Genomic DNA, 57,671 nt, shown 5'->3' on the forward strand with positions numbered 1-57,671 from the left:
AGAAGGTGATTTGATCCATGGCAGCACTGAATCCTATGCAGTTGACGATAGCCGTATTATCGCTGATAGCAGTGACTTTTTCAGAGCTTCCCTAGATGAAATACAAGTTTGCATGATGGATTTGTTCCAAGAGGAAAGTGCTGCGACTTTGAACCGAGAATCATTGAGGTTTATGGAAAGCTTCCTTGGTGACATACCAGATTTAATACTTGAACAAAGAAGAATTGAAGACGAACGTGAAAAAAATGCTCATGATTTAGATCGAATGGAAATAAGAAATAAAAAATATGAAAGTGAGATAGAGAACTTAGAGCCAAGTGACACCCTTGCAAGAATTAATAAAGCTTTTAAGGGAATTGAGATTCTTGGGCAGATTGTGCGCAATCGATCTGCGTCACTTCCTAAAGGAATGCTTGTTGATTTAGTTAAAGAGGGGTTTGATACTGGATTAAGGTTTTTGTCTTATTTTTTAAGTATTTCTGATGCTTCAAAAGGTGAAGTCATAAAGATTATCGAGCATGTTTTGCAAGAAAATCCAAGAGTAAGTGATAAGGACTTAGAAAAAGAAGCCAAACATACCTATATGCTACTAACCTATGGAGTTATTTTTGGTGTTTTGAGGAAAATATCAAGTTCAATGGGAGGTGTGGAGGTAGAAGAAGTGTGTAGAATTGTTGAGGAGGAAAGCGGCACGCCAGCTGTTAAACTCATAAATCAATCGATTCATTTGCATTTTCATAAAAGATTGGATTTCAAGCGAATAACAGAGCTTCAAAAAGAATTTCGTTCTAATCCAACATGTAAGAGAATATTAAGAGAGAATGTGATACAACATACTTATATGTTTCCGGTAGAGTATAAAGATAAGCAAAAAATTGCTCAATCTTTAAATGTTAGTATGCAAAGTCAGCGACGAATTGAGAGCGCTAAGGGTGGGAAAATACTTAGTAAAAAGTAATCATTGCTATAATGAGAAATGAACACTATGACGAATATTTCGTAAAGCGTTTCCATTAAAAGTTGATAACCCCTCTTAGCGAAAAACCAACACTATTAGAACCAATAGTGTTGGTTTTAATTAACTCCCGACCCCACTAACCCTCATCACTTCCCTAACCACCGCCTCATTCAACACCCCGCGTTTGGCTTCCACCACCGTGAGCCATTCGCGGGCGCGGGTGATGCCGGTGTATACCAGCTCGCGGGTCAGAATGGGGTTTAGGGTGGGCGTTAGCAGTAGGGCGGTGTGCAAAAACTCGGAGCCTTGGGATTTGTGAACCGTCATCGCAAACACGGTTTCTACCGCGTGCAGGCGGGAAGGCAGCACCCAGCGGATGGGCTTGTCGGGGTCGCTAGTGGGGAAGGCGACTCTTAATAACTTCTGCTGCGGATTGCGCGGGTCGGGCACGGCCAGGGTGATGCCGATATCGCCGTTCATTAGTTTCAGGCCGTAGTCGTTTTGAGTAACCAGCACGGGGCGGCCTTCGTACCAGCCTTTCTCTAGCGTGTAGTCACTGCCGAACAGCAACTTTTCGCTACGCAGCGTGCTGGCGATGCGCTGGTTTAACCCTTCTACCCCCCAGGGGCCTTTGCGCAGCGCGCACAGCAGTTGGAAGTGGCTGTAGGCGCTGAGCACCTCGCTGGCCCAGGCGTCAAAAGCGGTTTGGTTCTTCTCGAACGACTCCCCCCGTGGGCGTTTTGTGTGCAGCACGTTTAGGTAGTGGCGGTAGCCGGTGGACGGGGCGATGGGCTGGCCTTTGCGGTCGGTGCGGCCTTCGCCGTTGCCTGCAAATCCGTTAGGGCTGCCGTGAATCACCAGCTTATCCAGCGCGGCGTCGTCACTCATCACCAAATGGTGCACATCCGGGTAGCCGTGGCGCAGCACGGCGCTTACCGCCTGCTGTTTTTCCCGTTCGCTTTGCGCATGGCCCGGCTGGTTAATGGCTTTTGCCAACTGGCCGATGCCGCTGTGTTCATTGAAGCGGTGGCTAACCCGCAGCATGGTAATGGCTTGGTCGAGCGGTTGGCCTGCGGGGTCGATGAACTCGGCTGGCAGCGGTTGGCCGGTGGCTTGGGCCAGCCAGTCGGCGGTGGCTGGGGTGTAGTGGGCGGCGTCGGCGCGGCGGCACAGGTCGCCGAGTACCGAGCCTGCCTCTACCGAGGCGAGCTGGTCTTTATCCCCCAGCAGTATGCACTGGGCGTGGGCGGGCAGGGCGCTGAGGGTCGCGGCCATCATTTCGATATCCACCATCGAGGCTTCGTCGATCACCAGCACATCTAGCGCCAGCGGGTTGGCAGCGCTGTGGCGGAAGTGGCGGGTGTCGGGGCGTGCGCCGAGCAGGCGGTGGAGAGTGGTGACTTCCGTGGGAATCGCGATCTCGCTGGCTGCCGCCGCAGGTGAGTGTTCACTGAGTAGCGTTGCCAACTCAGCGAGCGGTAACGCATTCACCTGCCCCGCAATAGATTCGTTCAAGCGGGCGGCGGCTTTGCCGGTGGGGGCGGCTAGGCGGATGCGCAGCGGCTGGCTGGGCTGCTGGGCCAGTTGCAGGGTTTGCAGCAGGGCGAGCAGGCGCACCACGGTGGTGGTTTTGCCGGTTCCGGGGCCGCCGGTAATGATGCCGAAGCGGCTGCGGGCAGCCAGGGCGCAGGCGGTTTTTTGCCAGTCTAGGCCGTTGCTTTGTTTGAACAGGATGTTCAGGGCTTGGGGGAGTAACCCAGGATGACTGGCGTCACCCGTCGCCCAATGAATTAGCCTCCCACTTTGGCCTTCTGTGCCTGTGCTTTCTGAGCCTGTGCCGATGGCTTCCAGGCGGGCGGCGATGTGTTGGTGCAGGCTTTGTTCATACTGCCAGTAGCGGCGCAGGTAGAGCCGGGTGCTGGGGGTGCCGCTGGCTGAGTGAGTGGTCACTACAACCAGCGGTGTGTTGCCGGGGCCTTCGCTGGTGAGCAGCGGGTGGTGCAGGGCGGCTTGCCATTCGCTGAGCGTGAGCGTGGCCAGCACGTCGCTGGGCAGCGGCGGCGGGTCGGTTAGGTCGTCCCCTTCGGGCGGTAGCGAAAGGGCGAAATCCGGCGCGTTGAGCGTGGCGTTAATATCCAGGCATACGTGGCCGCGGCCTAGCTGGTGGCTGGCTAACGCCGCCGCCAGTAGCAGCATCGTGGGGGCGTTTGGGGCTTCACTGGCTAAAAAGCGTATCAGGGCGCGGTCTAAATCCCGCAACCAGCCTCGCGCTACCCAGCGTTCGCACAGGGCCAGCAGTTCCGGGGTACTACCGAGTGCCGGGTGGGCGCTGGCGGCTTCGCCGAACATATCGAAGGTGTGGGTGTCGTGCTGGCGGCTCATGCCGTGGTCTCCTGCTGGGTGGCGTGTGGCTCGCCTGCAAACAGGCTATCCAGGGCTTCGATGAGTTCAACCGGGGCGGGTTCGCCCACCACGCCGCGCCCAGGGCTGCGGCTGCCGCGTAGAAATACCGTCATCGAACCGCCCAAATGCTGGTGCGGGTCGTAATCCGGCAGGCGCGCTTTTAAAAGCCGGTGCATGGCGAGTAAGTAGAGCGCGGCCTGCAGGTCGTAGCGTTTGGCCAGCAGCGCGTGGCGCAGGGCTTCGGGTTCGTAGGCGCTGTCGTTGGGGCCTAGGTAGTTCGATTTCCAGTCCAGCACGTAAAAGCGCCCCTGGTGCTCGAAGGCCAAGTCAATGAAACCTTTCAGCATGCCGTGCAGGGTGTCGGCATCCAGCGCGGGGCGCTCTACCCCTGGCAGTAAGTGCTTGCTTACCAGCGCATCGATGGCTTGGGTGTTCACCCGCTTGGCTGCAAACCAGAACTCTAGCTCTACCTGATAGCTTTCTAACTCATTCAGCGCCACGCTTTGCGGGGTGGGCGCGGCCAGCGGTAGCGGCGTGGTGAGCAGGGCGCTTAGCCAGCCCGCCAGCGGTTCTTGCCATGCCTGCCAGCCGCGTAGCTGCACTCGCCGCCACAGCATATCGTTGAGGGCGTCCATATCGTTGGCGGCGGTATTAAAGCCTTGCTTGCCCGCCCACTCCAGCAGCCCGTGCAGAAAGGTGCCGGGGCCAGGGCCACGGGGGAATTTGTGCAGGTGATATGCTTCCGGTTGAGATAGATCCCGAGGTTCATCCAGCACTTCGAAGGCGGTGGCTTCCTGGGCGGTGGTGGGTTCCAGCGGTGGCAGCACCGGAGCGGTGAGCGTGCCGGAAAGCCGTAGCGCGGAGTAGCTGGCAATCCACCAGTGCTCTTTGGCGGGACGCGTGGGCGTGCGGGCGTGGCCCAGCGCACTGCTTTGCTCCACTTGGGCCACGCGCTCTGCGGTGGGCGCGGGTGGTTGGTGAATCTGTATCTCGCTGCCTTCCACCAGCTCACCAAGCGCGTTATTGAGCGCCTCCGGTGAAAGGGCATTGCCGCCTTTTAGCAGGTAGCCCAGCGCGCTGTTCTCCAGGCCTTTCAGCGGGGCCAGCCCCAGCCAGGTGGCGTGGCGGGCGCGGGTAAGCGCCACGTAGAGTTTGCGCAGATCCTCCCCCAGCCGTTCGCGGTCGGCGGTGGCGAGTATCGCGTCATCCGCTTCTAGGCTGAGCTGTAGATTGCCCTCGCCGTCGTGCCAGCGCAGCGGTACGTCCTCGGCTTTGACCGGGCGGTGGTTGGCGATGAAGGGCAGGAATACCAGCGGGTACTCCAGCCCTTTGGATTTGTGGATGGTGACCACCTTGACCAAATCTGCGTCGCTCTCCAGGCGCAGTTTGTGGCTGTCGCCGTGGCTTTCCGGGTCGGCAATGGCGTCAAACAGAAAGCGAATCAGCGCGTGCTCGCCGTCCAGTTCGGCGCTGGCCTGCTGCAGCAGCTCTCCCAGGTGCAGCAGGTCGGTGAGCAAGCGCTCACCCTCTTCAAACTCCGCTAGCAGGCGGGCGGGAATATCAAAATCCACCATCATGCGGCGCACCAGCGGCAGCACACCCTGGCGCTGCCACAGGCGGTGGTAGTGGCTGAACTGCTCTACCCGCTCTTCCCAGGCCAGCTCGTTTTGCTGCAGGTGGTCCAGCTCCGCTAAGCTTAGCCCCAGCACCGGCGTGGCCAGCGCGGCGCGCAGGTGCGCTTCGGCCTGGCGGGAGCTAGCCAGCGGCTCGGCGCAGGCGCGCAGCCAGCGCTCTACCTGGGCGGCCATGGGCGAGCTAAACACCTTATCGTGATCAGAAAGATACACGCTCTTTACCCCACGGCTGGCCAGCGCTTGGCGAATGGCGCGGGCTTCCTGCAGGCCGTTCACTAGTACTGCCATATCCGAGGGCTTTAGCGGGGTGAGCGCGTCGTCGGTTTGAAAGCCGCTCTCGCCTTTCTGCCCTGCGTTGAGCAGTTCCGCCATGAACGAAGCGCAGCGTTCGGCCATCTCGGTTTGGTAGGCGGTTTTGGAGAGCGGCTCGTCGGCTTCCAGCGGCCAGAGCGTCATAGCGGGCAGCGGTTGGCCCTGGTGAATGAGCTGTTCGCTTCGGCCCTTGGCGTCTACCGGCAGAAACGGCAGCGGGTTGTCGCCGCCTTCTTCGCGGAACAGAAACGCCCCGGCCGGGTGCTCATCGGCGTAGCGGAAGCAGTGGTTCACTGCCTCTACCATGGCGCGGCTGGAGCGGTAGTTGGTGCCCAGCGTCACGTGGCGGCCTGCGGTGTCTTCGCGGGCTTTTAAGTAGGTGAAGATATCCGCGCCGCGAAAGGCGTAAATGGCCTGTTTGGGGTCACCGATCAGCAGCATGGCGGCGTCTCGGCGGGGTTTAGCGACCTCATACACCGCGTTGAAAATGCGGTACTGGATGGGGTCGGTGTCCTGGAACTCGTCGATCAGCGCCACGGGGAACTGGCGCAGTATCTGCGCGGCCAGGGCCTCTTTATTGGGGCCTTGCAGGGCGCTGTCCAAGTGGGTGAGCAGGTCGTTGGGGCCCATTTCGGCGCGGCGCTCTTGCTCCCGCTCCAGGCGCACTTTGCACCACTGCACGGCGTGAATCAGCAGGTCGTTGCGCGGCTCGGGCAGGGCGTTTAGCGCGGCGGGCAGCTCGGCCAGCGCTTCCCAGGCGGCGGGGCAAGGTGGCGCGCCCTCTTTCCATATCTCGGCCATGCCGTCTGGGGTCAGGCGTTTCCAGGCGGCGTCGGTGAGTGCGGGGCGGGTGGCGTCGCTGTCGCACCACTCCCGCAGCGCGCCTAGCCAGTTGGCGCGGCTTTTGGCGTTGAAGCTTTGGCCTTTGAAGGCTTTGCGTTTGGCGGCGTCTTCTAGTGCGGGCACTAGGTCATCCAGCCAGGCAGGCCAGGGGGCTTTTAGCTCGGCTAGGCGTGCGCTGCGCTCGGCTTGGGCGGCGCTTAGGGTTTGCTCTGGCGCGGGGCGGGGGCTGCCTAGGGCTTCGCTTTCGGCCAGCAGTTTGCGCACCTGCCCGTGGAGCTGGTCCGGCGATTTCCAGTAGCCGGTAATGCTGCCCAGCGCTTCGGCGTCCAGCGGGTAGTAGAAGGTGCGCCAGTAGTCGCGCACTACCTCCTGCTCCAACTCTTGCTGGTCGTTTTCCAAATTGAGCGAGAATAGGCTGCCGCTATCGAAGGCGTGCTCGCGCAACATGCGGTAGCACCAGCTATGAATAGTGGAAACGGCGGCTTCGTCCATCCACTCGGCGGCCAGCTCTAAGCGGCGGGCGCAGGCGGGCCACGTGGCCTCGGGGTATTGGCTGCGCAGCGCGAGCAGAAGTGAGTCTTCACCCTGATGCCGAAACACCGCCGCCGCTTCCACCAGCCGATGGCGGATACGTTCGCGCAACTCTTGCGTGGCGGCGTTGGTGAACGTGACCACCAGAATTTCCGGCGGGGTGAGCGGGCGTACGAAGGCGGTGTCGTCTTCACTGTGCTGCCCGCCCAGCACCAAGCGCACATACAGCAGCGCAATGGTGAAGGTTTTCCCCGTGCCCGCGCTGGCTTCAATCAAACGGCTGCCGTGAAGCGGTAGCGTCAGCGGGTTCAGCGGGGCGGGCTGGCTCATTCTCATTCTCCGAACATCACGGCAGGCGGAAAGCAAAGCGCCTTTGGCGGGTAGCCAAAGGCACCGGCACTATATCGCGTTGCCAAGAGCTGGGCAAAAGAGCAAAGCAGCGTTAGAGGTTGGTTTGAAAGACGGTATCGAATTCGTTGTAAACAGGTAGACACGCTCGGCTTCCATGGCCGTAAGCCACAGTAAACAGGGGTTAGGCTGTGAGGTATCGTCGCCAACTGGTAATCTAGCGGGCTAGCCGCTCTTGGCGATCTGTTGATGCTGGTGAAGGGATCTCATGCTGACCTCGCTTCTGGATAACGATTTTTACAAGATCACGATGCAGAATGCCGTGATTAAACGCTTCCCCTATGCCCATGCCCGCTACGCGTTTATCAATCGCGGCGAGCATGCGTTTCCTGAGGGCTTTGGTGAGGCGCTGCGTGGTGAAGTGGATCGCATGGCGACGCTGCGCTTGTCGGATGAAGAGAAGCGCTACCTGCAAACCACCTGCCCTTATCTAGACCCCACCTATCTCGATTTTCTGGCGGGCTTTCGTTACGACCCCAGCGAAGTGACGATCGAGCAGCAGGGCAGCGAGCTCTCGGTGGTGATGGAAGGCCCCTGGTACCGCACCATCTTGTGGGAAGTGCCGCTGATGGCGCTGATCAGCGAGCTTTGGTACCAACTGCGCGGCGTGAGCGTGTCGGAAGATGACGAAGCGCTCATCGAGCAGCGCACGCGGGAGAAGATCGAACTGTACCGCCAGCATGGGCTGAAGATTGCCGAGTTCGGCACCCGTCGGCGTTTCTCGTTTGCGGTGCACGACCGGGTCGTCAAAGCGCTGCGCCACTACGGCGGCGAGGCGTTTAGCGGCACCAGCAACGTGCTGCTGGCCATGCGCCACGGGGTGAAGCCCATCGGCACCCACGCCCACGAGTGGTTCATGTTCCACGGCGCTCGCTTTGGTTTCAAAATGGCCAACAGTTTGGCGCTGGAGCACTGGGTGGATGTTTACCGGGGGGATTTGGGCATCGCGCTGACCGATACGTTTACCACCCGCGCCTTTTTCGAGAGCTTCGATAAGAAGTTCGCCAAGCTGTTCGATGGCGTGCGGCACGATAGCGGCGACCCGATTGAATTTGCCGATGCCACCATTGCCCACTACCAGCGCCTGGGCATTAACCCGCTGAGCAAAACCATCATCTTCTCCGATGCCCTCACCCCTGAAAAAGTGGAGCGCATCCGCGCCTTCTGCCAGGGGCGGATTGGCATGGCCTTTGGCATTGGCACCAACTTCACCAACGATATTGGCGTGGCACCCATGAACATGGTGATCAAAATGGTCGAGGCTCGCCCCGAAGGGCAGGGCTGGCTGCCAGTGGTAAAGCTGTCCGATGTGCCCACTAAGAACACCGGCGACCCGGAGATGATTGCGTTGGCGAAGCGCATTTTATCGCTGGGTGGAAAGGAGGATGAAAGCCCGCTGATCTGACTCTGCCCGAATCAGCCGCATGCTAAACTGCTTTTCATATCGCTGTTTTTTGTTCTGGAGGCCGCCGTGCAGGATGCCCATCGCCGTAAGCTACCCATCGGGATTCAGACGTTCTCGGATATCCGTGAGGGCGACTATTACTACGTCGATAAAACCCCGCATATCGAGCGCTTGGTTAACCAGAACAAATACTACTTTCTCTCGCGGCCGCGCCGCTTTGGTAAAAGCCTGTTGCTGGATACGCTGCGCTGCTTGTTCGAGGGCCGCCAGGCACTGTTTGAAGGGCTCCATATTCACGATAAGTGGGACTGGCAACAGCGTTACCCGGTCATTCGTATCAGCTTTGCCGATGGCGTCATGCAGAGCCGTGAAGAGCTCGATGAGCGTATTCGTGATCAGCTTCGGGTCCAGCGCGAGCGGCTGGGCATTACCCAACACCACAAGACGGATATTCCCGGCGAATTTTCTACCCTGATTCGCAGCGCCCACCAGCAATATGGTCAGCGGGTGGTGGTGCTGATCGATGAATACGACAAGCCGATTCTGGATAACATTCTGGAACCTGAGCGTGCTCGGGAGGTGCGCGAAGGGCTGAAAAACCTCTACAGCGTGCTGAAAGACGCCGATCCTCATTTGCACTTCGTGCTGCTCACCGGGGTTTCCAAGTTCAGTAAGGTGAGCTTGTTTTCGGGGTTGAACAATCTGCGCGATATTACCCTGTCTCCCGACTATACGACCATTTGTGGCTACACCGATGAGAACATCGATACGGTGTTCGCGCCAGAGCTACCCGGCCTGGATCGTGAGGAGATTCGCCAGTGGTATAACGGCTACCGCTGGGGTGGCCGTGAGGTAGAGTCCGTCTATAACCCCTTCGATGTGCTGCTGCTGTTCCAGGAGCAAGAGTTTGGCCCTTACTGGTTTGAGTCTGCCACGCCGACGTTTCTGGTTGATATTCTCAAACAGCGGGGGGTATTTACGCCTTCGTTAGATCACTGGGAAACCGAGTATGAACTGCTCAGCCAGTTCGATGTGGATCAGATCAGTACCGAAGGTCTGCTGTTTCAAACCGGCTACCTGACCATCCAGCAGGTAGAGGAGCCGCTGCTGGGATACCGCCAGTACACGCTGGGCTTTCCTAACCGTGAAGTCGAAACCAGTCTCAACCACGCCTTGTTGCCATCGCTGGGGGTCGAAAATGCCCCGCGTGAACGCAGAACACTGTTTCGCCATTTAAGTCAGCATGATCTTGTCGGGCTAGAAGCGCACCTAAAGGCGCTTTATGCCGGACTCCCTCACGACTGGTATCGCAACAACCCGATTGCTCGCTACGAAGGCCATTACGCCAGCGTGTTCTACAGCCACTTTGCGGCCCTGGGCCTGGATGTGACGGTGGAAGATGCCAGCCACCACGGCAAGGTGGATATGAGCGTGGATTTTGGTGGGCATATCTACCTGTTCGAGTTCAAAGTGGTGGAGCAACTGCCGGAAGGTCAGGCGCTGGCGCAAATCAAACACAAAGGGTATGCGGACAAGTACCGCGCCTCTGGCAAGCCCATACACCTGATCGGCGTCGAGTTCTCCAGTGCCAAACGCCAGATTGTGGCGTTCGATGTGGAAACGCTCGACGCTATGTAACACCCACGCTGGTTTACCCTTTGACCGCCTGGTGAAGCGGCGCGTAGAGCGCTTCTGTGAGCGTGGCAAAGGTGTGCCCGTTGGCTTGCTCGAAGAACAACCGCTCGAAGCGGGGCCACTGGTGGCTTAAATACGCGCTTTGGGCTACTTGACCGGTTTGGTAGCGGCCGCCTTCATAGGCGCTTTCGGCGGCGGCGTAGGCGTCGCTTTCTCGGCCTTTTTCTTGCGCCATATCCGGCGTGCCTTGCTTACTTAGCCAAGCAAACGCGGCTTGCGGTGCGAGCGGTAGCGGGGTTTCTAGGCCCGCTTGCCACGCGGCTAGCTGGGTTTCCAAGTGCTGGCGGGCGGTCTCGGCATCCACCGGCGCTAACGTGACATGACCCGCTTTGGAGAGTAGTTGCGTCGTCATCGGGCCATCCAGGTTGCCCGCTAGGTGCGCGACCCAGGGGCGCAGCAGGTGGCTCCAGCGGTACTGGCCGCGCCCGCTGCCTTGGCTAATCAGGCTGCTACTGAGTAGCAGCAGGCGGCAGCGGTGGCCTGCTTCATCCTGACGCAGTTCGCCCAGGGGCTCTTCCAATGTGAGGCCGTGGGCTTCGAAGTGAATCATGGTGTCGGGCAGGGTATGCGGCCACGCGTCTAGCGCTTCTTCGTAGGCGTTGAAAAGCGCCTCCATGGGTTCGGCGAGTGCCGCGCGCATGCGTTCGCCGAACGCGCCCATGGCCAGCACGCCTTGGCCTTGAAAGCGTTCCAACGCCTCGTGTAATGCTTGCATGCGCGGCTGGCCGTTATCCACCGCGTGGCGCTGGGCGGCAATTAGCTGGTCTTGAAGCTGCCAGTTTTGCAGGCCATCCAGGGCGAATGGCTCGGCGTCCAGCTCGGCGATGGCTTCCTGCTCGAAATAGACCCCCAAGCGAGCATTAAAGAAGCTGCGCACCGGCTCGCGCAGAAAGCTACCTAGCTGCCCAAGCGAGAGGCTGGTGGGGGCGTTTTCCGGCGCTGGCAGCGTGCAGCTAGCGGCGGGTGGCGTGCGTGGGGCGTGCACCTCGCGCCATTCGTGGGCGTAGGTGAACAGCCGGCTTGCTGGGCTGTTGAAGTAAGCGCGGCTGAAAGGCTGCAGCGGATGCTCGGTGGTGAGTGTTTCCAGCAGCGGCGCGCCGTTTTCCGTTTGCCAGCCGGCTTCCAAGTGGTCGCGCAGTTGGCCCACCAGCACCGAGGGTGGCAGCGGCGTATTGTCGATCTGGCTGCGGCCAACCCAGCTCACGTAGAGCTGGTCGCGGGCGGAGAGCAGCGCTTCCAGAAACAGGTAGCGGTCGTCTTCCCGGCGGGAGCGGTCGCCGGGGCGATAGTCGCTGCCCATCAGGTCGAAATCCAGCGGCGGCTGGGAGCGGGGGTACTCGCCGTCGTTCATGCCCAGCAGGCACACCCGCTTGAAGGGAATGGCGCGCATGGGCATCAGCGTGGCGAAGTTGACCGCTCCGGCCAAGAAGCGTTGGGAAAGGCTGTGCTCATCAATTTGCGCCAGCCAGTGCTCCCGCACCATGGAGAGCGGCAGCGGGTCGTTGAGTTCGGCTTCCCGGCTGCTTTCGAGCATCTGCTGCAAGCCGCTTTCTAGCTTGGTGAGCATGATGCTCTCTTGGGCATCGTCGGTAAGAAAGAAAGTTTCCAGCAGCTCCCGTAGCCGCGCAACCCAAGTAGCGGCATCGGTGGGTTGGCAGAAGCTCTCCCAGGTGGCTTCGAGCTTTTCCAGCAATGTCGCCAGCGGCCCAGCCAAGCCCGCCTCCAGCCCGCCGATATCATCAAACGGTTCGATGCCTTGCCACGCGTGGCCGTCGCCCACGGTGTAGCCCAACAGCAACCGGCGCAGGCCGAATGCCCAGGTGTTTTGGCTCAGCCCGCCGGGCAGTTCCAGCCTTTGGCGCTGCTTGGCGTTTAGCCCCCAGCGGATGCCCGCGCCTTCCATCCAGCGCTCCAGCACCGGCAGGTCGCGCTCTTCTAGGCCGAAGCGCTGGCGCAGGGCGGGCACATCCAGCAGGTCGAGTAAATCGCTCACCGACAGGCGCAGCTCCGGCAGCCGTAGCAGCTTTTCCAGCGCAATCATCAGCGGCAGGCGGTGACGGCTGGCCTGGTCGGAGAGCGTGTAGGGAATGTGCCTCGGGTCGTCGGTGGGCAGCTGGCCAAACACCGCTTCGATGTGCGGCGCGTAGCGGTCGATATCCGGCACCATGACGATGATATCTCGCGGGCGCAGGTGTGGGTCGGCGCTGAAGGCGGCCAGCAGCTGGTCGTGGAGAATCTCCACTTCCCGCTGGGGGCCGTGGCCGATATGAAACACGATGGAGTCATCGGAAGCGGGCAGGGCGGGCCAGTGGCCTTGCGTTTCCGCCACGGGGCGCAGCTCGCGAATATCGTCTTGCAACTGGCTGAGCAGGCAGTGGCGATCCTCGCCGCTGAACGGCTCGAACATATCGATGCGCAGTGCTTGCTGCTCGAATAGGGTTTGGTAGTTGCCTGCGTCGTCGTGCTCATCGAGCAGGCGCAGGTAGTCGCGGCCCTGCTTGCCCCAGGCGGCTAGCAGTGGCTGGGCGTGCAGGTGCAGGGCGTCATCGGCATCACCGGTGCCCAGTACATCCAGCGCTTCGGGCATGCCGGTTTTGCGCCGCTGGCGGTAGCGCTGGGCGCGTAGCAGGTCTTTGTGCTCGATGATATCCGCCCAGTAGAACTGGCAGGGGTTGTGAACACACAGCACGATTTGGCAGCAGCGGGAGAGCGCCGCCAGTGCTTCCAGGGTTTGCTGGGGCAGCGATGAAATGCCGAAGATAATCAGCCGACGAGGCAGCCCCGGCGGGCAGTCTTGGCCTTCCAGGTGCTCGGTGGCCTTCAAGAAGCGCTGGTGAACTTGAGCGCGGCTGCTGTTCAACCCGGCATCGCCTTGGGTGGCGGCCACATCGTCACGCAGGATGCGCCAGAGTGCGGGCTGCCATCGTTGGTGCTCTTCCAAAGGGCGGTGCTCGCCTCTGGCGGTAATTAGCACATCGTGGCCGTTAGCCCAGGCGTCCAGCCAGTCGGCGCGGTAGACCTGGTACTGGTCAAACAGATCCGCCAGCCGCTCGGCCAGTTGGTAGTGCTTGCGCTGGTCGCGGTCGATTTCTAGAAACTGCGCCAGCGGCTCAAACTCCGGCTGCCCGGCCAGGGTAGGCAGCAGGCGCAGCAGCCGCCATACCAAGCGCGACTTATCGAACGGCGAGGTTTCCGGCACGGCATCGGCATTTTGCGAAACGTGAGTGAGCACCGTGCGGTAGGCTTGCCATAGAAACCGCGCGGGCAGCATCACCTCTAGCGCCGCAGCAATGCCCGCGCCGCCATTCTTAGGGTCTTCCGCCAACGCCAGTTTTAGCCACTGCCCAATACCGTTGCTCTGCACCAGAATGGTTTCGTTCTCCAACGGCCCCAACGGCTGGCGGCGCATCCACTCCACCGCCAAACCGCGTAAATCTTCCAAGCGGTTAGCATGTACCACCATAAAACCGGGGGGGAGCGAAGTGGGGGAGAACAAGGCATTGGCAGGCATACGGCGGCGTTCCTTCACGGCAATCAGCGTCACGGGTAGCGGTGACGCTATGGTGCCATAAGTTGGGGGTACTCGCGTGTATCTGGAGTAGGAACTTTTATGTACGTTGGGTTATCATAAAAGATAACTTGAGCGGGGTTATGCTATGGAGTGGCAGGTTGAGTTTTATCCAGGTGTTGAGCAAGAAATTTTAAGTATGCCGCCCAAAATACAGGCCAGAATGCTCCGGTTACTGGAGATGGTAGAGACTCATGGCGCTAACCTTGGGCCACCACACACGGAATCGATGGGCGACGGTTTGTTTGAAATTAGGGCAAAGGCAAAAGAGGGAATTGGCCGTTCTCTGTTTTGTTATGTGCATGGGAAACATATTGTCGTTCTTCATGCGTTCGTCAAAAAAAGCCAAAAAACGCCGCGTCAGGCGTTAACGTTAGCGCGGACAAGACAGCGCGAGGTGCAGTCATGATGAACTTAAAAGCACTAAAAGAGCAGGCGCTTCAAAACCCTGAAGTAGAGGCTGAGTATGAGCGTTTGGCACCGGAGTTTGCGTTGGCTTCCACACTGATTTCTATGCGCCAGCGTGCCGGGTTGACCCAAGAAGAGCTTGCCAAACGCTTGGATACACAAAAAAGTAACATTAGCCGCTTGGAGCGGGGAAGCAGTAACCCCGGCTGGAAAACATTACAGCGCTATGCACACGCCTGTGGTTTTGAGCTGACGGTACATGTTGAACAACAAAAACAGCCAGCCCACTAAGCAGTCAGAGCACTGCAATATTGGAACTCTTCTTGCGTCATCGGCTTACCGCCGCCAAGCTGTGGCCTTTGCCATGCAATTGAGAGGAGTCCGTGATGACCGAGCCGACCAACCATAATACCCGCCGCCACTCTGCCCCGGTGGTGGATGGCCCCGGTAAAGCGGCTAGCCGCGCCATGCTGCGCGCCGTGGGCTTCAACGATGACGATTTTCAAAAGCCTCAGGTGGGTATCGCGTCCACCTGGAGCATGGTGACGCCGTGTAATAGCCATATTGGTGAGCTGGCGGAGCTTGCTCGGGATGGGGCCGATGCCGCCGGTGGCAAAGGCGTGGTGTTCAATACCATCACCATTTCTGATGGCATTGCCAACGGCACCGAAGGCATGAAGTACTCGCTGGTCTCGCGGGAAGTGATTGCCGACTCCATCGAAACCGTGGCGGGCTGCGAAGGCTTTGATGGCTTGGTGGCGATTGGCGGCTGCGATAAGAACATGCCGGGCTGCGTGATGGGGCTGGCACGGCTCGATCGCCCCAGCGTGTTCGTTTACGGCGGCACCATCATGCCCGGCAAGGGCCACACCGATATTGTCTCGGTGTTCGAGGCGATGGGCGCCCACTCCCGTGGCGACATCGACCTGATCGAGCTTAAAAACATCGAAGAGACCGCGATTCCTGGCCCTGGCTCCTGCGGGGGCATGTACACCGCCAACACCATGGCTTCGGCCATTGAAGCACTGGGTATGAGCCTGCCGGGAAGCTCGGCGCAGAATGCCATCTCCCAAGAGAAGCGCGATGACTGCAAAGCCGCTGGCGAAGCCGTGCTGGCGCTGCTGGCGCAAGACATCAAGCCCTCCGATATCATGACCCGCGAGGCGTTCGAGAACGCCGTGACCGTGGTGATTGCCCTGGGTGGCTCCACCAATGCGGTGCTGCACCTGATTGGCATGGCGCGCACTATCGGTGTCGAGCTGACCCTGGCAGACTTCACCGAGATCGGTAAGCGCGTGCCGGTGCTAGCCGATCTGCGCCCCAGTGGCCACTACATGATGAGCGAGTTGGTGGCGATTGGCGGTATCCAGCCGCTGATGAGAATCCTGCTGGATGCTGGGCTGCTTAACGGCAACTGCTTAACCGTGACCGGTAAAACGCTGGCGGAGAACCTCGCTAACGTCGAGCCGTACCCGATGGATCAGCAAATCATCGCCCCGCTGGGTAACCCGATTAAAGCCGAAAGCCACCTGCGTATTCTGTTTGGCAACTTAGCGCCGGAAGGGGCGGTGGCGAAAATTACTGGTAAAGAGGGCACGCGCTTTAGCGGCTCGGCACGGGTGTTTGGCTCGGAAGAGGAAGCCCAGGCACGCATCAACGATGGCACCGTAGTGGCGGGCGATGTGGTGGTGATTCGCTACGAAGGCCCGAAAGGCGGCCCCGGCATGCGCGAAATGCTCACGCCTACCTCAGCCATTATGGGCCGTGGCTTGGGCAACGATGTGGCGCTGATTACCGATGGCCGCTTCTCCGGCGGCAGCCACGGGTTCGTGGTGGGGCATGTGTCGCCGGAAGCCTTCGACGGCGGCCCGCTGGCGCTGGTTGAAGATGGCGACCCCATCACCATTGATGCCGAAGCCGATACTATTGATGTGCATATCAGCGATGAAGAGATGATGCGCCGCCGTGCGGCCTGGCAACAGCCTGAGCCGCGCTATCGTAAAGGCGTGTTGGCGAAGTATGCCAAATTGGTCAGCTCGGCCAGTACCGGTGCGGTGACCGACCAAGAATAACCTGTGAAGAGTCACCGGCACGGTTAGGCTGTCACTAAGTCGTCAAGCGCAAGGCGTACCCTTAACGCCTTGCGCTTTTTAATGAGTAAACGGTGGGCACGATGGCGGTAGAGAATAAGATACGAGGACGAGCCAGCGAGGTTTTTTGGGCATTTTTAGCGCTGGGGCTGACCTCCTTTGGCGGGCCGGTGGCGCACCTGGGCTACTTTCGTACGGCGTTTGTGGAACGCCGCCAGTGGCTCAGCGAGCAGGCCTACGCGGATTTGGTCGCGCTGTGTCAGTTCTTGCCGGGGCCAGCCAGTAGCCAGGTAGGCTTTGCCTTAGGGTTGATGCGCGCTGGCCCCTGGGGGCGGCGATGGCGTGGCTGGCGTTTACGCTGCCCTCTGCCATCGTGCTGGTGCTGTTTGCATTGGGCGCGGCAGTGCTGGATGGCCCGGTGGCCAGCGGCATCATTCACGGCTTAAAAGTGGTCGCGGTGGCTATTGTGGCCCACGCGGTGTGGGGCATGGCGCGCAACCTCTGCCCGGACAAAACCCGCACGGGCATTGCCCTGGCAGCGGTGTTCGCGGTGGTGCTGGTCAGCGGGCCGTTGGGGCAGGTGGCGGCGATTGTGCTGGGCGGCGTGGCGGGGCTGCTGCTTTGTCGCCAAAGCGCTGCAGCATCATCTAGCGAATCGCTGCACTTCCCGGTGACACGCCGAGCGGGCACGCTAGCATTAGGTTTATTCGCCGCTTTGTTGGTGCTCTTACCGCTGTTAGCGGCGAGTGCCGGTTGGTTGAACGTGGTCGATGCGTTCTACCGTTCAGGCGCGCTGGTGTTTGGCGGTGGCCATGTGGTGCTGCCGCTGCTGGAAGCGGAAGTAGTGCAATCGGGTTGGATCACGGCAGATGAATTCTTAGCGGGTTACGGCGCGGCACAAGCGGTGCCGGGGCCGCTGTTTACGTTTGCTGCATATTTAGGGGCGCTGCTGCCAGGGATACCCAGCGTGATTGGCGCGCTTTTGGCGCTGCTGGCGATTTTTGTGCCGGGGTTTTTGCTGCTGGTTGGCGTGCTGCCGTTTTGGAATCAGTTCCGCCAGTGGAGCAGTGCTCAAGCGCTGATGCGCGGTGCCAATGCGGCGGTGGTGGGGATTCTAGGCGCGGCGCTTTATCAACCGGTGTGGACCAGTGCCATTCTTGGGCCTTACGAGTTTGTGCTGGCGTTGACAGGCTTTTTGCTGCTCACCGTGTGGAAACTGCCTGCTTGGCTGGTGGTCATTGTGGTGGCGTTAGGCGGCGTAATGATTCCGCCCCAGTAACCGGGGCGGGAAAATACTCAAGTGGTGATAGTTAGCGGGGAGGTGGCGTGGCTGCTATGGCGCCTCCAGCTCTAACGTGCGACGCAGGACATTAAGCTCGTTGATGTCCAGATGCTCTAGCCTTCCGGCGAGCAGGTCGCTGATCTTTTGAACGGGCAAGCCAGCCTGGCGGGCTATTTCGCGGCTTCCCAGATCTGATACGGCGATCAGGCGGGTGATAATACGCATGAGGCGCGTACGTTTTTCTAGTTCCCTGACATCGAGGTCAGGGCTGCTTCGCGGAGGATCTAACGATTCTGCGTGAGCAGTTGAGTATGCCGTACTCATGTGACTCCATCAGTCGGAAATGACAAACACACAATGCCGCCAACTCACGCGGTTTTCAATGCCTAATTTGATGAAAATTTCACGCAGCGAGTAACACCCGCAAATGCCCGTGGCTCTGGTAAACTATGCGCCTTCCTATTTCTGAGTGAGCTGCGCACTGTGCGCGGCTTATGGACTGCTTTCTAGCTTAAATAGGCCGTTGGCCGAGGAGTTTTGCATGTCGAACAGCGCACCCAAGGTGGGCGTGATCATGGGGTCGAAATCTGATTGGCCGGTCATGGAGCACGCGGTGGCGATGTTAGAGCGGTTGGGCGTTGCCTATGAAACCCGTGTGGTATCGGCGCATCGCACACCTGACCTGCTGTTCGAATATGCGAAAAGTGCCGCTGAGCGTGGCCTGCAGGTGATTGTGGCAGGCGCCGGTGGCGCGGCCCACCTACCCGGCATGGTGGCTTCACAAACGGCGCTGCCGGTGCTGGGTGTGCCGGTGGAGTCTAAAGCGCTAAAGGGCTTGGATTCGCTGCTCTCCATTGCCCAAATGCCGGGCGGTATTGCGGTAGGCACGCTGGCCATCGGCAAAGCCGGTGCCACCAACGCAGGCCTGCTGGCCGCACAAATTGTGGGCCTTCAGGACAGCGCCGTGCGCGAAGCTGTTGAGGCGTTCCGCGCCGAGCAGACCCAGTTGGTGTTGGATAACCCCGACCCGCGCCCTGACGTAGACTCCTCGGCCCAATAGGTAGCCATCATGAGCGCACAGAGTGCAAAACATATGATTGCAAAAAACATTGGCGTCCTCGGCGCAGGCCAACTCGGCCGTATGCTGGCGCTGGCAGGTTATCCGCTGGGCAACACGTTTACGTTTTTAGACACCACCGGTAACCCCAGCGCGGGTATCGGCGAGGTGATTGTCGACCCGGATAACCAGCATCTGGCGGCGTTTCTCGATAAGGTCGATGTAGTGACCTACGAATTCGAGCACCTCCCCGTTGAGCTGGTAAAGCAGATTGAGCAGCACAAGCCGGTTTATCCCGGCAGTCGCGCTATTGCGGTGTGCCAAAACCGTGTAGAAGAGAAAACGCTGTTTGATCGCTTGGGTATTCCCACACCGGCCTATCGCGTGGTGGAAAGCGCTGAGCAGCTCGCTGCCGCCGCCGCTGAGCTTGGTTGCCCGGTAGTGGCCAAATCGGTCACGGAAGGCTACGACGGCAAAGGGCAGGCGGTGCTGAAAGCACCGGAACAGGCTCAAGAGGCGTGGGAATCGATTGGCCATACGCAGCTGATCGTCGAGGCGTTCGTTGATTTTGTGCGCGAAGTCTCGATGATTGCGGTGCGCGGCCGCGATGGGGATGTGGTGTTCTACCCCATGGCGGAAAACCAGCACGTGGGAAGCATTCTGCGCTACTCCGTGGCGCCGCTACCGGATTTGGACGCCAGCGTTCAAGAAGCGGCCGATAACTACATTCGTGTGCTGCTGGATGAGCTAGATTACGTGGGCGTGCTGGCGCTGGAGCTGTTCCAAACCCGCGACGGCAGCCTGCTGGCCAACGAAATGGCCCCGCGAGTGCATAACTCCGGCCACTGGACGATGGATGGCGCGGTCACCAGCCAGTTTGAGAACCACCTGCGGGCTATTCAAGGCTTGCCGTTAGGCGCAACGAATGCCGTTGCACCCACTTGCATGGTGAATGTGATTGGCCTGGAAGGCGATAACGCCGCGCTGCTAGCCATTGCCGACACCCACTTGCATCGCTACGACAAAGCAGAGCGCCCAGGGCGCAAGCTGGCTCACGTTAACGTCGTGGCGTCGAGTCACGCCGAGCTGCTTGAAAAAGTGCGCACTTGTCAGGCGTTGATACCCGATGCGCCCCCCGTTGAGTGGAGTTTTGAATCTACGTTATGAACAACGAAGCCGCCTGAAAAGGCGGCTTTTTAATTTCTGGTGGTCACTACTTTTGTGACTTAAACGTGCTAAAACAGATGTATTAAAAAAAGCCTAACCAATAAGATTGGCGTTAAGCCGACTGAAGAACAGGGAGTTTGTATGTCGCCCCCCACACCCCTCGCCGCCACGGCGACGGCCTCCGGGCTGCGCAGTGGTTATCAGCGTGACCATCACATCACCATGCAGCGTTTGCGCGGTGAAAAAGTGCGCCTGCTTTACGATAACCTGTGGCAGCCGGTGCTGAGCAGCGTGCTGGCGGGTGGGCTGCTGGTAGCGGCCATGTGGCCGGTGGTCGATGCCGCGCTACTGCTAGGGTGGTTTACGGTGCTGGCGGTTATTTCAGTGTTTAGATTGCTTCTAGCCCAGCGCTTTAAGCGCCTGCCCGCGCTACAGCAGCAGCGCCAGCGCTGGCTGCGTTGGTTTGCTGTGGGGGCGATTGCTTCTGGCTGCGTGTGGGGTGCCTCTGGCGTGCTGCTGTTTAGCCACAATCACCCCGCCCAAATTGCCGCGCTCTCGATTGTGCTGGCCGGGATTGCTGCGGGGGGCGTGACTACGCTCTCTTCCGTGTGGTGGATCGCCATTGGCTTTGTGCTTCCCATTTTGCTGCCGCTTAAGCTGCAGTTTCTGTTTCAGGGCTCGCCGCTTTCTATTTTAATCGGCCTGATGCTGGTGCTTTTTTTGGGTTTGATCATCGCCACTAGCCGCCGCTTTAGCCGTACTATTCACGACAATATTGCCCTGCGAGTGAACATGGCCGCCCGGGAGGCGCAACTGCGCGAAAGCGAAAACCGCTATCGCTCTATTTTTCAGCACTCGCCGTTAGGCGTGCTGCACTTCGATGAGCAGGGGCAGATTACCGATTGCAACAGCAAACTGCTGGATATCCTGAGCGTGGAGCGCTCAAAGTTACTCGGCTACCGCATGCTGGACCGCTCTGCCGACCGAAAGGTGGCTCAGGCGGTTAGGGATGCGCTGGAAAAAGGCACGGGCTATTACGAAGGCACTTACCAACTGCCCAACGCCAGTGTGGGCACGCCTTTGCGAGCGTTTTTCAACGGGGTACATAGCGCCAGCAACCAGATGGTGGGCGGTGTGGCGATTATTGAGGATTTCACCGAACGAAAGCGCAACGAGGCGATTATCTACCGCCAGGCTTACTACGATGCGCTAACTGACTTGCCCAACCGGCGGCTGTTTATCGAGCGTTTAGAGGCGCTATGTAATGGACAGGCCAGCGACCAGCGCGGTGGCTTGGTGATGTTTATGGATATGGACCGCTTCAAGCTGATTAACGACACGTTGGGTCACGCAGCAGGGGATGACCTGTTAGTGCAGGTAGCGCGCCGCTTGGAGTCGTGCCTGCAAAACGATGATATGGCTGCCCGCCTAAGCGGTGATGAATTCGTACTGTTAGCGCTCTTTGATGTGACTGAGAGTGAGGCGCTGAACGCTGCAGCGTCTCGCTACATGGACACCGTGCAGCAGGCGCTGGCGGGTGAATATCGGCTAGAGAGCCGTTGGGTCGAGGTCACGCCCAGTATGGGCTACACCTGTTTTGACGCAGCAGACTGCGACCATACGGATATATTAAAACAGGCGGATACCGCGATGTATCAAGCCAAAACTGAGGGTCGGGCGCGCTTACGCCGCTACCAGCCCTGGATGCGTGATGAGGTGAATAAGCGGTTGGCTGAACAAGCGCCTAACCTGCCAGTTGACCGCTAAGCAGTAACCATAGGGCAATCAACGCAAAGTGCCCAGGGTACCAGGCAAGCCACAGGCGGCGCGGCATCTCAAGCGCCACGGGAGGCACGCGCTGAGCGGCACCGGCGGCCAGCATTAGCACAATGACGCAAGTAGCGACGGTAAATGATTTAGCCATATCAGACGCGTTCATCTGCCCGGCAATCCACAGCACGGGAAACGCTGCCAGCCCAGCCCAGAGGCGTGATTTTAGCGCATTGCGGGTTTCGCTGAGTGCCTGCATGGCAAACATAAACAGCGGAATCAGCAACAGACCATTGTGACCATACTCCACCCAGAACCCGAGCAAATACCACGCGGTAACGCCCACCGCGGCTCCCAGCATCAGCCAGCCCAAACCTAAGGTTTGTTGCTGGTAGTGCTGCCAGCCCTGGCGCACCAAAGCACCCAGTGCCAAGCCACTGGCCAAGGTAAAGCAGACGTTTAAGATAAACGCATCAGAGGCGCGGGGCATCAGCATATAGGGCAGCTGTGCGACGAGTCCGATAATCAAAATCCGCCGCGAGTAGCGCAGCGGATTACGCGTATTAAACAAGCCGTGCCACGCCACCATGGCGGCAAACAGCGGAAACGCAATACGCCCAATCGAAGAGCCTGCCCAACCTAAATCCCAATCCCCCGGCAGCACGTAGCGGGTCAGGTGGTCCACGGTCATGGTAAACAGCGCTAGCCACTGCCCCCATGCGGTCCAGTGGGAAGAGGGGCGAAACACTTCTGCGGTGCTTGCCTGTGGCGTTGCGTGAGCCGCCGTCGATTCATCCATGCTACCTCCTTGTATGTGGTTCAGTGATAGTAAAGACCCGGTTTGGCTAAGCAAGTTCGCTGGGAGGATGGGGGATTAGCCTGCGCTGAAAATCGGTTTACCCAGCGCCCAGACATGGTCAATGGCCCAGCGTTCTTCGCTTAGCACGATAAAATCCGCATCCGAACCGGGCGCGAGGCGGCCTTTTTGTGGCAGCTTCAAGGCATTGGCGGCGGTGGTGGATGCACAGTGCAGCGCGTGCTCCATGCTGATCTGGTGGTCGTTGACGCACTCGCCCAGCACTGCGAACAGGCTGCTGAGTTTACCGGGTTTTAGGCCAATAAACCGACGTTGATCATCAAATTCCGGCAGCGAGGCGTTGGCATCGGAGGAGAGGCTGAGCTGGCTGGGCTCAATCCGCGCTTTCAGCGCCCGCGCCACTGCTTCAGAGGCGGGTACTTCGCCACCAGCCAGCAGCTCCGGCGTGGTGCTGGTGGTGAAGTCGATGCGCCCACCTTCACGGGCAAAGCGCAGGCCATCTTCAAATAGCGCGCCGGTGCGGTTGATATGAGTGGGGTAGAACTGGGCCAGCGGGATGGCGCTGTTCTTGGCGACCTGGCGCAGCGGCTCCAGGTGGGAGTCGGCGTCGCCGGTGTGAATGAAAACAATGCCCGATTTGCCTGCCAGTAGTCCAGCGGTGCGGGCGTCGGAGGCCAGCCGAGTTAGCTCTTGAGTAGTGGGCTGGGAGCCGCGATGGTCGCTAATTGCCACTTCGCCCACGCCGATGAATTCAGGAATGTAGAGAATGTCGCTGGCCACCGAGCCGGTCAGCGTCACCGGCGGCAACTGATAAGAGCCTGTGTAGGCATAGGTGCTTAGCCCGCCTGCGGCTAGCTCCCGCGCTTTGCCAATCAGGTTGGCGGGGGTGCGGGTGAGGGCATCAGTGCCCAGCGCGCCAATCAGCGTGGTCACACCCGAAGCGCAGGCGTCTTCCAGGCTGAGTTCGGCGGTGCGGTTGCCAAAGCCGCCTTCACCGCCGCCGCCAATGTAGTGCACCAACGGGTCGACCAGGCCGGGAATCACGCGTCGGCCTTCCAGGTCTACGGTGTGTTTGATAAGCGTACCCAATTGGTACGTCTCGCTGGCATCCAGCACCGCCGCCATGCGCTGGTCGGCAATCAGCAGGTGGCACAACCCGCGAGGTTCAGGGGCAAAGAGCTGGGCGTTTTTTACAAGTGTCAGCATGAGTTTCCCAGGAGAGTAATGGGCAAACGATAAGCGCCGACCTGGGGTCGGCGCTGGTGTTGGTATCGTTACGCTATTTAAACAGATCGCTTATAAGCGTACATCGTAGTTGAAGTAACGGTTCATGATTTCATCATAAGTGCCGTTCTCTTTGAGCGCACGCAGAGCCTCGTTAAAGCGCTCGGCGAGCGCTTCATCGCGGGGGCGAAATGCCATGCCCACGCCTTGACCAAAGATCTCTTCGGGCTGCTTGATGAAGTCGCTGATGCGTTGGAAATCGCTTTCCGGGGTGTCGATATCAATGGTGGCTTCGGCGATGGGGTAGTCCATGAAGGTGAGGTCCAGACGGCCTCCCATTAGGTCGGTGACCACATCGTCCGCGCCCGTGTAGCGACGGATCTCCAACACGTCGCCATAAAGCTGAGTGACGTAGTTGTCCTGCAACGTCGCCCGCTGCACGCCGACGGTCAAGCCTTCCAGGCTGGCACGGTCTTCGATATTGATCTCTTTATCGCGGGTGGTGATCCAGGCGCTGGGGGTGGTGTAGTAGGCCTCGGAGAACAGTACGCGCTGGGCGCGCTCGTCGGTGATCGCCATGGAAGACATGATGGCGTCGTAGTTGCGTGCCAATAGGCCTGGAATGATGCCGTCCCAGTCTTGCTCAACCCAGGTGCAGCTGACTTCTAAGTAGTCGCAGGCGGCGTTGCCTAGCTCGATTTCAAAACCGGTGAGCGTGCCGTCGGCCTCGCGGTACATAAACGGCTCGTAGGGAACATCGACCCCCAGACGGACCTCGTCGTAGTCCCGTGCCAGTGCGGCAGTGGATACCAATGAGAGTGAAACACCTGCCGCAAGAATAGCGGCCACGGACAGCGTTGCATAACGCATAGTCAGTCTCCTGAAGCGATTATTAGTAGGTATGTGGGTGTTGCGTAATGCCAAGCGCCTGAAAGGGCGGCTACAGCATGGGGTGCGCTAAGCGCAGGAGTGCCGTGCGACTTTCACGCATGGCAACGTTCACGCGCAGGGGCGTGAGTTGGCATGGGCATGCCAAAAGGAGGGTAGGGCTATTCGTCGAACCATTCGCTCAGATAGAAACGGGCAATAGTGCCTCGGGTACCTGGGCAGAGCGCATGAAGCGCGGGAGGTAAGATGCGGAGTGAGGGCATGATGGCGTCTCGCTTGCGTGCCTCCCCAGGTGGGGAGGCACACGTAAGCAGCTAGCGCTTACTCTTCGCCGAAGTAACGGGCGTAGATTTCATCGTAAGTGCCGTCTTCCTGAAGCTCAGCAAGGGCTTCATTGAACTGTTCGGCCAGTGCTTCGTCACGCTGACGGAAGGCGATACCGAAACCGTCGCCGAAGTACTCTTTAGGTTCGCTGATGCGCTCGCCTACAACCACGTACTCAGCTTCTTCGCTCTCTAGCAGCGTGGACTGGCCGATCGGGAAGTCGAGGAAGACGATATCCAGGCGCTGTGCTTCCATATCCAGCACCATGTCGTCGGCGGTGGAGTAGCGGCTGATGTCAGCGACGCTGCTGAAGTTATCGGTGACGTAGTTATCCTGCAGGGTGCCACGCTGAACGCCGATGGTTTTGCCCGCCAGGGTCTCTTCATTGGCTTCGCTGATACCTAGGCTGCTGGGTGCGAACCAGGCAGACGGCATGGTGATGTAGGGGTCAGAAAACAGCACCTGCTGGCGGCGTTCGTCGTTGATGGTCATAGAGGACATGATCGCATCGTAGTTGCGTGACATCAGGCCAGGAATAATACCGTCCCACTCCTGCTCAACCCACTCACAGGTAACACCAATGCGCTCGCACAGGGCGTTGCCCAGGTCGATATCGAAACCGGTCAGCTCACCTTCAGCGGTGCGGTACTCCATCGGCTCGTAAGGAACGTCGACGCCAATACGCACGTTGTCATAATCACGTGCTTGCGCAGAAGATGCCGCCGCAACAGCTAAGCCCAGCAGAGAAACAGTCAACAGTTTTTTCATTTTATACTCCCAATGAGACAGGTTCACCGAAGGTGATCCCCTTTAACCTACCCTAGGTTGAGGTTGGCGAAAAGGGGGGACCTGCATATAAACCAACGTTTGTTTTACGCTGGCGCATGTTGGATTTGTTAGGACTAGCTATTCAGTGGCCGCAGGTGGGCCAGCAGCTTTTTCTCCAGGAAACGGAAGAAGTACAAAATCGCGAAGGTTAAGCAGAGGTAGATCGCCGCGACAAATAGAAAAGCATCGAAGGGCGCATAAAAACGGGCGTACACAAAGCGCGCCGCGCCGGTCAGGTCCATCAGCGTCACCACACTGGCAATGGCGCTGGCGTGTAGCATGAAGATCACTTCATTGCCGTAAGCGGGCAGCGCACGACGGAAAGCGCTGGGTAGAATGATCCGCCGCATCATTAGGCTTTGCGACATGCCGTAGGCTCGCGCGGCCTCAATCTCGCCTTTAGACGTGGCTTTGATCGCCCCACGGAAGATCTCGGTGGTGTAGGCCGCCGTATTGAGCGTAAAGGCGATTAGTGCGGGGTAGAACGCCTCTTTCAACACGGGCCACAGGAAGGTTTCCTGAATGCCGTCGATGAACACCACGCCGTAGTAGATGATGTAGAGCTGGATCAGCAGCGGCGTGCCGCGAAACACATAGGTATAGAGATAAACCGGTAGACTGATCCACTTGTGTTTGGAACTGCGCAGAATGGCCAGCGGCACGGCGATAATTAGTCCGGCCACCAGCGAGAGAAATACCAATTGTGTGGTGGTGACCAAACCTTCCCAATAGTAGCCCAGGGTGGTGGGCGTAAAGATCAGGTTGTCTGCCAGCAGATCGTTGAACCATGCAGAGATATCTAGCATGTCACTGCCCCCCAAAGCCGATGTCGTAACGTTTTTGTAGCCGTGCAAAAATCCACTCGGATACGCTGGCAATCAACAGGTAGGCCACCGCAACGGGGATTAAAAACACAAAGGGCTCATGGGTGGCGCGTGAAGCTTCGGCGGCAACTCGCACCATATCGGTCAAACCAATCACTGAAACCAGCGCGGTGGTTTTGAGCAGCACCATCCAGTTATTGGAAAGGCCGGGCAGGGCGTGGCGCATCATTTGGGGAAAGCGTATGCGCCGAAAGACCAGCGCGCTGCTCATCCCGTACGCCCGGCCAGCTTCAATCTGGCCGTTATCCACTGCCATAAACGCGCCGCGAAAGGTTTCGCCCATATAGGCACCAAAGATAAAACCAATGGTGAGCACGCCTGCAGCAAAGGCGTTGAAATTAATATAAATATCAATTTCATAGTTGTAGTACAGCATGTCACTGATGGCATTGACGCCGATCTGGCCGCCGAAGAATAGCAGCATCATCAGCACTAAATCTGGCACTCCACGAATCACCGTGGTGTAAACAGTTGCGGTGCGGCGTAAAAACCAGTTACGCGACATCTTGGCGCTAGCAGTGAGTAGGCCAAGAATAATCGCCAGTATCAGCGATAGAACGGCCAATTGAACGGTAACGCCCGCCCCTTCGATCAGGCGGGGGCCGTAACCTTGCAAATCGAGCATGGTGTGGGTGCCTCGCGGATCAGTATTTGGGAGCCAGGAACTGCTTCAGGCGCGGTGACTGTGGGTTACCGAGTACATCGTCGGGAGCCCCTTGTTCCTCTACCAAACCTTGATGCAGGTAAATTACCTTGCTGGAAACGTCGCGGGCAAAGCTCATTTCGTGGGTGACCACGACCATGGTGCGTCCCTCATCGGCCAGGTCACGCATGACCTTCAGCACGTCGCCCACCAGCTCCGGGTCGAGCGCTGAGGTCGGCTCGTCAAACAGCATCACTTCAGGGTTCATGGCCAGCGCCCGGGCAATCGCGCCGCGCTGCTGCTGGCCGCCGGACATTTGTGCCGGGTAGGCGTTGGCGCGAGCGCTAAGCCCTACGCGGTCCAGCAGTGCGTGGGCGTGCTCAATGGCCTCTTTTTTCGGCTTGCCGAGCACGTGAATCGGCGCTTCGATGATGTTTTCCAGCAGCGTCATGTGCGCCCATAGGTTGAAGCTCTGGAATACCATGGAGAGCTTGGCGCGCATTTGCACCACCTGTTTCCAGTCGGCGGGTTCGCGGCCGTGCTTGGTGGTTTTGAAACGGATTTGCTCGCCGTGAACGTACAGCTCGCCATCGTCGGGCTGTTCCAGCAGGTTCATGCAGCGCAAGAACGTGCTTTTACCTGACCCGGAGGCACCAATGAGGGTGATGACGTCACCTTTTTGGGCTTCCAGAGAGAGGCCTTTGAGGACTTCTGTATCGCCAAAGCGCTTTTTAATATTGCGCACTTCAAGGGGAGTAGGCGTAGCGGCCATAACTTAGGCTCCAGTACAGGGTTGCCGCAGCAGCAACAGATGAATAATCGTGCTTTAGGTGCGGCTGGCGCGAAAAAAGGGGCGATTCTATCAGGACTGTGCCACATGCGCGTACTTTATCAGGGCGACATTGGTCTTGGTACGTTGCCGTGTGTCCTGATGGCCCCTTTACGTTGTTGTTATAAAAGCGTCTTTATGGATGCTAATCGGTGCCGCTCATGGGCGGCAGGTCACGCGATGGCGTGACTGGGTACCACTAGCAGAGCTGCTCGTGCCCCGATTTCGACTTGGGCATTGGGAAATACCACGTGCAGCGGCGTCTCCTCCACCACGAAGTCTCCTGCTACCTCATCTTTAGCCAGGCAGGTGCCGGGTTCAAAGCGGCTAAAATTAGGCACATCGTCGGCAAAGCAGAGGCTAAAGTTCTCTGCCTGGCGCATGAGCTCGTGCTTCACTCGGAAAAATACCATCGACTCGACTGGCTGTTGGGGCGGCTCGTAGCCGGCGCCTAGCTTATTAAGCAGAGTTAACATTGGCGCCAGCGCTGCCATGTCATTCTCGCCAAACGGCGCGACGCGGCCAAGCTCGAAGGTAAACGCCTGTGCGTGGTGATAGTGTTTGCTGTAGTGGGAGAAGGTCCAACTATGCTGATGTTGATGCAGCACCGCCTGCATATCGGCAGCGGCCAACCACTGCCACTGCTCAGCGTCTGTGGCAGTTTCTGCATAGGGCTCTACCACAAAGCGGGTATATAAGCTGCCACGGATCGCGGTATGCAGGTCGTAATGTAGCTTAGGCAGCGCATGATGACGATTGAAAAACATATCGACCGCTTCCATTAGCTCTCGCGCTCGGTCCGGTTCGCTGCCCTTTGCGTCCAGCTCGCGCTTGAATAGCCGGTTAAGATTGGTGGTGATAAAGCGCTTCTGCTCTTTTAAGGCGGGAATGTTGCCTAAAATCACTAATACCGGCGCACCTAATTGCAGCGAGCTGGCTTCTAGAGCGCTGAGCCAGTCGCCAAGGAGTTCCACTGGAGCGGTTTCGTTACCGTGGATAGCGGCAGAGAAAACGCAAGCATGGGCGCCAGGGCGAAGAATGTTGGGCGTTAGTTCCAGAACACCTGGCCCATGAAGATGGTAAGTGCCGCTGGGAAAGCGGCCGATGCGCGGGGAAGGGCGTTCGCCGTCAAGCGTCCAGTCGAGCCATTGGCCTAGCATGAAAGTGTCCTTAAGCATGGGCATTCGCTTTTTGTTGCTCTACCTTTACCACGCTGGCCGTTGACCACAAGTGGGGGCGTCGTTCGCGTGAAAATGGTCGGTGGGAAGATGAAAGTTGTTGGTACAAAAAAACGCTTATGGCAGATCGCCACAAGCGTTTTCAGGCCCAGCGCTTTTAGAGCCAGCGTTGTTGGGCGTAACGCTGTGAACGGCCTTGATTAGTTTGATCGCTGGCGACGCATCTCTTCTTGGTACTCTTTGGCTAGCGATGACTTTTGATTCTCTTGAAGGCCTCGGCCTGCCAGTTGAAACACCTCATGCTCCTCTTCATCCAGGTGGTGCGTCACCAAATGCTGCAGCTGTTTGGCATGGGTGAGCCAGTGGCTGGCGCTATAGTCGGTGTCGTCCAGCAGTTCGATCAGCTCATCAATTTCATGGTGCTCTGCCACGCTGTGGCGCGCTTTTTCCTGAGTGAGGTCGATATCCATCATGGGAATGTACAGCGCACGCTCTTCGGCGTTGGCGTGGTACTTCAGCTCGGCACGCACCTGCTGGTACAGGGTGTCGCGCTCTTCACTGTCACCATGGGTTTCTACCAAGCGTGCCAGCAGGTCTCGCTGAATATCGTGGTCTTTGCGCAGTGCTTCGAAAATCGTCATGCCGGACTCCTTGGCGTTATACGTGAATGAAACTTGTCGTAAAAACGATACAAGAAAATTAGTGCCGAAGTGGCAAAAGTGCAAGGTCGGCACATCGATGAAATCGAAGCGCGGCGTCGAAAACATTCGCTTTTATCTACGCTTAACTGCGCTATGTTTTAGTGAGTTTTCACTGCCCGCTGTGGGCAACCTGTCTGATGCTTGAATGCATGTGCAAAGGAGTGAGTAATGACGAAGGTACTGGTACTTTATTATTCCATGTATGGACATATCGATACCTTAGCAGCCGCTGTGGCGGAGGGTGCAAAGGGAGTTGATGGCGTAGAGGTGACGGTAAAACGCGTGCCCGAAACTATGCCAGACGAGGCGTTTAAAAACGCGGGCGGCAAGCAGGATTTCACCACGCCGGAAGCCACGCCCCAAGAGCTGGCGGATTACGATGCCATCATCTTCGGCACGCCCACTCGCTTTGGCAACATGGCCGGTCAGATGCGTACTTTCCTCGACCAAACCGGTGGCTTATGGGCCAACGGCGCGCTGCGTGGCAAGGTGGCGAGCGTATTTACATCAACCGGTACCGGTGGTGGTGATGAGATGACCATTACGTCTACCTGGACCACGCTGGCCCACCACGGCATGGTCATCGTGCCGATTGGCTACGGCATTGAAGAGCAGTTTGATATTTCGAAAGTAAGCGGTGGCACGCCCTACGGTGCCGCGACGCTGGCCGGTGGCGATGGCTCCCGCCAGCCTGATGACCGCGAGCTGAAAATTGCCCGCTTCCAGGGTAAACACGTGGCTGAAATTGCCGCTAAGCTGGCGAGTTAATCGTTAGCTGCAAATTCTGGCTGAAAAAGAACAACGCCTCGCTGTTAATGCAGCGAGGCGTTGCTCGTTATGGGGCGTTGTTTTATAGGGAGATTAGCCGCCAATCCGCTCGGCAATGGCTTTGCCCAAGCTTTCCGTGGTGCCCTTGCCGCCTACATCGCGGGTAAGCACTTGGCTATCGCCTTCGCTCAGCACCGCTTCAATGGCATCGACCATGGCATCGCCCGCTTCTTTATAGCCTAGGTGCTCCAGCATCATCGCCCCAGACCAGATTTGGCCGATGGGGTTGGCGATGCCTTTACCGGCGATATCTGGCGCGCTGCCGTGTACTGGCTCGAATAGGCTGGGGAACTTGCCTTCCGGGTTGATGTTGGCGGAGGGCGCAATGCCGATGGTGCCGGTGCAGGCCGGGCCTAAGTCGGAAAGAATATCGCCAAACAGGTTGCTGCCCACCACCACGTCGAACCAGTCCGGGTGCAGCACAAAGTTGGCGGTCAAAATATCAATGTGGAACTTATCCACGGCGATCTCTGGGTACTGCTTGGCCATTTCGGCCACGCGTTCATCCCAGTAGGGCATGGTGATGGAGATACCGTTGGACTTCGTGGCCGAGGTAAGCTTTTTACGCGGGCGGGTTTGCGCTAAATCGAAGGCGTACTTCAGCACGCGGTCCACGCCGGTACGGCTCATCACCGTTTCCTGAATGACGATTTCACGCTCGGTGCCTTCATACATTTTGCCACCGACGCTGGAGTACTCGCCCTCGGTGTTCTCACGCACTACGTAAAAGTCGATATCGCCGGGCTTGCGTCCCGCCAGCGGGCTTTTAATGCCAGGCATTAACCGGCAGGGGCGCAGGTTGATGTACTGGTCGAATTGACGACGGAATTGCAGCAGCGAACCCCATAGCGAAATATGGTCCGGCACTTTTTCTGGCCAGCCCACGGCTCCGTAAAACAGCGCATCAAAGCCTTTGAGCTGCTCAAACCAGTCGTCGGGCAGCATTTTGCCGTGTTCCAGGTAGTAGTCGCAGCTACCAAACTCAAACGTGGTGAATTCCAGGTCGATATTGAAGCGCTTGGCGGTGGCTTCTAGTGCGCGGATGCCTTCGGGCATCACTTCGGTACCGATACCGTCGCCAGCGATGACTGCAATACGATGGGCCATGGGGGCTCCTTGTTTTATTAGACGTCACAAAAATAGCAGGGCGTGTTTTCGTGGTATGAGTGTAGCGCCTGTTGGCGACGAGATAATCAGGCTACTATGCAAGCTATTGTTGCCTTAAAGTGAAGAATACCATGATGCTGGATGACCTCGCCTTTTTTCAGCAGTTGGCTCGGGCAGGGAGCTTAACCGCCACCGCCCGAGAGCTGGGGCTGTCACTTTCGGCCGTCAGCAAGCGCTTAAAGCAGCTAGAAGCCCGGCTTGGCGTGACGCTGGCGGCGCGTACCACTCGCCGCTTGACGCTGACCGCTGAGGGGGAGCGCTATCTCACTCAAGGTGGGCTGATTTTAGAAGAGCTGCAAACGCTGGAGAGCGCACTCAGCGATACCGCGAGCCAAGGGCTTACTGGACGGCTGCGGGTTAACGCGACCTTTGGCTTTGGCAGGCGGCATATTGCGCCTCTGCTCTCACGCTTTTGCGCAGAGCACCCGGCGGTGGAGAGCTGGCTGGAGTTGACTAACTTTCCGCTCAATTTAAGCGATCACGGTTTTGACGTGGGGATTCGCATTGGCGAGCCGCCGGATTCGCGCCTAGTCGCCAAGCGTATTCTGCCCAACCGGCGAGTGCTGTGCGCCTCGCCAAGCTATATGGCGAAAATGCCCGCGCTGAACGTGCCGAGCGATCTTGCCCAACACAGCTGCCTGGTAATTCGTGAAAACGATAGCGACTTCCCACTATGGCGCTTTGAGCATCGCCACTCGACGCAGCGCCAGGCGGTGAAAGTTAGCGGGCAACTGGCCAGCAACGACGGCGAGGTGATTACCCGCTTAGCGCTGGATGGCCACGGCGTGATGCTGCGCTCCTGGTGGGATGTGAACGAGCACTTGGCTAGCGGCGCGCTGCACACGCTGCTGCCCGATTGGCAGGGCGTGCGCGCTGACTTTTACGCGGTGTTTGAGCACCGCCGCCATATACCGACGCGCATTAGCGCCTTCATTGATTTTTTACAGCGGGAAATGGCGGGCAGGGTGCCCGCCTTGCCCAATGGCTGACAGGCGGGGTGCGCTAGCGGCCTGGGCAGGTTTGGTCCTGCACCACGTCAATCAGCTCATCGGTGGGGAAGTCCAGCTCGGCGGCGCGCTGGCGCAGGCGCTGCTCCACGTCGCCTTCAAGGGTTGGCGTGCGGGCCAGAATCCATAGGTAGTCGCGGTTGGGGCCTGCCACCAATGCCCACTGGTAGTCGTCATCTAGCTCAAGCACGTTATAGCCGCCGTAAAACGGGCCAAAAAAGCTAACCTTGAGACGCCCAACGCTCTCATCATCAATAAAGTAGGCGCGCCCCTCAGCTTCATCCCAGGCTTGCTCTTCCAGGTTGTAGCCTCGGTTGATCACCTTGACGCCGCCATCGTCGCGCAGGCTGTAGGTAGCCGTGACGCAGTCCAACCCCTCTTCAAAGGAGTGATCCAAGCGGGCAATTTCGTACCACTCGCCCAAATAGCGCTCTAGCTCAAAACCAGTGACAGGTTCGGTGCCATCGGGAATACCGGTGCAGCCGATCAGCAGTGTGCCGGTAGCGGCAACCGCTGCCAGCGTGGCCATGCTCCTTGGCCGCCATGCGGATTTCATCATCTCGCTCCTTGGTGAACACTTGAACAATAAACGTTAAATCTATCAGTGTGGGGCACTGCGTGCCATGGTTCCCTGTTGGGTGCTACACGGCAAGCAGAGGAAATAGGCTATGGTATGTCTGTTACCGTATCCTCTTACAATGCTGATAACAAAGGAGTGACTATGTGGCATCAACAAGAGATTCACTTACCGGAAATGCCCAGGGGCTTTCACCTCATTACCGACGAGATCGCCAGAGCGCTGCCCTGCTTGGCGGATTGCCATCAGGGGCTGCTGCACTTGCAGCTCATGCACACTTCTGCCTCGTTAACGCTTAATGAGAATACCGACCCAGACGTTCGCCACGACATGGATGCTTTTATTCGCCGTTTGGTGCCGGAAGGGCTGAACTATTTTCGCCATACTTTGGAAGGCCCCGACGATATGCCAGGGCACGTTGCTTCTAGCCTGCTGGGAACTCAGCTTAGCCTAGCGGTGCGCGATGGCCGCTTAGCCCTTGGCACCTGGCAAGGGGTATGGTTAGGTGAGCATCGCGAGCATGGCGGTTCACGTCGCCTGCTGGCCACGCTGAATGGCTGTGCTGAATCTTAGCAATCGCCTTTTTCTGATGTCTTTTTGAAGTAAGTGCCCCACCATGCCCCAACGTTTTTTTCGCCTCTCCCGACAACGCTGGTTGAGGCTGTTTTTTGCTCTCAACCTTACGCTGGTGGCTGGGTTAATTGCTCATCAGGTATGGCTCTATGTCGCTGAGCCTGAGTTTGAGTCACTGCACACGGTGGAGGTTGCGGATATACGCGAGCGGCTAGAGGGGCGTGACGCCTATCGGTTTGCGGTGGTAGGCAATATCAATAACTCGGTGAACGTGTTTCAAGACGAGATTATTCCGCTGCTAAACCAAGGTGATATCGACTTTATGGTATCGGCAGGCAACGCGGTGAGCGGAGGCCAGCAGGAGAGCTATCAGGCGATCTACCATAGCCTGGAGCTGCTCAACATGCCGTACCTGCTGACCTACGGTGAAAAAGAAGATAGTGACTTCGGCAGCTACCTGTTTTACGACTACTTTGGCCCGCACTTTTACTCGTTTGTGGCGGGCAATAGCCACTTTATCTTTCTGGATGGCACCGGTAAATCATCGACCTCTTGGCAGCTAGATTGGCTGGAGCGTGAGCTGGCCGCTTCGGAAGCGCCGCACCGCTTTGTGTTCGTAGGACTGCCGCTGCATAACGTGATTCAGGACGCCCCGCTGTTTGAAGAGGATAACTACCTCAACGACCCAAAGCTTGGCGAAGGCATTATGCGCCTAGCCGAGCGCTACCGGGTTGATACGGTGTTTTCAGCGAATCTCTCACTGTACTCTCAGCAAAGCGTTAACGGGGTGAATTACGTCACTACCGGCGGTGCCGGCGGTATTTTGATGGATGCCGACGAAAGCTTTCACCACTACGTGGTGGTTGAGGTGGCAGGCGGAAGCGTAGGCATCACGCCTGTGCGATTGAACGTGGACCGCCCCGGCTGGTGGCGCATGTTAAGTAGTATCGCCTCAACGATCTACGCCTTTTTCTACGTCAGCTACCCGCGGTTTTTGCTGATTGTCGGGCTGTTAACCCTGCTCGCCATGCGCCTATACCGACTGATTTTTGAAGAGCGCCACTACTATCCCGACTTCGATATCGACCCAACACCCTATCTGGAAAAAAGCCTACGGGTGGCGATGGTATCGAATAACTATTTTCCCTTTGTCTCTGGAGTGTCGGTTTCTGTGGAGCGGTTGCGTCAGGGGCTGGGCGACCTTAACCACCGTATTCAGCTGCTGGTGCCTCGCTACCGGGAGCCGTGGCAGGATGATGACACCATTCTACGGGTTCCTACGCTAATGGCGTTTGGTGAGAAACGTGAGTTTCGCTTAACGAATCCGTTTAGCGCGCGTTTTCGCCGCTGCCTGCGTGAGTTCAAACCCGACGTGATCCACGTTCATCACCCGTTCTGGCTGGGGTCAATGGGGCTATGGATGGGGCGCAGGCTTAAGGTGCCGGTCATCTATACCTACCACACCCGGTTGGAGCACTACGCTCATTTTGTGCCGCTACCGGGTGCGCTGTTTCGAAATCTGATTTCTCACTATCTGATCAAACACTTTTCTAATCGCTGCCAAGGGGTGATTGTGCCGACCTACTCGGCAGAGGAGTACCTGCGTATGATCGGTGTAAAAACCCCCTCGCTGGTACAGCCCACTGGGATTGATACGGCGCGCTTTGCCTATGCCAATGAGGAAGCGCTTACGTCGTTACGCGAGCAGTTGGCTATCGACGCCGCAGACACAGTGCTGGTGAGCGTATCCCGCATCAGCAAAGAGAAGAACATTGGCTTTATGTTGGAAGCGCTGGCGGAGCTAAAGCGCCAGGAGCAAACATCGCTGCGCCTGTTGCTGGTAGGCGATGGGCCGGACCGGCAGGCGATTCAGCAGCAGATTGAAACGTTGGGCTTGGAAGCGCAGGTGACGTTAGTAGGCGCCGTGCCACCAGAGGAGATGGCGCTCTACTATCACTTGGGGGATATGTTTGTGTTTGCTTCCACTTCGGAAACCCAGGGCATGGTGATTTTAGAGGCCATGGCCGCTGGGCTGCCGGTGGTCGCTGTTCGCTCCAGTGGAATTGATGATGTCGTACGAGACGGCTACAACGGTTTTAAAACGCCGCAGAACCGCCAGAAGTGGGGGCAGCGTGTGGTGGAACTGGCAGAGGATGAGGCACTACGCGATACTCTAGGCAGCCAAGCAAAAACCTTCTCCGCTGACTACGATATTGCCAAGTTTGCCGGTGCCGTAGCGCATTTTTATGCGGAGGTGCTGGCCAAGTATTACTCTAATCAGGACTACTCTAGTAAAACTCAAACAAGCGTGGAGCAAACGAACTAGCGCCGATATTAGGCGTGATCGCGCTTGCCCTTGGCGGCGGTACGCGCGGTGGCCACGCGTTTGAGCAGCCAAAGCAGGCCCACGCCCGCCAATAAGCCTGCTACCGCGAGTGCCAGTTCTTGCCTTGATGCGGCAGTAAACAGCGCACCCAACTGGCTGCCTAGCAGGATGACCGCTGCCAGCCCTGGCACAATGCCCAGGGTCGAGCCAATCATGTAGTCGCGGAAATTAAGGTGAAACGCCCCGGCCAGCATATTGGTGAGCGTGAAGGGAGCCAGCGGCAGCAGGTTAATGACCGTCATGGTACGGATGCCGCGTTTGGAAAGGTAGCCGGAAAGCCCGCGCAAGTGGCGGCCTCCGTAGCGCATCAGCGCGTCTCGTCCCAGCCAGTGGCCCACCCAGTAAGAAACCACCGAGGAACCCAGCGTACCCAAGGTGGCGTAGGCTAAGCCCCACACCGGCCCAAATAGCAGGCCAGTCAGCACCACTAACAGGCTAAGTGGGAACATCACTAACAGCGAGCTGATATAAACAGCAATAACCGCTGCGAACATCCAGGGTGCTTGCTGCCACTGGCTAATGGTGGTGGTGAGTTCTTTAAGATGCGCCTGGGTCAGCAGCCCTTGCTGCTGCAGGTAGCGCCACATCACACCTAGTATCACCAGCGCGATCAGTAAGCCTAGCCCTTTTAGCAACGTCCGTGACATTCCATCCCCACCGCCTGTTTGGCAAAAGAGCAATAGCATACGCCACTGCGGCGGTGGGGTGAACGAACGGGTTACTGTAGGCGCGCTTCAATGACAGGCCAGGCAGCGTCACCCTCGGTGGTCGTCACATCGGCCAGCATGGCTTCCACGCGCTCGGGGTGGTCGTTGATCCACTGCTGGGCCACCTCGGCAAGGTCACGCTCCTCTTGGCCAAAGGCTTGGATCATCCAGCTCTGCTCGTCGGCGGTAAAGCTAAACTGTTCAAAGAAGGTGACCAGCGCCGGGTGGGCATCGGCGTAGTCGCTGCGCAGTAGGGTGCGTACGTCGCTTTCGCCGTTGTTCTCACCGAACAGGTTTTCCGGGTCTTCCAGGTAGCGCATGGGCAGCTCGAGGTTCATCCAGTGGGGCGTCCAACCGACCCACACAATGGCCTCTTCTCTGGAAATCGCATCTTGAGCGGCGGAGAGCATGCCCACTTCGCTGGTATCCACTAAGCTCCAGTCGCCCAGTCCCCAAGTGTCGTTATCAATCGCGTTATGGAGAATCTCACTCGCCGCCGACCCTGCGCCAAAGCCATGAATTTGGCCGTTGAACTCATCACGGTGTTCATCTAAATCCGCGAAGCTTTGAATGCCGCGCTCATGCAGGTACGCCGGTACGGCCAGCGTCATCTGAGCGCCATCGACGTTGTTGGCGACATCGGTGAGCACGCCAGAGGCTTTACGCGGTTCGAACATCTCTTTTTGTGCGGGTAGCCAGGCGCCTAAAAAGGCGTCGACGTCGCCACTCTCCATGCCTTGGTAGATCACCTGCAGGCCGATTTCGTGGGTTTGAGTGTCGTAGCCCAACGGGTTAAGGAGCTGCTCGGCAATTTCGGTTTTTACCGTAATACCGGGCCAAGCCGGGACGCCGAAATCTAGCGTGGCGTCATCGGCAAGGGCGGCTTGGGTGGTAACGCCTGCCAAGCTTAGGGCAATAGTAGAAACGAGTGGACGGGTTAAACGCGTCATGGAAGGGGATCTCCTTGCTTAGGTTATTGTGATTACGCGGTGGTACGAGCGAGAACACGCAGGCGCGAAGCCAGCATATCGCGGTCTAGATAGGTGCCCTGAAGATGGCGAGCACCGCTATTGGGATCGAACTCCCGGCGGCCGTGAAGCACGCGACGATTATCGAACGCCACCATCTGGCCCGGTTTTAAGGTGAACTCCAACTGATGGGCGTCGCTGTGGAAGAGTTGCCACAGCACTTTATAAGCGCGATACCAGGCCGCCATTTTTTCAGCGGGCAGGTGGAGGGTGTCGCGTATCCAGTTATTAAGGCGTATCTCCACTAGCTCGCCTTGGCTATCTAGGGTGATCACTGGGGCTTTGATGGCGATATCGTGGGTGTCGTCCTGAAAGCGAAAATCGATGGGCGTTTCGCTGAGAATAACGAGCGCTTCCGGGTCCTGTTCGCGCAGGGCATTGATCACTCGGGCACCATCAGCAAACAGCGACTCGCCACCGCTGGCGTCGTTTTGCAGGCAGTAGAGCAGTTGAATATCCGGCGGCTGCTGCCAGTTGGGCAAGTCGATATGCAGCGGTAGCCCGACGGCGGTATAGGCCGCGTTGTTGGGGTTGGGCTTGGAGCGAACATTAAAGCGCCCGCCAAAGTTGGTAGCGCGCTGCGGGCCAATGCGCTCGGCAAGGCGGCTGACTTCCTCTTCCACCAGCGGTGCGTCGGTGACCAGTGCCAAGCCGTCGCGTAGCATGGCGGTCAGCCAGGTTTTCTCGCCTTCTGGGGTCAGAAAGTCGGCGTGGCGAACGCCTTCGGGGAAGAAGTCGTCTCGCCACGGCTGCGGGGCGGGCAGAGCAGAAAAGCGCGTCGCCTCAGGGCGGCGCTGGTAAAGCCAGCCGCTATGAAAGGCGCTCACATGACCATCCTGCCACTGTAAATAGAGGTGGCCATCTGCCAGGGTAACGCTGGGTGCCTGTTCGATATCGTCTAACGGTAGGTAGAGGCGCTCGCGGGTTTGCGGATGGCGACATTGGGCGCAGGCGCAGTGGTCGCGCAGCCATAGCAGTGGCAGCGTTGTGCGAGTGCTGTCTTCCCAGGTCAGCGCAAGGCTGCTATCGGTGAGCGTGGCATCGCTGAGTGCCGGGCCGTGTTCATAAGGCGTGAGTTCACTCATTTGAGGGGCTGAACGCTTTTCCGTCGCTGCTAGTGCGCTGGTCATAAAGGCCTCGCTGTAGGTTGATGACATGTTGTTGAATGTTTCTATTAGGATGCGGAGTCCTCTGTGCAGTGACAAACGATTAATCTGGCCCCAAAGACCATGTTTAATTTATAGGTAGCTTTTTCATGAGCCAATTACCCCCACTGTTATGGCTACAGGCCTTTGAATCGGCCGCCCGGACGTTGAGCTTTACCGCGGCGGGCCATGAGTTAGGTGTGACCCAAGCCGCCATCAGCCAGCGTATTCGGCTGCTGGAGGATCGCTTGGGCCAAAAACTGTTCGTTCGCCACGCGCGGAGCCTGACCCTGACGCCTGCCGGGCAGGCGTGGTTGCCCAGCATTCACGATGCGTTTTCACGGATTAGTGAAGGCACTTCCGAGGTGTTTGGTGTGACCAGCGAACAGCCGGTGACGCTACGGGCCACGCCGGTGATTCAGCAATCCTGGCTTGCGCCAAGGCTGGTGACGCTGCATCGGCAAAAGCCGCATATTCTGCTGCGCTTGGTGAGCGCTATTTGGCCTGACGACTTTGGCCCGGAAGGAGCAGATATTGAAATTCGCTATGGCCGCGGCGAGTGGGGAGGGGTAGAGATGCTGCCTCTGGGCGACGAGCAGCTGCTGCCAGTATGCTCACCGGCTCTGGCCCGTACCTTAACCACACCTGAGGATCTAGCAGGGCACACGCTGCTGCACGCGGTGGGCTTTGGCGTCGGTTGGCCCGGCTGGCTGCAGGCGGCGGGGATTGCCCATTTGGAGGCGGAGTGCCTGTCGCTGACCTGCGATAATCAGGTAATGACGTTGGCGCTCGCCAGCCAGAGCGGCGGGGTAGCGCTCACGCACCGTCGACTGTTGGAGCAGCGTGAGGATTTGGTGGCCCCCTTCGATATTGTTGTACCCAGCGACGAGCGCTTTTGGTTGGTGCGGCCCAGCAAGCGCCAAGTTAGCGATGAAGCCGCAGACGTGTGGGAATGGCTGGCGGGAGCACGCTAAGCGTTATTCGATTAGCTTTGGGTATCAATACAGTGTTTATGACTGTAAAGCATGAAATTTGCCCTTTTTCTTGCCATTTTGGTGCAACCGTGAAGAATGATGCGCCTTCTTTGTTTTAAAAAAGGCGTGTTTGGTATGGATTTTACTCTTCCTCCCCTGTTGACCGCGATGGTGGATCGCGGCAATGGGCTGTTATGGGGCAGCGTGCTGATTTACCTGCTCATCGGTGCTGGCCTCTATTTCACGGTCATGACCCGTGCTATTCAAATTCGTTATTTCGGACATATGTTCAAGCTGCTGCGCAGCTCCCGGCAGTCCAACGGCGGTATTTCCTCGTTCCAGGCGCTCTCTACCAGTCTCGCCGCGCGGGTGGGCACGGGTAACCTAGCGGGCGTTGCGGTGGCGATCTACTTCGGCGGCCCAGGCGCGATTTTCTGGATGTGGATGACCGCGATGGTGGGCATGGCGACCAGCTTTGTGGAGTCCACGCTGGCGCAGGCCTACAAAACCGATCATGGCGATAATACCTTTCGCGGTGGCCCGGCGCGCTACATCGAACGCGGCTTGGGGCTGCGCTGGCTGGCGGTACTGTTTTCGATCTGCCTGATTATTGCGTTTGGGCTGGCGTTTAACAGCGTACAGGCCAACTCTATCGCCCAGGCCATGGAACAGGCGTTCGCCATTCCCACCTGGGCCATGGGGTTAGTCTTGATGGCCATCGTCGCGCCGATTATTTTCGGTGGCCTGAAGTCGATTGCGAAAGTGGCTGAGTTAGTGGTGCCGCTGATGGCGCTGCTGTACCTGATCTTGGCGCTGGTCGTTGTGGCGTTGAATATTAGCGACCTGCCCGCTGCCATCATGACAATCGTGCAGAGCGCTTTTGGTATTGAGCAGGCGGCTGGCGGTGCGATGGGCTATGCCATTTCGCAAGCGATTATGAACGGTATTCAGCGCGGCTTGTTCTCTAACGAAGCGGGTATGGGTTCTGCGCCTAACGCGGCAGCGACTGCCAGCACCCGCCCGGATCACCCGGCAGCTCAGGGTTTTATTCAAATGCTGGGCGTTTTTCTGGATACCCTGGTGATCTGTACTGCGACGGCAGCAATCATCATTATGGCTGGGCCGGAGCTGCTGGCTGGTGAGAACAGCAACGGTATCCAGCTAACGCAGATGGCGCTCTCCAGCCACGTAGGAGACTGGGGCGGCATGTTTGTTGCCATCGCTATTTTGCTATTTGCCTTCACCTCGGTGATTGCTAACTACTCCTACGGCGAATCCAACATTGAGTATCTGGCAGGCCGCCGTGCGCCGGTGGCGGTGATGATTTACCGCTTTGCCGTGCTGGGCATGATCATGGTGGGTTCCGTAGCCAGCCTTGGCGCGATCTGGAATTTTGCGGATCTCTCCATGGGCATGATGGCGATCATTAACCTGGTGGCGATTCTGCTGCTATCGCCCATTGCCTTTGCGTTGTTCAAAGATTACGACACGCAGCTCAAGGCGGGTAAAGAACCGGTCTTCGACCCTAGCCAGTTCCCGAAACTGGCCAAAAAGGTCGACCCCAAGGCGTGGCCCAAGCAGAAGTAACAGGCACAAGTTAAACGCGCTAAATGCCCCGCTCGACGATGCCAAAGTGCAGCGTGGAGCGGGGCATTTTCGTGGCGCAGGATAATTCGATTTTGTCGAATGAAACTCGGAAAACGTTGCGCTTTTGCTTCGCCAAAAGCGCCGTAGAATAGCGCCTAACCTTCTCTCTGATTTTTAAGGAATTTTCATGACCACTCGTGCCCTGTTAGTGACCTCTTCTATCCTCGGCGATAACGGCCAGTCCAATGCGCTGGCGAGCCATTTTCAACAGCAGGCCGTTGCACGTGATGGCGTTGCTGTTACCCACCGCGATGTGGTTGCCAACGCGCTGCCGCACCTTGCTATTGAAGAGCTGGGCGCGTGGCAGACCCCGGCTGAAGAGCGCACCGCTGAGCAACAGGCATTGGCTGCTCACTCTGATGAGCTGCTGGCGGAGCTGCGCGCTAACGACGTGTTGGTACTGGCGGTACCAATGTACAACCTGGGCATTCCTTCCCAGCTGAAAGCGTGGTTTGACCGCGTGCTGCGCGCCGGTGAAACTTTCCGCTACACTGAAAACGGCCCGCAGGGGCTGATCGAAGGCAAACGAGCGATTATTCTGGCTGCTCGTGGCGGTCAATACGCGGGCACCGAGTTTGATAGCCAAACGCCGCACCTGAAAACCATGTTGGGCCTGATGGGCATTAGCGATGTGGAAGTGGTGTTTGCTGAAGGTTTGAACATGGGCGACGCTCACCGCGATGCCGCGATGAAAGAAGCCTTCCAAGCCATTGATCAGCTTGTCGAAGCGCTCTAAACCAACGCCATAAGCCAAACGAGGTTGTCATGCCACGCCCGGAACTGCTCGAACAGATTTACACTATTGTCGATCAAATTCCGGCGGGACGGGTGACGACCTACGGGCGCATTGCCAAAATGACCGAGGGAGCCACCGCGCGCATGGTGGGTTCGGCCATGCGCCACTTGCCCGATGGCCACCAGTTGCCTTGGCATCGTGTCATTGCGTCGACATTAAAGCTGGCTGACCACGGCGGCGCGGCGCGCCAGCACGAAAAGCTGCGTGCCGAGGGCGTAGCGTTCGACGCCAAAGGCCGCGTGCCGCGCCACCTTGTTTGGCCGGATGAGTAGCTTTGTGGTGAGTGGTGATTTGTAAGTGGTGAATGGAGAGGTGTGAATAGAAAGTTGTGAATGGCAAAACGCCGCCCGGTGGGCGGCGTTTTTTATGCGCAGTGATATCGGTCGACTGGCTTTTAGTCTTCCTGCTTACTGCCAGATTTCCACGACCAGTCGCGCCAGCGCAGATCGAACAGATCTTTACGGCGGTCTTTCAAGTTGGTGACCGAGCCTTCGGCACGCACTACGGTTAGGCGTGTCAGGTCCAAGTCGGAGAAGAAAATCATCTCCGTGTTGGGCGTGGTTTCAGCCAGCACCGCATCGTGGGGGAACGCGAAATCGGACGGCGTGAACACCGCTGATTGAGCGTACTGGATATCCAGGTTCTCAATGGAGGGCAGGTTGCCGACGCTGCCACAAATGACCACGTAGCACTCGTTCTCAATGGCGCGTGCCTGGGCACAGTGGCGTACTCGCAGGTAGCCGTTTTTGGTGTCGACCCAGAACGGTACGAAGAGAATATCCATGTCCTGGTCGGCCAGCAGGCGGCCCAGCTCCGGGAATTCCACGTCGTAACAGATCAAAATGCCCACGCGGCCTGCGTCGGTATCAAATACCTGCAGGTTGTCGCCGCCTTCAATCACCCAGTCGCGGCGCTCTTGCGGGGTGATGTGTAGCTTCAGCTGCTTTTCTACTTCACCATCCCGGTGGAATAGGTAGGCCACGTTGTAAAGACGGTCATCTTCACCCACCTCGATCATCGAACCGCCGATGATATTGATGTTGTAAGAGACTGCCATCCGCGACAGCTCGCTCTTGAAACGATCGGTAAAGCCCGCCAAAAAGCGAATGGCGGCCGTTTGGTCTTTCTGTGCTGCGCGGTCTTGCAGGCCCATCAGCGGCGTGGTGAACAGCTCCGGGAAAACGGCGAAGTCACTTTGGTAATCCGACAGCGCATCGACGAAGTACTCAATCTGCTGAAGCGCTGCTTCCACGGAGGCGAACTCGCGCATCTGCCACTGCACCGCACCCACGCGCACCTGCGTTGGGCGAGTGTCCAGTACGCTTTCAGCGGGTTCGAACAGGATGTTGTTCCATTCCAGCAGCGTGGCGTAGCCACGGGACTGCTCATCTTCCGGCAGGTACTTGCGCAGTAGGCGCTTGACCTGGAAATCATTCGCCAGTTGGAACGATAGAATCGGGTCGTAAATCTCTTTACGGGAGACTTTGTCGATGTACTGGGCCGGGGTTAGCTCGCTGGCGTGCTGGTGGTACTCGGGAATCCTCCCGCCCGCGAGAATGGCGCGCAAGTTAAGCGAGCGGCACAGCTCTTTGCGTGCTTCGTAAAGGCGGCGGCCCAGGCGGTAGCCACGGTAGTCCGGGTGGATCAGCACATCCAAGCCGTACATGGCATCGCCTTCCTGATCGTTCAGGATAATTTCACGATGGCCAATCAGGTCGTCGTACTTGTGCGGGTTGGAGAATTCGTCGTAATCCACCTGCACGGTGAGGGCGACGCCCACCAGTACGCCGTCGTCTTCAATGGCAATCTGGCCGTCGGGAAACTCCTGGATCAGCTTGTCGATGGTGTGCTTCGGCCAAGCACCACCAATGTCGTGATACACCGCGTCCATCAGCGATTTCAACTGGCCGTAGTCGTCGCTGGTGAGGTTACGCAGATTAAGGTGCAGTTCTTCTAGGGACATAGTTCAGGGGTTCCCAGTCGTCGAATGAAGTTGGCCTGAAGTTGGCCTATTGTATCACTGCTGTGCACTGCGCGTTTTATGAGGGGCGGCGGCACGTACCAACGGGCGTGTCAGCGTTTGCGCCATGATCACCCCGGCAAGAATCAACAGCCCGCCAATAAAGTGGAAACCCGATACTTGCTCGCCCAGTAGCGCCATAGCAATCAGCGCACTAAATAACGGCATGAGGTTGATGAAGATACTCGATTGGTTGGCACCAATTTGACGCACTGCCCGCATCCATAAAAACGTGGTGATCACCGAGGCGGGAATGCCCGCGTAGAGGATCAACCAAACGTTCTGCCCATCCACCGGCGTCATGGGCCCCATCAAATAGGGCGGTAGCAAAAACAGTACAGCAAAGCACACCTGGGCATAGAGCATGACCCAAGGGGGCAGGTTCATCGCCCAGCGCTTGAGCATCACGCCGTAAAGGGCGTAGCAGGTGGCGGCGACCACCATTAGCGCATCGCCCTTGGCCACTTCTAACTGCAGCAGTGAAAGTGGGTTGCCGCGGCCAAGCAGCACAGTGACGCCAATAAAGGCGAGCACGCCGCCTACGACACCGCCTAATGTGGGTGGTTCCTTCAAAATTAGCGCGCTCAATAGCACCGTGAGCAGCGGCACCATTGCTGCAAGAATGCCCATATTGGTGGCGGTGGTAGTTTCAGCGGCGACATACGCCAGCCCCTGCCATAGGCCCATCCCTAAAAGCCCTAGCAGAGCTAGCTTTGGCCAGTTACGCACGATCTCATCTTTGTGACGCAGTACGGCTGGCAGCACAAAGGGCGTCATGACGACGAGGGCGAGCAGCCAGCGCAAAAACGCGATACTACTGGGAGCGATGGCGCCTACCGAGAGCTGATTGATGGTCATATTGCCGGACCAAATCAGCACGGTGGCCAGGGGGGGTAAAAAGTAAATCAATGGCATAGCACATTCCCTTAAAACAGTCCCTTATCGTTAGCCGGTTAATGTGACGCGCTTTGCCTCTAGGGGCAAGGGGGAAAGTGGTCGATATAGCGACCATCGTCTGGATAAAAAGGCGATACAGTTGCGTGGTAAAAGTCTGTACGTAGCCAGTGCTATGTCATACGCTTGTTTGAATGTGAGTGGCAAGCCATTGAACGCCCGCCGTACTAATAACAGTGAAGGAGCGCCGTGATGCACCAAGCGCCAGCTTATCCGCACCTATTTCGTCCATTAACCGTGGGGCATTTAACGCTGCCTAACCGCGTATTGATGGGGTCCATGCACACCAATTTAGAAGAAGCGCCGAATGGCTTTGAGCGCTTGACAGCGTTCTATGCAGAGCGCGCGCGTGCAGGGGTAAGCCTGATTGTGACGGGTGGCATTGCGCCGAATGCCGAAGGGGCGGTTTTTCAAGGTGCCAACGCGCTGACAGAGGAGTCTCAAGTGGCGGAGCATCGCCACGTTGTCGACGCGGTACACGCAGCCGGTGGGCACCTGTGCATGCAAATTTTGCACGCCGGACGCTACGCTTACTCACCAGAGCTGGTGGCCCCCTCGGCGCTGCAAGCCCCCATCAACCCGTTCACCCCCCGAGCGCTCTCCAGTGAAGAGGTAGAGCAGCAGATTGCCGACTACGTGCGTTGTGCCACGCTCGCTCAGCAGGCGGGCTACGACGGTGTTGAGGTGATGGGCTCGGAAGGCTATTTGATCAACCAGTTTATTTGCCGCCGCACCAACCAGCGTGACGACGACTGGGGCGGCGATTTTGAGCGGCGTATGCGCTTCCCTGTCGAGATCGTCAAGCGTATTCGCCAAACCGTTGGCGAGCGCTTCCTGCTGATCTTCCGCCTGTCGATGATTGATCTGGTGGAAGAGGGCAGCTCCTGGGAAGAGGTCGTACAGCTGGGCCAGGCCATTGAAGCCGCTGGCGCGAACGTTATCAATACCGGCATTGGCTGGCACGAGGCGCGGGTGCCCACCATTGTCACCAGCGTGCCACGGGCGGCGTTTACCGAAGTCACCCGCCGCATTCGCGCGGCGCTGTCGATTCCGCTGATTACCACTAACCGCATCAATATGCCGGAGGTGGCCGAGCGAGTACTGGCCGAGGGCCATGCGGATATGGTGTCGATGGCGAGGCCGTTTTTGGCTGACTCGGAGTGGGTGCGTAAAGCCGAGGCGGGCTTGTCGGATGAAATTAATACCTGCATCGCCTGTAACCAAGCCTGCTTGGATCACACCTTCATGGGCAAGCTGACTTCCTGCTTGGTCAACCCTCGTGCCTGCCACGAAACCGAGATCACCCTGGCGCCTGCGCAAACGCCTAAGCGGGTAGCGGTGGTAGGCGGCGGCCCGGCGGGGCTTGCCACGGCGGTAGCGGCGGCCAGCCGTGGGCACGCCGTGGTGCTCTTTGAACGGCGCAGCGAGCTGGGTGGGCAGTTCAACTACGCCCGTAAAATCCCCGGTAAAGAAGAGTTTAACGAAACCCTACGCTACTTCCGCGTCATGCTCGAAAAGCATGCGGTGGACGTGTGCTTAAACACCGAAGCCACTGTAGATGCCCTGGCGAATTTTGACGAGATCGTGATTGCCACGGGGGTGGTGCCCCGTGAACTGGCGCTACCCGGGGCCGACCACCCCAGCGTGCTGAGTTATGCAGACGCCATTGAACAGCCTGAACGAGTAGGCAAGCGTGTAGCGGTGATTGGGGCAGGCGGCATTGGTTTTGATGTTTCGGAGCTGCTTTCCCACGAGGGCCACCCCGCCATGGAGGTGGCCGCATGGTGCGATGAGTGGGGCGTGGATTTAGCCGTGGGCGAACGGGGCGGCTTAAAAGCGCCGTTGCCGCCACGTTCACCGCGCAGCATCGTGATGCTGCAGCGAAAAAGCTCTAAGCCAGGCAAAAACCTGGGCAAAACCACTGGCTGGGTGCATCGCGCCTCGTTAAAGCAGCGCGGCGTAGAAACATTGACCGGCTGCGAGTATGTGCGCATCGACGATGCGGGCTTACACATCCGCCGCGAAGGGCAAGAGCAGGTGGTCGAGGTGGACACCATTGTGGTGTGCGCAGGCCAAGAGTCGGTACGCGACTTGATTTCACCGCTGGCCCAAGCGGGTAGCCGCGTGCATGTAATTGGCGGCGCAGATGAAGCGGCTGAATTGGATGCCAAGCGCGCTATTGATCAGGGCACTCGATTAGCGGCCTCGCTGTAACGCGTATAGGGGGCGTGACGTTAACGCTAAAATGGCGATAGACTGATGGATCACCCTAACCACTAAGCCACGTTAGGGATTTAAGGCGCGGGTGGCACCCAGCCTGCGCCGCACGACCGTCAGACAAAAGGATTATCGTCATGCCCTCGGAGTGTACCCCACGATTTTTAGCCAGTGATAACACCTCCGGTATCTGCCCGGAGGCAATGCAGTACTTACTCGAAGCCAATCAGGCCGATGACTTAGCCTACGGCAATGACCGCTGGACCGCCCGCGCCGCTGACCGTTTTCGGGAAATGTTCGACTACGATTGCGACGTGTTTTTCGTGTTCAATGGCACTGCAGCCAACTCACTGGCGCTCTCCGCGATGGGGCGCAGCTACCACAGCGTGATTTGCCATGAGCTGGCGCATATTGAAACCGATGAGTGCGGTGGGCCGGAATTTTTCTCCAACGGTGCCAAGCTGCTGACCTCGCCGGGAGCGAACGGCAAACTCACGCCTCAAGGGATTGAAGCGCTAGTGACCAAGCGCAGCGATATCCACTACCCGAAACCGAAGGTGGTATCGCTCACCCAAGCCACCGAAGTCGGCACCGTTTACTCCCGTGAAGAGCTGCTGGCCATTCGCGCCATGGCGGATAAACACGACCTGCGCCTACACATGGACGGCGCACGGTTTGCCAACGCTTGTGCCAGCTTGAACGCCTCACCCGCAGAGTTGACCTGGCAAGTGGGCGTCGATGCACTGTGTTTCTCGGGCACCAAAAACGGTCTGGCGTTTGGCGAGGCAATCCTGTTCTTCAACCGCGAGCTGGCGGAGGATTTCTCCTACCGCTGCAAACAGGCGGGGCAGCTGGCGTCAAAAATGCGCTACGTATCAGCGCCCTGGCTGGGCCTGCTGGAAAGCGGTGCTTGGCTAACCAATGCCGAACATGCCAATGCCATGGCGCGCTACTTATCGGAAGGGCTACAAGCGCTGCCCGGCGTGTCGCTGATGTTCCCCACCCAGGCCAACAGTGTGTTCGTTGAATTACCTCCTCACGCTATCGAAGCGTTGAAAGCCAAAGGGTGGACCTTCTACACCTTTATTGGTGCAGGCGGGGCACGGTTTGTCTGCGCCTGGAACACTACCGTTGAATTGTTGGACCAGCTGTTGGCAGATGTGAAAGCCGTGCTTGACGTTCGTGCTTGAACAATACCGCCGCTAAAAACTGCTCTGACGTTAAGCTCTCAAGCGCCGCCTTCTCAGGCGGCGCGTTGCGTTGTGGGGTTGCCACAATATTTCACGCAACTAAACCCCTGTTGCTGTGCTCATATCGTTAACAGCGCTGCGTTGAAGGTTTAGTCATCACTTTTTGCTAATGCTGACTACGCTGATAGAGCGACACCTCGAATTGCACGCCGCTTAAGGGATCTGGCTGGGCGGTTGCTGCTGGGGATGGGCCACAGGAGAGTTCCATGAGCATCTTTGATCACGTTCAAGACCGATTTGCCCGCGTTCAGCAAGAGGACATGAGCCTTGAGGAGTACTTGGCGCTTTGTCGCCGTGACCCCAAGGTTTATGCCAGCGCCGCCGAGCGCATGCTGGAAGCGATAGGCGAGCCTGAAGTGATCGACACGGCGAAAGACCCGCGTCTATCACGTATTTTCTCGAATAAGGTGATCCGCCGCTATCCCGCTTTCGCCGAGTTTCATGGGATGGAAGAAGCCATTGAGCAAATCGTGGCGTACTTCCGCCACGCGGCCCAAGGCTTGGAAGAGCGCAAGCAGATTCTTTATCTACTGGGGCCGGTCGGTGGCGGTAAATCGTCACTGGCCGAGCGCTTGAAGCTGTTAATGGAGCGTATCCCTTTCTACGCCATTAAAGGCTCGCCTGTTTATGAGTCTCCTTTAGGGCTCTTCTCCCCCGAGGAGGATGGGGAACTGCTGGAGAAAGAGTACGGCATTCCTGGACGCTACCTGCGCAGCGTGATGTCGCCCTGGGCGGCTAAACGCTTAAAAGAGTACGGTGGTGATATTTCCCAGTTCCGGGTGGTGCGCCTCTACCCATCGCGGCTGAATCAAATTGCCATTTCCAAAACTGAGCCGGGGGACGAGAACAACCAGGATATCTCGTCACTGGTCGGCAAAGTCGATATTCGTCAGCTGGAGCTTTACTCCCAAGACGATCCGGATGCCTACAGCTTCTCTGGCGGGCTGTGCCGCGCCAACCAGGGTCTGATGGAGTTCGTGGAGATGTTCAAGGCACCCATCAAGGTGCTCCACCCGCTGCTTACCGCCACCCAGGAGGGTAACTACAACCCCACGGAAGGCATGGGCGCGATTCCCTTTGACGGCGTCATTCTGGCTCACTCGAATGAATCTGAGTGGCAGGCGTTCCGCAATAACCGTAACAACGAGGCCTTCCTGGACCGCGTCTATATCGTCAAGGTGCCTTACTGCCTGCGGGTGTCGGAAGAGATCAAGATTTATCAGAAACTGTTGGAGGACTCCTCGCTGAATGCAGCGCCCTGCGCGCCAGATACGCTGCGCATGCTGGCGCAGTTCTCGGTGCTGTCGCGGCTTAAAGTACCGGAGAACTCCAGTATCTACTCAAAAATGCGGGTGTATGACGGTGAGAATTTAAAAGACACCGACCCACGCGCCAAATCGATTCAAGAGTACCGCGATGCAGCTGGGGTCGATGAAGGTATGCAAGGGCTCTCTACCCGCTTTGCGTTCAAAATTCTCTCGAAGGTGTTCAACTTCGACAGTACCGAAGTCGCAGCCAACCCGGTGCACCTGCTGTACGTGTTGGAGCAGGCGCTGGAGCGCGAGCAGCTGCCTTCCGAGGTGTTCGAGCGCTATCTGGGCTTTATCAAAGAGTTTCTGGCCCCGCGCTATGTGGACTTTATCGGCAAGGAGATTCAAACCGCTTATCTCGAGTCCTACAGCGAGTACGGCCAAAACATCTTCGACCGCTATGTGACCTATGCTGACTTCTGGATCCAGGATCAGGAGTACCGTGACCCCGAAACCGGTGAGCTGCTTAATCGCCAGTCGCTGAACGAGGAGCTTGAGAAGATCGAGAAGCCGGCAGGTATCTCCAACCCGAAAGACTTCCGCCATGAAGTAGTGAACTTTGTGCTGCGGGCGCGGGCGCAAAACAACGGTATGAACCCTAGCTGGCAGTCGTATGAGAAGCTGAAAGGCGTCATCGAACACAAGATGTTTGCCAACACCGAAGAGCTGTTGCCGGTGATCTCGTTCAATGCCAAAGCGTCGAAGTCGGATCAGAAAAAGCACGAGGATTTCGTGGCGCGCATGGTGGACCGTGGCTATACCGAAAAACAGGTGCGGCTGCTCTCCGAATGGTACCTGCGCGTGCGGAAGTCTCAGTAGCGGGCCGCTGTTGGCCCGCATACAAGAGCGCCAAGAGTCGGCGCTCAAGATCGAGGTGTTGAGGAGGTCGAATGACCTACTTTATTGATCGCAGACCTAACGCTAAGCACAAGAGCGCGGTCAATCGGCAGCGCTTCTTGGAGCGTTATCGCAAGCACATCAAGCGCTCGGTGGAGGAGGCGGTCAACCGCCGCTCCATCACCGACATGGAGCGTGGCGAGAAAATTTCGATTCCTGCCAAGGACATTTCAGAGCCCGTGTTTCAGCACGGGCCGGGCGGGGCGCGCAATATCGTCTCGCCGGGTAATAAGGAGTTTCTGGAGGGGGATAAGATTCGTCGCCCGGCGGGCCAGGGGGGCGGTAATGGTGCGGGCGAGGGCGGCGCCTCCAACCAGGGGGAGGGAAACGACGAGTTTGCCTTCACCCTCAGCCGTGAAGAGTTCTTGGAGTTTGTGTTCGACGGCTTGGAGCTGCCCCATTTGCAGCGCAAGCCGCTCAAGTCGCTGGAAGAGATCAAAATGGTGCGTGCAGGCCTTGCGCGAGATGGCGTGCCCTCACGCATTAGCATTACCCGCTCGATGCGGGAGGCCTACGCACGACGTATTGCCATGCGCGCGCCGATTAAACGCGCCCTGAAGGAGGCCCAGGAAGCGTTAGCGGCAGAAGAGCGCAAAGATCCGGTATTGCGAAACCCAGCACGCATCGTAGAGCTGAAAGCGGAGATTGAGCGGTTGGAGAAGCGTATTGAGGCGGTACCGTTTATCGATACCTACGACCTGCGCTACCACCAACTGGCCGCTCAACCGCAGCCTTCTAGCCAAGCGGTGATGTTCTGCGTGATGGATGTGTCGGGCTCCATGACCCAAAACCATAAAGACATTGCTAAGCGCTTTTTCTTACTGCTTTACCTCTTTTTAGAAAAGCACTACGAGAAAGTGGAGCTGGTGTTTGTGCGCCACCATACCGCCGCCAGGGAAGTTAATGAGGAGGAGTTTTTCTACTCACGTGAAACCGGCGGCACCATCGTTTCCAGCGCGCTGAATTTGGTCAATAAGATCATTGAAAAACGCTACCCCGCCGGGCAATGGAATCTCTACGTGGCTCAGGCATCCGATGGCGATAACTGGGACGACGACTCCAATGTCTGTCGCGACCTGCTGGTAAAACAACTGATGCCCCAGCTGCAGTACTACGCCTATGTGGAGATCACCCCCCATGACCACCAGTCTCTATGGCACGAGTACGAAGCGGTAGCTACCCAGTTTCCCGAGCGGTTTGCCATGCGCCAGATTGTCGAGGCTGGCGATATTTACCCGGTTTTCCGTGAGCTGTTTAAGCGCCGCTTGAGCCAAGAGCGGTAGTGCGAGTTGAGGAGTGCGCCATGAGTGTAACCCGCAAGCCTATAGCGACCGGTTCTGACTGGAATTTCAGCGTACTGGAGCGTTTTGATGAGGAGCTCGCCAGGCTCGCCGATGAGTATCGGCTGGATACCTATCCCAATCAAATTGAGGTGATTACCACCGAGCAAATGATGGATGCCTACGCCAGCGTTGGCATGCCAGTGGGCTACCATCACTGGTCGTTTGGTAAGCAATTTCTCTCTGTGGAGCAGGCCTACAAACGCGGGCAAATGGGGCTTGCCTATGAGCTGGTCATCAACTCCAACCCCTGCATTGCGTACCTGATGGAGGAAAACACCCTGATGATGCAGGTGTTAGTGATTGCCCACGCCTGCTATGGCCATAACTCCTTTTTCAAAGGCAATTACTTATTTCGTGCCTGGACCGACGCCGAATCGATTGTCGATTATCTGGTGTTTGCCCGTAAATATATTGCCCAGTGCGAAGAGCGCCACGGCGTGCATGCGGTTGAGCAGTTGCTGGATGCGTGCCACGCGCTACAAAACTACGGCGTTGATCGCTACAAGCGGCCATCGCCTATCTCGGCCGAGGAAGAGGCCAAACGTCAGGATGAGCGTGAAGCGTACCTGCAGACACAGGTCAATATGTTATGGCGTACCATTCCTGAGCCACCTGCCGGGATGGCGCCTCTACCGGGAAGCTTGCACAGCGATGATGACCCGCTAGGCCTGCATAGCGGCGGCTGCTACCCCTCAGAACCACAAGAAAACTTGCTCTATTTTATCGAGAAGAACGCACCGTTGCTGGCGCCTTGGCAGCGTGAGATTGTACGTATCGTGCGCAAGCTGGCTCAATACTTCTATCCTCAACGGCAAACTCAAGTGATGAACGAAGGGTGGGCCTGTTTTTGGCACTACACGCTGATGAACCGGCTTTACGATGAGGGCAAAGTAGATGAGGGACTAATGCTGGAGTTCTTACAGTCGCACGCGGCGGTGATCAACCAGCCAGGGTTTGATAGCCCTTATTATAGTGGCCTTAATCCCTACGCGCTGGGGTTTGCCATCTTCATGGATATTAAGCGTATTTGCGAAGCGCCGACGGCTGAAGACCGCGAGTGGTTTCCCGATATTGCAGGTAGCTCCTGGCGGGAAACCCTTGAGTTCGCGATGCGCAACTTTAAGGATGAGTCCTTCATACAGCAGTTCTTGTCACCTAAGGTGATTCGCGACTTAAAGCTGTTTTTAATTGTCGATGACGACCAGGTAGAGATGCTTGAGGTTGCTGCTATTCACGATGACCGTGGCTACAAACGCGTACGTGAAGCGCTTTCAAGCCAATATGCTCTGTCGGTGCGTGAGCCGAATATTCAGGTGGTAGAAGCTGCCATTCGCGGTGATCGCTCATTAACGCTGCATCACATTCAGGATAGTCGTCGGCCACTGGGGAGAAGTGTCTATCCGGTGATTCGCCATTTACAGCAGCTGTGGGGCTTCCCTGTACACTTGGTATCCATGGAAGATGGGAAAGTCACCCGCCGTTATCACTGGCCGGTAGAGGAAGAGAGCAAAGGGGCTGGCTAAAAACAGTGACCCCGCGCAGGGCGCGGGGTCATGGATATCGCAGTAGCCTAAGGTTTGCTTACACCTTGGGGGTTGCTTACGCTTTGGCCGTCCACGATTGGCACCAGCCTTCCGGTGCAACGCTGTTTTCTGGGAAAAGTTGGCAACCCTCTGTTTCCGCATTGAAGAACATGCAGTTGGAGCACTTCTCACCTTCTTCATAGGCGGGGTGGTCGCTGGCTTCGCTGGCCACTTCGACGTAGTTAAGCGCCTGTGCTGTGGGAGAAGAGGGATCCAGACGCGGCAGTTCCTGAGCAAATGCAGTCTTCGACAGAATGCCAGCACCAAACGGTAGGGCAGCGAGGCCCAGCACACTGTTACGCATGAACTTACGACGGCTCTGATTAGCCATGGTGTCTCCTTATCGTCACGGTCTGACGTTTTGCTACGGTTGTCGGGTGGTGATCCACCTCTTAATACTCCGACAAGTCTTATAAATCGGAGGTCTACGGTACATGCTAGCGCATGCTCAAAATTAGTGCGAATAACCTTATAAATAGCGCGACAATTAGCCACGCTGTCAGGCAGCGCTTGGCCGTACCTAGCAGGCTGCTATACTCGCCCCGTAGCGTGATATCCACAAGACATGATTAGTGAGGGCGCCATGCAAAACGCAGTGATCTTGATTAATACCGAAAAAGGCCAAGTAAAGGCAGTGGCTGAACGCCTAGCCGATGTGGAAGGGATCAGCGAAGTGTACTCCACCTGCGGCCGTTACGACCTAGTCGCCATTGCCCGCACCCGCGATTTTGAGAGCCTAGCGGAGCTGGTGACCGAGCGCCTAAATGCCGTAGAAGGGATTAGTGATACCGAAACGCTGAATGCCATGCAGGTTCACTCTCGTCACGACTTGGAAACCATGTTTTCACTCGGCTGGTAACGTTAGCTACCTACTAAAAAACATACTGGTCTATCTAAAAAGCTTGTAGGGGAGTGACTCCGTTGGGGAAATCGCTTGTGCACTGGCGTCGTCAGGGGCGACGCCTGGGCATCGCTGTGCTGTTTGTAATAGTGGGAACCGGGTTATGGGAATTCCAGGGGCGCCAACATCAAGATGCCTATACCTGGCAAGGCGTGCCCACTTGGGAGGAGTTTCGCCCCACCACGTTTCATCGCGTTTTACGCAACGATGGCTTTTTAGCCGGTTGGTCGGATGTTCGTGTCGGTGCGCTATGGGTGAGCTATCAAGTGAAGGCCGTACCGGACAATACCCGGATCGGCGGGCGGCCCAACTTTCAGGCTGACTGGCGCACGCTATGGCCGGTGGATACTGATAGCTACTCAGGGAGCGGCTACGACCGCGGGCATCTGGCGCCTAACTACGCTATTGCTGCCGTGCATGGGCGTAGTGCGCAAATCGACACCTTCTTAATGAGTAATATGGCTCCGCAGCGGCCCAACTTAAATCGCCAACTGTGGCAGCGTTTAGAAGAGTCGGTGATGGACCACTTCGCGCCGCGTTTTGAGCGCTTACAGGTGATCACCGGGCCGATCTACCCTGAGCGCTTTATGGATAACGTGTTTAACCGCGTCGGCTTTGTGGAAGTGCCCCAGGCGTTCTACAAAATTATCGTTGCGCCTCACGACGAAGCGCCTTTAGCGCTGGCATTTATTATGCCCCAAGACGTCAGAGGCAATGAGCCACTGGATGACTACCTCGTCACCATTGATGATATCGAAGCGCAAACGGGACTGAACTTCTTTCCTGACTTAACCCCCACCATGGAAGCCGTGCTAGAAGGCGAGCTGCGGACACAAGGATGGGCGCTGGAAGAAATTGCTCGCCGCCCTGGGCGCTATCAATAAGCACGGAGATGCATTAACCAGCAATCACGGCGGGCGAAGCCGCATTAATGTTTCGCCCGCTTGACATGTTTGGCAAGTAAGCTAAAGCGGTAGGGTGCAATCGCAGTCATGAAGATAAGACGCAAAAAAGCGCCATACAAAGATGGTTCTCTATTAAGAATAACTCTGAGCGAGGCATTTATTGAATATCTATTAGGAAGATAAAGAGTGATGCGGACGGGACCATAAAATGGTGCCCAGGAGAGGACTTGAACCTCCACGTCCATACGGACACTAGCACCTGAAGCTAGCGCGTCTACCAATTCCGCCACCTGGGCGCATCATTCTTTTTACAACTAAAACAGTTGTAGTGTCTGTATTCGTATGGTGCCCAGGAGAGGACTTGAACCTCCACGTCCATACGGACACTAGCACCTGAAGCTAGCGCGTCTACCAATTCCGCCACCTGGGCGAATACAAACTAACTGCTTTCACATCTACTTCTTGCTTGCCGCTGCACCTTACGACTTCATGAAAAGGGGATAACATGAAGTGATTTGGTGCCCAGAAGAGGACTTGAACCTCCACGTCCATACGGACACTAGCACCTGAAGCTAGCGCGTCTACCAATTCCGCCATCTGGGCAAGTGGCGCGTATGATACCGAGGCTGTGGTTAAATGCAAGCCCTAAGGCGCTTTTTTTAATACTGAAATCGCATTAATGCGGTGTTAGGTGGTTGGGTGATTGAACGGGCAGCGCTATACTGCGCCTATGACCAAACAAAACATGACATGCTTCAGCTTATTAGCAGCTGACAACGGCGCTAACGCCGTCGAAGACAACTCCCACCCGCAGTGCACCACGCCTGCGCTAACTGTCCGCCTCCCGCAAACGCTATCAAGGATGTTGATCGCATGAAGTATTGGACGTTGAGTGATGATCCGCACGCCGAGCGCGAGGCGCAAAAGTACGATAATCCTGCGCCCAGCCGCGAATATCTACTGGCTGCCTTAGAAAGCTACGGTAAACCGATTACTCATGAAAACATGAGTAGAATGCTGGGCATTGAAGATGAAGACCACCTAGAAGCCATTCGTCGGCGCATGGCGGCGATGGAGCGCGATGGTCAAGTACTGCGCGACCGCCGTGGTGCTTACGCGCTGATTGATAAGCTGGATCTAATAAAAGGCAAAGTGCTGGGCCACCGAGATGGCTTTGGCTTTGTGCTCCGTGATGACGGTAAAAAGCCGGACTTAGTACTGCCCCCGCGCCAAATGCGCCGTGTGTTCCACGGTGACCATGTGCTGGTGCGGGTTAGTGGTCGTGACCGTCGTGGCCGCGATGAAGCAACCATTGCTGATGTGATTGCGCGCAACACCCAAACCATTGTTGGCGTATACCGCAGCAATACGCCGGAGTTTGGGGTGCTGATTCCTGAGAATCCACGCATCACCCAAGAAGTTATTATTCCCCATACGGCTAGCGCCGGCGCCAAAGACGGACAGGTGATTTCTGCCAAAATTGTGCAGCAGCCTGCGACCCGTGTGCAGCCGGTGGGCGAAGTCATCGAAGTGCTGGGTGAGCGTATGGATCCTGGCATGGAAATCGATATTGCCATCCGCAGCTACGACATCCCTGCCGAGTTTCCGC

Annotated in this window: 46 protein-coding genes, 3 tRNA genes and 1 pseudogene (1 of these 50 running past the window's edge); 26 read left to right on the top strand and 24 right to left on the bottom strand. The window is 57.6% G+C overall.

Annotated features, from left to right (window positions below):
• Positions 1-958 (top strand): hypothetical protein (locus ACIGG6_RS11550; protein WP_399844564.1); only part of this gene is annotated, 958 nt, incomplete at its 5' end.
• A gap of 120 nt (positions 959-1,078) precedes the next feature.
• Here ACIGG6_RS11550 and recD read toward each other — a convergent pair.
• Together recD and recB are read right to left on the bottom strand one after the other, a co-directional pair.
• Entirely contained in the window at positions 1,079-3,340 is a 2,262-nt protein-coding gene (recD, locus tag ACIGG6_RS11555; protein ID WP_399844566.1) for an exodeoxyribonuclease V subunit alpha, read from the bottom strand.
• A complete protein-coding gene (gene recB / locus ACIGG6_RS11560) occupies positions 3,337-7,011 on the bottom strand; it encodes an exodeoxyribonuclease V subunit beta (RefSeq protein WP_399844568.1) in 3,675 nt (1,224 codons plus the stop codon). Before recB ends, recD begins: the two co-directional genes overlap by 4 nt.
• Positions 7,012-7,297: 286 nt before the next feature.
• Between recB and pncB the strand changes: the two genes are divergently transcribed.
• Both pncB and ACIGG6_RS11570 read left to right on the top strand, forming a co-directional pair.
• Positions 7,298-8,494, top strand: coding sequence for a nicotinate phosphoribosyltransferase (gene pncB / locus ACIGG6_RS11565; RefSeq protein ID WP_399844570.1), 1,197 nt, complete (start codon positions 7,298-7,300; stop codon positions 8,492-8,494).
• Positions 8,495-8,560: 66 nt separating this feature from the next.
• A complete protein-coding gene (locus ACIGG6_RS11570) occupies positions 8,561-10,132 on the top strand; it encodes an ATP-binding protein (protein WP_399844571.1) in 1,572 nt (523 codons plus the stop codon).
• Positions 10,133-10,145: 13 nt separating this feature from the next.
• On the opposite strand, the gene recC is transcribed toward ACIGG6_RS11570, so the two are convergent.
• Complete coding sequence (gene recC, locus ACIGG6_RS11575; RefSeq protein WP_399844573.1) at positions 10,146-13,700, bottom strand: exodeoxyribonuclease V subunit gamma; 3,555 nt, start codon at positions 13,698-13,700, stop codon at positions 10,146-10,148.
• A 145-nt stretch (positions 13,701-13,845) separates the two neighbouring features.
• Here recC and ACIGG6_RS11580 point away from each other — a divergent pair, with 145 nt between their 5' ends.
• The 4 genes and pseudogenes from ACIGG6_RS11580 (at position 13,846) to chrA (ending at position 17,534) form a co-directional block, all read left to right on the top strand.
• Entirely contained in the window at positions 13,846-14,166 is a 321-nt protein-coding gene (locus tag ACIGG6_RS11580; RefSeq protein WP_159342797.1) for a type II toxin-antitoxin system RelE/ParE family toxin, read from the top strand.
• The gene (locus tag ACIGG6_RS11585; RefSeq protein WP_062372690.1) at positions 14,163-14,456 is read left to right on the top strand and encodes a helix-turn-helix domain-containing protein; all 294 of its coding nucleotides are present in this window, start codon (positions 14,163-14,165) and stop codon (positions 14,454-14,456) included. Before ACIGG6_RS11580 ends, ACIGG6_RS11585 begins: the two co-directional genes overlap by 4 nt.
• Before the next feature lie 95 nt (positions 14,457-14,551).
• Positions 14,552-16,237 (top strand): dihydroxy-acid dehydratase, encoded by a 1,686-nt coding sequence (ilvD, locus tag ACIGG6_RS11590; protein WP_062372694.1) that lies wholly within the window; start codon positions 14,552-14,554, stop codon positions 16,235-16,237.
• Positions 16,238-16,338: 101 nt separating this feature from the next.
• Positions 16,339-17,534: pseudogene (chrA, locus tag ACIGG6_RS11595) on the top strand (chromate efflux transporter).
• 54 nt (positions 17,535-17,588) lie between these two features.
• On the opposite strand, the gene ACIGG6_RS11600 reads toward chrA, so the two are convergent.
• Positions 17,589-17,861, bottom strand: a complete 273-nt coding sequence (locus ACIGG6_RS11600; RefSeq protein ID WP_062362957.1) for an XRE family transcriptional regulator — start codon at positions 17,859-17,861, stop codon at positions 17,589-17,591.
• Between the two features lie 217 nt (positions 17,862-18,078).
• On the opposite strand from ACIGG6_RS11600, the gene purE reads away from it, so the two are divergent.
• From purE to ACIGG6_RS11615, 3 genes are all read left to right on the top strand, one after another.
• Positions 18,079-18,597, top strand: coding sequence for a 5-(carboxyamino)imidazole ribonucleotide mutase (purE, locus tag ACIGG6_RS11605; RefSeq protein WP_399844575.1), 519 nt, complete (start codon positions 18,079-18,081; stop codon positions 18,595-18,597).
• 33 nt (positions 18,598-18,630) lie between these two features.
• Entirely contained in the window at positions 18,631-19,761 is a 1,131-nt protein-coding gene (locus ACIGG6_RS11610; RefSeq protein WP_399844577.1) for a 5-(carboxyamino)imidazole ribonucleotide synthase, read from the top strand.
• 141 nt (positions 19,762-19,902) lie between these two features.
• Positions 19,903-21,528, top strand: a complete 1,626-nt coding sequence (locus ACIGG6_RS11615; RefSeq protein ID WP_399844578.1) for a diguanylate cyclase domain-containing protein — start codon at positions 19,903-19,905, stop codon at positions 21,526-21,528.
• On the opposite strand, the gene ACIGG6_RS11620 is transcribed toward ACIGG6_RS11615, so the two are convergent.
• The 9 genes from ACIGG6_RS11620 to ACIGG6_RS11660 form a co-directional block, all read right to left on the bottom strand.
• The gene (locus ACIGG6_RS11620; protein WP_399844580.1) at positions 21,506-22,330 is read right to left on the bottom strand and encodes a TraX family protein; all 825 of its coding nucleotides are present in this window, start codon (positions 22,328-22,330) and stop codon (positions 21,506-21,508) included. The genes ACIGG6_RS11615 and ACIGG6_RS11620 overlap by 23 nt on opposite strands.
• A gap of 75 nt (positions 22,331-22,405) precedes the next feature.
• Entirely contained in the window at positions 22,406-23,554 is a 1,149-nt protein-coding gene (gene iadA, locus ACIGG6_RS11625) for a beta-aspartyl-peptidase (protein ID WP_399844582.1), read from the bottom strand.
• Between the two features lie 90 nt (positions 23,555-23,644).
• Positions 23,645-24,442, bottom strand: a complete 798-nt coding sequence (locus tag ACIGG6_RS11630) for a transporter substrate-binding domain-containing protein (RefSeq protein ID WP_399844584.1) — start codon at positions 24,440-24,442, stop codon at positions 23,645-23,647.
• A gap of 339 nt (positions 24,443-24,781) precedes the next feature.
• Positions 24,782-25,552 carry a transporter substrate-binding domain-containing protein gene (locus ACIGG6_RS11635; RefSeq protein ID WP_399844586.1) on the bottom strand — a complete coding sequence of 257 codons (771 nt, stop codon included), beginning with the start codon at positions 25,550-25,552 and terminating at the stop codon, positions 24,782-24,784.
• Positions 25,553-25,686: 134 nt separating this feature from the next.
• Positions 25,687-26,418 (bottom strand): ABC transporter permease, encoded by a 732-nt coding sequence (locus ACIGG6_RS11640; RefSeq protein ID WP_399844587.1) that lies wholly within the window; start codon positions 26,416-26,418, stop codon positions 25,687-25,689.
• 1 nt (position 26,419) lies between these two features.
• Positions 26,420-27,121: an ABC transporter permease gene (locus ACIGG6_RS11645; protein WP_399844588.1), complete on the bottom strand. Its 702-nt coding sequence runs from the start codon at positions 27,119-27,121 to the stop codon at positions 26,420-26,422.
• A 19-nt stretch (positions 27,122-27,140) separates the two neighbouring features.
• Complete coding sequence (locus ACIGG6_RS11650) at positions 27,141-27,911, bottom strand: ABC transporter ATP-binding protein (RefSeq protein WP_137094544.1); 771 nt, start codon at positions 27,909-27,911, stop codon at positions 27,141-27,143.
• A 230-nt stretch (positions 27,912-28,141) separates the two neighbouring features.
• Complete coding sequence (locus tag ACIGG6_RS11655) at positions 28,142-29,128, bottom strand: succinylglutamate desuccinylase (protein ID WP_399844590.1); 987 nt, start codon at positions 29,126-29,128, stop codon at positions 28,142-28,144.
• A 218-nt stretch (positions 29,129-29,346) separates the two neighbouring features.
• Positions 29,347-29,787, bottom strand: a complete 441-nt coding sequence (locus ACIGG6_RS11660; protein ID WP_399844591.1) for a hemerythrin domain-containing protein — start codon at positions 29,785-29,787, stop codon at positions 29,347-29,349.
• A gap of 228 nt (positions 29,788-30,015) precedes the next feature.
• On the opposite strand from ACIGG6_RS11660, the gene wrbA reads away from it, so the two are divergent.
• Positions 30,016-30,615 (top strand): NAD(P)H:quinone oxidoreductase, encoded by a 600-nt coding sequence (wrbA, locus tag ACIGG6_RS11665; RefSeq protein ID WP_188639346.1) that lies wholly within the window; start codon positions 30,016-30,018, stop codon positions 30,613-30,615.
• Positions 30,616-30,708: 93 nt separating this feature from the next.
• Here the strand turns inward: wrbA and ACIGG6_RS11670 are convergent, their stop codons facing one another.
• A complete protein-coding gene (locus ACIGG6_RS11670) occupies positions 30,709-31,782 on the bottom strand; it encodes a tartrate dehydrogenase (RefSeq protein ID WP_253504259.1) in 1,074 nt (357 codons plus the stop codon).
• Positions 31,783-31,913: 131 nt separating this feature from the next.
• On the opposite strand from ACIGG6_RS11670, the gene ACIGG6_RS11675 reads away from it, so the two are divergent.
• Entirely contained in the window at positions 31,914-32,831 is a 918-nt protein-coding gene (locus ACIGG6_RS11675; protein ID WP_399844592.1) for a LysR family transcriptional regulator, read from the top strand.
• A 13-nt stretch (positions 32,832-32,844) separates the two neighbouring features.
• Here ACIGG6_RS11675 and ACIGG6_RS11680 read toward each other — a convergent pair whose 3' ends face one another.
• The gene (locus ACIGG6_RS11680) at positions 32,845-33,378 is read right to left on the bottom strand and encodes a lipocalin family protein (protein WP_253504269.1); all 534 of its coding nucleotides are present in this window, start codon (positions 33,376-33,378) and stop codon (positions 32,845-32,847) included.
• Between the two features lie 192 nt (positions 33,379-33,570).
• Here ACIGG6_RS11680 and ACIGG6_RS11685 point away from each other — a divergent pair, with 192 nt between their 5' ends.
• Together ACIGG6_RS11685 and ACIGG6_RS11690 are read left to right on the top strand one after the other, a co-directional pair.
• Positions 33,571-33,999, top strand: coding sequence for a secondary thiamine-phosphate synthase enzyme YjbQ (locus ACIGG6_RS11685; RefSeq protein WP_083025759.1), 429 nt, complete (start codon positions 33,571-33,573; stop codon positions 33,997-33,999).
• 43 nt (positions 34,000-34,042) lie between these two features.
• Positions 34,043-36,325 (top strand): glycosyltransferase, encoded by a 2,283-nt coding sequence (locus tag ACIGG6_RS11690; protein WP_399844594.1) that lies wholly within the window; start codon positions 34,043-34,045, stop codon positions 36,323-36,325.
• Between the two features lie 8 nt (positions 36,326-36,333).
• On the opposite strand, the gene ACIGG6_RS11695 is transcribed toward ACIGG6_RS11690, so the two are convergent.
• The 3 genes from ACIGG6_RS11695 to ACIGG6_RS11705 all read right to left on the bottom strand — a co-directional run bounded on the left by ACIGG6_RS11695 (position 36,334) and on the right by ACIGG6_RS11705 (position 39,250).
• Entirely contained in the window at positions 36,334-37,032 is a 699-nt protein-coding gene (locus ACIGG6_RS11695; RefSeq protein ID WP_399844595.1) for a TVP38/TMEM64 family protein, read from the bottom strand.
• A 71-nt stretch (positions 37,033-37,103) separates the two neighbouring features.
• A complete protein-coding gene (locus ACIGG6_RS11700; RefSeq protein ID WP_399844596.1) occupies positions 37,104-38,042 on the bottom strand; it encodes an ABC transporter substrate-binding protein in 939 nt (312 codons plus the stop codon).
• Between the two features lie 32 nt (positions 38,043-38,074).
• A complete protein-coding gene (locus ACIGG6_RS11705) occupies positions 38,075-39,250 on the bottom strand; it encodes a TauD/TfdA family dioxygenase (protein WP_399844597.1) in 1,176 nt (391 codons plus the stop codon).
• 125 nt (positions 39,251-39,375) lie between these two features.
• Between ACIGG6_RS11705 and ACIGG6_RS11710 the strand changes: the two genes are divergently transcribed.
• From ACIGG6_RS11710 to ACIGG6_RS11725, 4 genes are all read left to right on the top strand, one after another.
• Entirely contained in the window at positions 39,376-40,239 is an 864-nt protein-coding gene (locus tag ACIGG6_RS11710; protein ID WP_083025754.1) for a LysR substrate-binding domain-containing protein, read from the top strand.
• A 135-nt stretch (positions 40,240-40,374) separates the two neighbouring features.
• A complete protein-coding gene (locus tag ACIGG6_RS11715) occupies positions 40,375-41,826 on the top strand; it encodes an alanine/glycine:cation symporter family protein (protein WP_399844598.1) in 1,452 nt (483 codons plus the stop codon).
• A 187-nt stretch (positions 41,827-42,013) separates the two neighbouring features.
• Positions 42,014-42,622, top strand: coding sequence for an FMN-dependent NADH-azoreductase (locus ACIGG6_RS11720; protein WP_399844599.1), 609 nt, complete (start codon positions 42,014-42,016; stop codon positions 42,620-42,622).
• Positions 42,623-42,651: 29 nt separating this feature from the next.
• Positions 42,652-42,954 (top strand): MGMT family protein, encoded by a 303-nt coding sequence (locus tag ACIGG6_RS11725; RefSeq protein ID WP_399844601.1) that lies wholly within the window; start codon positions 42,652-42,654, stop codon positions 42,952-42,954.
• A 122-nt stretch (positions 42,955-43,076) separates the two neighbouring features.
• Here ACIGG6_RS11725 and ACIGG6_RS11730 read toward each other — a convergent pair whose 3' ends face one another.
• A complete protein-coding gene (locus ACIGG6_RS11730) occupies positions 43,077-44,645 on the bottom strand; it encodes a GNAT family N-acetyltransferase (RefSeq protein WP_399844602.1) in 1,569 nt (522 codons plus the stop codon).
• A 54-nt stretch (positions 44,646-44,699) separates the two neighbouring features.
• Positions 44,700-45,617 carry a DMT family transporter gene (locus ACIGG6_RS11735; RefSeq protein WP_399844604.1) on the bottom strand — a complete coding sequence of 306 codons (918 nt, stop codon included), beginning with the start codon at positions 45,615-45,617 and terminating at the stop codon, positions 44,700-44,702.
• Positions 45,618-45,848: 231 nt separating this feature from the next.
• Here ACIGG6_RS11735 and ACIGG6_RS11740 point away from each other — a divergent pair, with 231 nt between their 5' ends.
• The 5 genes from ACIGG6_RS11740 to ACIGG6_RS11760 all read left to right on the top strand — a co-directional run bounded on the left by ACIGG6_RS11740 (position 45,849) and on the right by ACIGG6_RS11760 (position 54,196).
• Positions 45,849-47,870 carry an FAD-dependent oxidoreductase gene (locus tag ACIGG6_RS11740; RefSeq protein WP_399844605.1) on the top strand — a complete coding sequence of 674 codons (2,022 nt, stop codon included), beginning with the start codon at positions 45,849-45,851 and terminating at the stop codon, positions 47,868-47,870.
• A 140-nt stretch (positions 47,871-48,010) separates the two neighbouring features.
• Entirely contained in the window at positions 48,011-49,063 is a 1,053-nt protein-coding gene (locus ACIGG6_RS11745; protein WP_044628481.1) for a threonine aldolase family protein, read from the top strand.
• A gap of 266 nt (positions 49,064-49,329) precedes the next feature.
• Positions 49,330-51,252 (top strand): PrkA family serine protein kinase, encoded by a 1,923-nt coding sequence (locus tag ACIGG6_RS11750; protein ID WP_253504231.1) that lies wholly within the window; start codon positions 49,330-49,332, stop codon positions 51,250-51,252.
• 71 nt (positions 51,253-51,323) lie between these two features.
• Entirely contained in the window at positions 51,324-52,613 is a 1,290-nt protein-coding gene (locus tag ACIGG6_RS11755; protein ID WP_044628483.1) for a YeaH/YhbH family protein, read from the top strand.
• A 20-nt stretch (positions 52,614-52,633) separates the two neighbouring features.
• Positions 52,634-54,196: a SpoVR family protein gene (locus ACIGG6_RS11760; protein ID WP_399844607.1), complete on the top strand. Its 1,563-nt coding sequence runs from the start codon at positions 52,634-52,636 to the stop codon at positions 54,194-54,196.
• A 76-nt stretch (positions 54,197-54,272) separates the two neighbouring features.
• On the opposite strand, the gene ACIGG6_RS11765 is transcribed toward ACIGG6_RS11760, so the two are convergent.
• Positions 54,273-54,587 carry a high-potential iron-sulfur protein gene (locus tag ACIGG6_RS11765; RefSeq protein ID WP_083025743.1) on the bottom strand — a complete coding sequence of 105 codons (315 nt, stop codon included), beginning with the start codon at positions 54,585-54,587 and terminating at the stop codon, positions 54,273-54,275.
• Positions 54,588-54,839: 252 nt separating this feature from the next.
• On the opposite strand from ACIGG6_RS11765, the gene ACIGG6_RS11770 reads away from it, so the two are divergent.
• Both ACIGG6_RS11770 and ACIGG6_RS11775 read left to right on the top strand, forming a co-directional pair.
• Positions 54,840-55,115: an Lrp/AsnC family transcriptional regulator gene (locus tag ACIGG6_RS11770; protein ID WP_044628486.1), complete on the top strand. Its 276-nt coding sequence runs from the start codon at positions 54,840-54,842 to the stop codon at positions 55,113-55,115.
• A 77-nt stretch (positions 55,116-55,192) separates the two neighbouring features.
• Positions 55,193-56,041, top strand: coding sequence for a DNA/RNA non-specific endonuclease (locus tag ACIGG6_RS11775; RefSeq protein WP_083025742.1), 849 nt, complete (start codon positions 55,193-55,195; stop codon positions 56,039-56,041).
• Between the two features lie 230 nt (positions 56,042-56,271).
• On the opposite strand, the gene ACIGG6_RS11780 is transcribed toward ACIGG6_RS11775, so the two are convergent.
• The 3 genes from ACIGG6_RS11780 to ACIGG6_RS11790 all read right to left on the bottom strand — a co-directional run bounded on the left by ACIGG6_RS11780 (position 56,272) and on the right by ACIGG6_RS11790 (position 56,665).
• Positions 56,272-56,358 (bottom strand) — tRNA-Leu (locus tag ACIGG6_RS11780).
• 47 nt (positions 56,359-56,405) lie between these two features.
• A tRNA-Leu gene (locus ACIGG6_RS11785) sits at positions 56,406-56,492 on the bottom strand.
• An 86-nt stretch (positions 56,493-56,578) separates the two neighbouring features.
• Positions 56,579-56,665 (bottom strand) — tRNA-Leu (locus ACIGG6_RS11790).
• A gap of 270 nt (positions 56,666-56,935) precedes the next feature.
• Here ACIGG6_RS11790 and rnr point away from each other — a divergent pair.
• On the top strand, positions 56,936-57,671 hold the beginning of the coding sequence (gene rnr / locus ACIGG6_RS11795; RefSeq protein ID WP_399844609.1) for a ribonuclease R. The gene runs 1,649 nt beyond the window's last position; 736 of the gene's 2,385 nt are visible here — the first part of the coding sequence; it begins with the start codon at positions 56,936-56,938; its stop codon lies beyond the right edge, outside the window.

Origin of the sequence: Vreelandella lionensis (assembly GCF_044543515.1) — a bacterium.
Classification (GTDB): Bacteria; Pseudomonadota; Gammaproteobacteria; order Pseudomonadales; family Halomonadaceae; genus Vreelandella; species Vreelandella lionensis.

Coding starts and splice junctions, on each gene's coding strand:
- ACIGG6_RS11635 (WP_399844586.1), bottom strand. CDS start 25,552: ATGAAAAAACTGTTGACTGTTTCTCTGCTGGGCTTAGCTGTTGCGGCG.
- ACIGG6_RS11645 (WP_399844588.1), bottom strand. CDS start 27,121: ATGCTCGATTTGCAAGGTTACGGCCCCCGCCTGATCGAAGGGGCGGGC.
- ACIGG6_RS11585 (WP_062372690.1), top strand. CDS start 14,163: ATGATGAACTTAAAAGCACTAAAAGAGCAGGCGCTTCAAAACCCTGAA.
- ACIGG6_RS11640 (WP_399844587.1), bottom strand. CDS start 26,418: ATGCTAGATATCTCTGCATGGTTCAACGATCTGCTGGCAGACAACCTG.
- ACIGG6_RS11675 (WP_399844592.1), top strand. CDS start 31,914: ATGATGCTGGATGACCTCGCCTTTTTTCAGCAGTTGGCTCGGGCAGGG.
- ACIGG6_RS11730 (WP_399844602.1), bottom strand. CDS start 44,645: ATGTCCCTAGAAGAACTGCACCTTAATCTGCGTAACCTCACCAGCGAC.
- ACIGG6_RS11765 (WP_083025743.1), bottom strand. CDS start 54,587: ATGGCTAATCAGAGCCGTCGTAAGTTCATGCGTAACAGTGTGCTGGGC.
- ACIGG6_RS11755 (WP_044628483.1), top strand. CDS start 51,324: ATGACCTACTTTATTGATCGCAGACCTAACGCTAAGCACAAGAGCGCG.
- ACIGG6_RS11600 (WP_062362957.1), bottom strand. CDS start 17,861: ATGAGTACGGCATACTCAACTGCTCACGCAGAATCGTTAGATCCTCCG.
- ACIGG6_RS11720 (WP_399844599.1), top strand. CDS start 42,014: ATGACCACTCGTGCCCTGTTAGTGACCTCTTCTATCCTCGGCGATAAC.
- ACIGG6_RS11725 (WP_399844601.1), top strand. CDS start 42,652: ATGCCACGCCCGGAACTGCTCGAACAGATTTACACTATTGTCGATCAA.
- ilvD (WP_062372694.1), top strand. CDS start 14,552: ATGACCGAGCCGACCAACCATAATACCCGCCGCCACTCTGCCCCGGTG.
- ACIGG6_RS11660 (WP_399844591.1), bottom strand. CDS start 29,787: ATGACGATTTTCGAAGCACTGCGCAAAGACCACGATATTCAGCGAGAC.
- ACIGG6_RS11715 (WP_399844598.1), top strand. CDS start 40,375: ATGGATTTTACTCTTCCTCCCCTGTTGACCGCGATGGTGGATCGCGGC.
- recD (WP_399844566.1), bottom strand. CDS start 3,340: ATGAGCCGCCAGCACGACACCCACACCTTCGATATGTTCGGCGAAGCC.
- ACIGG6_RS11680 (WP_253504269.1), bottom strand. CDS start 33,378: ATGGCCACGCTGGCAGCGGTTGCCGCTACCGGCACACTGCTGATCGGC.
- ACIGG6_RS11685 (WP_083025759.1), top strand. CDS start 33,571: ATGTGGCATCAACAAGAGATTCACTTACCGGAAATGCCCAGGGGCTTT.
- ACIGG6_RS11700 (WP_399844596.1), bottom strand. CDS start 38,042: ATGACGCGTTTAACCCGTCCACTCGTTTCTACTATTGCCCTAAGCTTG.
- ACIGG6_RS11580 (WP_159342797.1), top strand. CDS start 13,846: ATGGAGTGGCAGGTTGAGTTTTATCCAGGTGTTGAGCAAGAAATTTTA.
- ACIGG6_RS11695 (WP_399844595.1), bottom strand. CDS start 37,032: ATGTCACGGACGTTGCTAAAAGGGCTAGGCTTACTGATCGCGCTGGTG.
- ACIGG6_RS11655 (WP_399844590.1), bottom strand. CDS start 29,128: ATGCTAGGCCAATGGCTCGACTGGACGCTTGACGGCGAACGCCCTTCC.
- ACIGG6_RS11630 (WP_399844584.1), bottom strand. CDS start 24,442: ATGCGTTATGCAACGCTGTCCGTGGCCGCTATTCTTGCGGCAGGTGTT.
- ACIGG6_RS11735 (WP_399844604.1), bottom strand. CDS start 45,617: ATGCCATTGATTTACTTTTTACCCCCCCTGGCCACCGTGCTGATTTGG.
- wrbA (WP_188639346.1), top strand. CDS start 30,016: ATGACGAAGGTACTGGTACTTTATTATTCCATGTATGGACATATCGAT.
- ACIGG6_RS11740 (WP_399844605.1), top strand. CDS start 45,849: ATGCACCAAGCGCCAGCTTATCCGCACCTATTTCGTCCATTAACCGTG.
- ACIGG6_RS11750 (WP_253504231.1), top strand. CDS start 49,330: ATGAGCATCTTTGATCACGTTCAAGACCGATTTGCCCGCGTTCAGCAA.
- ACIGG6_RS11710 (WP_083025754.1), top strand. CDS start 39,376: ATGAGCCAATTACCCCCACTGTTATGGCTACAGGCCTTTGAATCGGCC.
- purE (WP_399844575.1), top strand. CDS start 18,079: ATGTCGAACAGCGCACCCAAGGTGGGCGTGATCATGGGGTCGAAATCT.
- iadA (WP_399844582.1), bottom strand. CDS start 23,554: ATGCTGACACTTGTAAAAAACGCCCAGCTCTTTGCCCCTGAACCTCGC.
- recC (WP_399844573.1), bottom strand. CDS start 13,700: ATGCCTGCCAATGCCTTGTTCTCCCCCACTTCGCTCCCCCCCGGTTTT.
- recB (WP_399844568.1), bottom strand. CDS start 7,011: ATGAGCCAGCCCGCCCCGCTGAACCCGCTGACGCTACCGCTTCACGGC.
- ACIGG6_RS11670 (WP_253504259.1), bottom strand. CDS start 31,782: ATGGCCCATCGTATTGCAGTCATCGCTGGCGACGGTATCGGTACCGAA.
- ACIGG6_RS11620 (WP_399844580.1), bottom strand. CDS start 22,330: ATGGATGAATCGACGGCGGCTCACGCAACGCCACAGGCAAGCACCGCA.
- ACIGG6_RS11690 (WP_399844594.1), top strand. CDS start 34,043: ATGCCCCAACGTTTTTTTCGCCTCTCCCGACAACGCTGGTTGAGGCTG.
- ACIGG6_RS11615 (WP_399844578.1), top strand. CDS start 19,903: ATGTCGCCCCCCACACCCCTCGCCGCCACGGCGACGGCCTCCGGGCTG.
- ACIGG6_RS11705 (WP_399844597.1), bottom strand. CDS start 39,250: ATGACCAGCGCACTAGCAGCGACGGAAAAGCGTTCAGCCCCTCAAATG.
- pncB (WP_399844570.1), top strand. CDS start 7,298: ATGCTGACCTCGCTTCTGGATAACGATTTTTACAAGATCACGATGCAG.
- ACIGG6_RS11760 (WP_399844607.1), top strand. CDS start 52,634: ATGAGTGTAACCCGCAAGCCTATAGCGACCGGTTCTGACTGGAATTTC.
- ACIGG6_RS11770 (WP_044628486.1), top strand. CDS start 54,840: ATGCAAAACGCAGTGATCTTGATTAATACCGAAAAAGGCCAAGTAAAG.
- ACIGG6_RS11610 (WP_399844577.1), top strand. CDS start 18,631: ATGATTGCAAAAAACATTGGCGTCCTCGGCGCAGGCCAACTCGGCCGT.
- ACIGG6_RS11650 (WP_137094544.1), bottom strand. CDS start 27,911: ATGGCCGCTACGCCTACTCCCCTTGAAGTGCGCAATATTAAAAAGCGC.
- ACIGG6_RS11745 (WP_044628481.1), top strand. CDS start 48,011: ATGCCCTCGGAGTGTACCCCACGATTTTTAGCCAGTGATAACACCTCC.